This window comes from Methylobacterium sp. Leaf361 (assembly GCF_001424445.1).
In the GTDB taxonomy this organism is placed as follows: domain Bacteria; phylum Pseudomonadota; class Alphaproteobacteria; order Rhizobiales; family Beijerinckiaceae; genus Methylobacterium.
Genome location: NZ_LMPY01000034.1, coordinates 113,552 through 168,825, shown reverse-complemented (window position 1 = coordinate 168,825; position 55,274 = coordinate 113,552). Strand labels below are relative to the sequence as shown.

Genomic DNA, 55,274 nt, shown 5'->3' with positions numbered 1-55,274 from the left:
TGGACGTGGAGAACATCTACCGACGGCTCGGCGACAACCGGCGGGCGGCCAACCCGAGAGGCGTGCTCCAGGTGGTGGTGGAGGCCTCGAACGAGGTCCGCTCGGGCATCGTCTACGCGACGCTCATCATCATCCTCGTGTTCGTGCCGCTCTTCGCCCTGTCGGGCATCGAGGGACGCCTCTTCGCCCCGCTGGGCGAGGCCTACATCATCTCCATCCTGGCGAGCCTGCTCACCTCCATCACTCTGACCCCGGCGCTGGCGTCCCTACTGCTGCCCGGCCTGAAGACGCTGGAGGAGCACGACAGCCGTCTCCTGAAGCGGCTCAAACGCGGCAACGCCGCCCTGCTGCGGGTCGCATTCCGGCACCAGGGCCTGCTCGTCGGCACGGTCGCGGTCGCGGTGGTCGCCGCCGGCGTGGCGGCCTGGACCCTGCCGCGGGCCTTCCTGCCGCCGTTCAACGAGGGCTCGTTCACGGTCAACATGACCTTCAACCCGGGCATCTCGCTCGCCGAGAGCAACCGGGTCGGGCTGATCGCCGAGAAGCTGCTGCTCGACATCCCGGGCGTGAGGACGGTGGGCCGCCGCACCGGCCGGGCCGAACTCGACGAGCACGCCGAGGGCGTCCATGCCTCCGAGATCGAGGTGGCCCTCGACGCGGGTGCCGAGCGCCCGAAGGAGGCGCTGGTCGCCGACATCCGCGGACGCCTCGCGGCCCTGCCGGTCGCCGTCAACGTCGGCCAGCCGATCTCGCACCGGCTCGACCACATGCTCTCGGGCGTGCGCGCCGAGATCGCGCTCAAGGTGTACGGGGAGGATCTCGACGCCCTGCGGCGGGTCGCGAACGCCCTGCGCGACCGGATGGCGGCGATCCCCGGCCTCGCCGACCTGCAGGTGGAGCGCCAGGTCCGCATCCCGCAGCTCGAGGTCCGCGTCGACTACACGCGGGCGGCCCTCTACGGGGTGCAGCCCGCGGCCGTGATCGAGCAGATCAGCCGCCTCTCGAACGGGCGCGTGGTCTCGACGGTGGTCGACGGCGTGCGCCGCTTCGACGTGGTGCTGCGCCTGTCCGAGGACCGCCGGACCACCGCGGGCCTGGGCGACCTCCTTCTGGAGACGCCCTCGGGCTGGGTGCCGGCGCGCCAGGTGGCCGACATCCGCGAGACGGACGGGCCGAACCAGATCCTGCGCGAGAACGCCCGGCGCCGCATCGTGGTGCAGGCCAACACCGACGGCGGGCGCGACATGGCCACCGTCGTGGCGGCCATCCGCGAGGCGGTGGCGAAGGAGCCGCTGCCACCGGGCTTCTTCACCAGCCTGGAGGGGACCTTCCAGGCGCAGGAGGAGGCCAGCCGGACCATCGCGGTGCTCTCCGCGGTGTCCCTGGCGCTCGTCTTCGCCATCCTGTTCAGCCGCTACAGGTCGGCGGCGCTCGCCCTGATCATCATGGGCAACGTGCCCCTGGCGCTGATCGGCTCGGTGGTCGCCCTGTGGCTGGCCGGGCAGCCGCTGTCGGTGGCGTCGATGATCGGCTTCATCACGCTGACCGGCATCGCGGCGCGCAACGGCATCCTGAAGATCAGCCACTACCTGAACCTGTCGCTGCACGAGGGCGTGCCGTTCGGGCCCGACCTCGTGGTGCGCGGCAGCCTGGAGCGGCTCACCCCGGTGCTGATGACGGCGCTCGCCGCCGGCGTCGCGCTGGTGCCGCTGCTCTACGACCCGGCGAGCCCGGGCAAGGAAATCCTGCACCCGGTGGCGGTGACGATCTTCGGCGGCCTCGTCAGCGCGACGCTGCTCGACACCGTCCTGACCCCCGTCCTGTTCCTGCGCTTCGGCCGCGCGCCCCTGGAGCGGCTGCGCGCCCTCCACGCCGACACGCCGGCCCACCCATCCCCGGACGGCGCGCGCCCGCGCCCGGCCGAGGCCTACTGACCCGCACAACCCAACTGATCCGCACAACCCAGGAGAACCGGGATGATTCTACCGAGACTGGCCCTGATCGCCGCCCTCCTCGCCGCGTCCGCCGTCTGCGCCCACGAGACCGCCGGCCAGCACGGCGGCCGTGTGACGGATGCCGGCAGATTCCACGTCGAGCTCGTCGCCAAGGGCGAGGCCGTCGACGTGTTCCTGTCCGACGAGGGCCAGAAGCCGGTCCCGGCCGCCGGCTTCAAGGGCACCGCCATCCTCGTCGTCGGCGGCAAGCCGACCCGCGTGCCGCTCGAGCCCGCCGACGGCAACCGCATGACCGGCAAGGCCGCGACCGCGCTCGGCGCGAGCCCCAAGGGCGCGGTGCAGCTCACCGGCCCGGACGGCGCGACCGCCAGCGGCAAGTTCAACTGACCCCACCGGGAGAGAACGATCCATGACGCACCTCCGCACCCTTCTCGCCGCCGCCCTGCTGTCGACCGGGCTGGCCGGGGCGGCCCTGGCGCAGGGCATGCACGACCACGGCTCCATGTCCGGCAAGGACATGGGCTCGATGAAGCCGAACCCGAAGGACGACGCCGCGACCAAGGCGTTCAAGGCCGCCGACACGGCGATGATGAAGGACATGGACGTCCCCTACACCGGCGATGCCGACGTCGACTTCCGCAGGCACATGATCCCGCACCACAGGGGCGCGGTCGCCATGGCCAAGGTCGCGCTGACGCACGCCAAGGATCCGGCCACCAAGGCGATGGCGCAGAAGATCATCGACGATCAGGAGAAGGAGATCTCCGACATGGAGGCGTGGCTGAAGCGGCACGGCCAGTAGCCGCCCGCGCCGGGACCGGAGACCGGGGCGGTCCCGACCCGCCCCGATGGAGGTGCCTCACCCCGCGCCGGAGCGGGGCGAGGCGCCCCCGCGCCTGACGCGGGCGCCGTTCCCGGTGAGGCGCGGGACAAGATGCCCGGTCCCGCCCTGGCGGCGCGACCGGGCCCCGGCCGAGCGTCGACAGCCCGCGATCCCGGCCGCTTGACAGCGCGTTCGTTCTGGTCTGTTATTTCTGTCATGACAGAAATAACAGACATGCCGAGTCCCCTGCCGGCCGCGGTCGAGCGCTTCGTGCTGCACTGGGGCGATCTGGGCGGCCAGTGGGGCGTCAACCGCTCGGTCGCGCAGATCCACGCGCTCCTCTACCTCTCCGAGCGCCCTCTCGCCGCCGAGGACATCGCCGGCATGCTCGGCATCGCGCGGTCGAACGTCTCGAATTCCCTGCGCGAGCTGCTCGGCTGGAACCTGATCCGCCGCGTGCCCGTGATGGGCGAGCGCCGCGACCACTTCGCCGCCGAGACGGACCTCTGGGAGATGGTCACGCGCATCGCCGCCGGCCGCAAGGAGCGCGAGATCGATCCCGCCATCGCGGCCCTGCGCGCCTGCGTCGCCGAAGCGGACGCGGACCCGGCGCTCGGGGCGGTCGCCAAGCGGCGCCTGCGCGCGATGCTCGACTTCACCGAGTCGATGGAGCGCTGGTACGGCCAGATGCTCAACGTGCCCCGGGGCACGCTGGCCAAGCTCATCCGGCTGGGCGGCCGGATCGTGAAGTTCCTGCCGGCCAAGGCTGAGTGACGATCCGAGGGTCGTCTTCAGGGAGCCGGACCGATCGAGGGGCCCAGGTGACCGCGATGGGACATGTCCGTCGAGCCGATGCGGGGCCGTCCCGCGCGTTCTCCCCCGCCCGGTCGCTCACCGAGCCGGGCGACCTGCTGGACCTGCGCTTCCGGGCCCTGATCCCGGAACGCGCGTGGGCGAGCCTGTCGCCGGCCGTGCGCCGCCGCTTCGGGAAGCGGCTCGCGCAGGGGGCGAGCGCGGTCTATGTCGGCCACGTCGTCGCGATGGACGTCAGCCGCTTCGGCTGGCTCGTCGCGCAGGCGACGCGGCTGGTCGGCGGCCCGCTGCCTCTGGAACGCCAGACCGGCCGCGCCGGCGTCGTCACCGTCACCGAGGACCCGGATGGCGGCGGTCAGGTCTGGACGCGGCTGTACGCCCGCGCCTCCGGCTTCCCGCAGGTGATCCACTCGGCCAAGCGCTTCGCCGGTCCCACCGGCCTGGAGGAGCATGTCGGCGCCGGCGTCGGCATGAGCCTCACGGTGGCGGTCGAGGACGGGGCGCTGACGTTTCGCAGCCACCGCTACTTCATCGCCTGCCTGGGGCGCCGCCTGCACCTGCCGGGCTGGCTCACCCCCGGTGCGCTCACCGTCACCCACGCCGATGCCGGCGGGGACGCGACGCCGGGCGCCTTCCGCTTCATCCTCGACATCGCCCACCCCTGGTTCGGGCGGCTGATCCACCAGGAAGCGGTCTTCCAGGACGCCGAGCCGGCGGGGCAGGGAGAGGCGGCGTGAGCACGGTCCTGGTCTTCGGCGGGTACGGCGGCTTCGGGGCTCGCCTGTCGCGGCGGCTCGCGGCGGCCGGTCACGACGTGGTCGTCGCCGGCCGCCGCCTGGCGCGGGCCGAGGCGTTCTGCGCGGCCCATCCCCCGTGCCGTCCCCTTCAGGCCGACCGCAATGGTGCCGTCGCGCCCCTGCTGGAACGCGTCCGTCCCGACCTCGTGATCGATGCGGCCGGCCCCTTCCAGGGCAGCGGCTACGATCTGCCCCGGGCCTGTATCGCCGCGGCGATCCCGTACCTCGATCTCGCGGACGGCCGGGCGTTCGTGACCGGCATCGGCCAGCTCGACGCCGCCGCACGCGCGGCCGGCGTCGCGATCCTCTCCGGTGCATCGAGCGTCCCCGCCCTGTCCGGTGCCGTCGCCCGTCGCCTGGCGCAGGGGATGGAGGCGGTCACCGCCGTGGAGATCGCGATCAGCGCCTCGAACCGCGCGACCGCCGGGACGTCGGTCGCCGCGGCCATCCTGAGCTATGTGGGCCGGCCGATCCGGCTCTGGCGCGGACAGCGCTGGTCGGCGGCTGTCGGCTGGCAGGCGTTGCGGCGCGAGCGCTTCGCCCTGTCCGACGGCGCGTCCCTCGGCCGCCGCTGGCTGGCCCTGGCGGACGTCCCGGACCTCGACCTCCTGCCCGATCGGCTTCCGGGCCGGCCGGCGGTCAGCTTCAGGGCCGGGACCGAACTCGCGGTGCAGACGATCGGCCTCTGGTGCGCGAGCTGGCCGGTGCGCTGGGGCTGGATCCCCTCCCTGCAGGGGCTCGCGCGCGGGCTTCTCCTGGCGCAGCGGCTGACCGCGCGCTGGGGCTCGGATCGGTCCGGCATGGTCGTCCGGATGTTCGGCACGGCCGCAGGGCGCCGCGTCGAACGGCGCTGGACCCTCCTGGCGGCCGACGGTCATGGCCCGGAGATCCCGGTGCTGCCGGCGGCGATCCTGGCCGAGCGGATCCTGGAGGGTGCGATCGCGCCCGGGGCGCGCGACGCCGGGACCGCGCTCGACCTGTCCGATTTCGAGCCGAGCTTCGCGCGCCTGTCGATCCGCCACGACGTGCGGGAGTCGGGACAGGCCGATGCGCTCTACGCGCGCGTCCTGGGTCCGCGCTTCGCCGAACTCGCGCCGCGCGTCGCGGCCCTGCACGGCGTGCTGCGCGAGGCGGGGGCGCACGGCCGCGCCGTCGTGCGACGGGGCCGCCACCCTGTCGCGCGCGGCCTCGCGGCGCTCCTCGGATTGCCGGTCGCGGGCGCGCACGATCTCCACGTCGGCTTCAGCGAGACGCGCGGGGTGGAGCGCTGGACGCGCGCGTTCTCCGGTCGCCGGTTCACGAGCGCGTTCTCCGAGGAGCGCGGCTGCGTCGTGGAGCGGTTCGGCCCGCTCCGCTTCAGGTTCGACCTCGCGCCGGAGGGCGGCGGCCTGCGCATGGTGCTGCGCGGCTGGTCCGTCGCGCGGCTGCCCCTGCCGCTGGCGCTCACACCCCGCACCGCCGCCCGCGAGTGGGAGGAGGCGGGGTTGTTCCGCTTCGACGTCTCGATCGCCCTGCCACGCGTCGGGCTGGTGGTGCATTACCGCGGCTGGCTCGACACGGACGATCGCGCGGGCCGTCGATCCGGCTTGGTCCCGGGCGCAGAGCCGACCGCGCCGCCTCGGAGCGGACATCCGGCACAGGGCCCATCCCGGCCACCCGGCGGGGATCCCGGGCCGGTAACGGCCCTGCCGATCGCGTCATCCCGCGCCCCGTCCCGCAGCGGGCATGGTCCCGAGCCGCGTCACGGGCGGGTCTGAGCCGAGGCACCGCCATCGGCCGCGCGACCCTTCAGATTCGCGGCCGCCGCGGCATAGCCGCCACCGGCACCGTCGATGAAATGCATGTGCCCGCTGCCGGGGACCGGAGGGCTGATGCAGGTCAACTGCGCAGCCGACTGGCGCTGCAGGCCGAAATGGCAGATCCCCTGCGCCTCCGCGCCGGCGAGCTCCGCCTCGAGTCGATCGGCGAAGGCGCGGGTGCAATCCAGCGTCATCCGCAGCGCGTCATCGTACTTGCGGAAATCTGTGTTGCCCACGATCTCGCGCCGCAGAACGGCGGGATCGAACGCGCCGACCCGCACGCCCGTGCGGTAGATCAGGTATTCCGGTATCGATCGCGCCGCGAGGCGGAGCTTGGCCCAGGAGCGGCTCCTGCGAGAGCCCGGCATCGCCCGCAGTTCGAGGTCCAGTCCCGCCCACGGTCCGCGCATCTCCGGTCCCGCGTCCTGCATCGGACGCGCGACCTCGGCGCTGATCTCGAGCCTCTGCAGGACCTCCTGCACGAGTTGCCGGAAGGCCGGCGCGTCGCCGCTGTGCTGGGGCACGAGCATGAGCGAGAGCATCAGCTCGTGCCGGGGACGGATCTCCTGCCAGCGGCAGGAGAGGCCGGTCAGGTCGGGCTGGGTGCCGGCCTCGGCCGGTGCGATAGCGTGGTCGCCGGCCTTCATGGCCGCCTCTGCCCAGGGCAGCCCACCTCCGCTGAACATGGCATAGGAAACGTGGGCGCTGGGCGCGTAGCGCGCCACGCGCACGTCGAGCGCGCGATCGCGCACGGCCGAGACCGGCACGAGAGCGGTGCGCAGCTCCAGTTGCAGCGCCTCGCGGACCCAGCTGGCCGTCGCCGCCAGCGCGTCTCTCGCGGCGTCTGCGTCGTCCGGGGCGACGGCGAAACTGGCCCCGTCGCCGCCGAAGACGAAGGGGAATTCGCGCCGGCCGAGTGCGTTGGAGACCGCCGTGATGATGGCTGCGCCGGCCGCATTCACCGCCTTGTAGCGGCCAAGCCCGATCTGCTGCCGAGAGCCGACGACATCGGCCACGCCGAGCCACCAATCCGCGGGCAGGGGCCGGTAGAGGCCTGGATCCATGAGGCTGGAGAAGGCGGTGAACCGGGGCAGGCGGTCGTAGAAATCCGGGGCCGCGCGGCGTGTCGGCGGTTCGCGTTCCTGACCTGCACCCATCGATGTCCCCACCGCCATCGCCCTGCTCCTCGGCGCAGCGCCAGGGCGCCGTGACGCGCCCGGATCGCGTCACCGATACCATCCTCGGTGAGACAACCCTCACCACGCTCTCGTGCCGCCCTCAAGCGAGGGCGGCACGAGAGGTCCGAATTCGCGGCCGCTACGAGCTGTCGCTCGATCCGCGGCCGATGCGGCTCGGATCACGAGAGTCGGGCGGCATCCCCGGGACGGATGGGGCTGGGGTCGCCGTCACGAATCCCGTCGTCGGAGCGAGGGGTTGCGGGATGGAGTCGGTCAGCCGGCCGCCGCCGCGCGTGCAGCGGCGGCCGATCGCGTGACGGAAACGCGATCCGTCGAAGATGGTCGCTCAGCTAGCCGCACACGCGCTCATGGCCGAAGAAGACAGGATTGTAGATCGCGCGGCAGTCGCCGAAGTTCGGGCCGAGGAAGGAGCTGTTCGCGGGATAGCCCCAGCTGAACCCGCCGAAGCGCCGACGGAATCCACGGTGGTAGAAATGGCGATGGTGACCGAACCCGCCGTGCCTGAAGCCTCCGTGCCCGAACCCGCGATGGCCGAAGCCTCCGTGTCCGAAACCGCCACGGCCAAACCCGCGGGCGTCGGCACTGGCGGCACCACCGGCCAATGTCGCGGCCGCGAGACCCGCCACCATCAACATCTTCGTCGAGATCATCTTCATCGTGCGTCTCCCTGTTGGGGTGAAGGCACTCTGCCGCCGACCGATGGCCGGTCGCTGTGATCCCGGTCACAGAAGCCCGGACGCGGGGCTCGACGCGGGATCCCTCGCGGGGGCTCGGGTGCGCGCTTCGACCGAACTTCGACCGGTTGGGACGACCGCGAACTCGGACGCCGCGGCGGGCAGGCGGTCCGCGCCGTTGGCCGCGCGCGTGCGATCGCTCTACGCGCGCTGCCCCATCACGAGCGTGACCGGCTGGCCCGCACAGGTCTCGACCGCGGTGAAGGCGCGTGCGCGGAGTTCAGCCTCCATGTCCGCGCCTTCCCACAGATGTCCGCCGCTGCGGGCCAGCCGCAGGGCAGCGAGCGCGGCGGCCGCGGGATCCGCCGGCGGAGCGTAGAGTCCGACCACCAGATACCCCCGCGGCTCGAGGGCAGCCGTGAGCCGATCGAGCGCTGTTCGGGCCGCGTCCCGGGAGAGGAAGGGTGCCGGAAGCCACGTCAGCGAGTAGCCTGCCGAATCGTCGAACCGCGTCACATCCTGCAGACGGAGTTCGATACGGCCGTGAAAGGGGCTCGCCGCCACGTTCGCGCGCGCCAAGGCCAGGGCCGGCTCCCAGATGTCCAGGCCAACGACCCGCAGCGAGGGCCAGTGTGCCGCGGCCTCCAGCGCGATGCCGCCCACGCCGGTGCCGACATCCAGGAAGCGCCCGGTGAGTGCGGCCGCGAGCGACGGGCGCTCGGTCGACAAGGCCGCCAGGCGCCGCACGACGCTGCGCGACGCTTGGCCTTGAGCCTGCAACATCGCGGGATCGCGAACCTGCCAGACCGGCTGCCGCTCCGGGTGATCCAGCAGATCCCGCGCCTCCTCGAGCGCGTGGGTGACGGATGCCAGGAGCGCGGACACCTGCTCGGGTTCGAGCTCACCGAGGCCGCCCGGGATGACGGCGGCGACCACGTCGCGCAGTCGGCGCGCCACCTCGGGATCGACCGCCCGCGCGCCTTCCCGCGCGTCTTCCTTCGCGTCTTGCCGCAATCGCAGGGCCGCACCGATCGCGGCCAGGCCTCGCGCCGCGTTTCCCATCGCGCGCAGCGTGTGTTCAATCGTGTCGATAGCCATCCGCGACCGCCGAAGTGATGATCGCCACGACGCGCCGTGGCACCCGAACAGGACGGCCCGGCATCCTCGGAAAGAGGCCGGGCAAGGATCCGCGGTGTCTTTCCCGGCCGTGAGCCCGTGGATCACCCACCCGGGCGCTCCTCGACAGCGGCTCAGGGGATCTCAGCGCTTCCGGCCGTCACACGCGGCCTGATCGGGCCGTCCGCGACGCGCGGTGCGTCGCGATTCCGGGGACGGGATCGACGCCCGGCTCGGCCGGTGCGATGTCCGCGCGACGGGGCGTCCTGAGCGAGCCCTCCGGTCCGCCGATCGTGCTCGCTGCGGCGACGGGCGTTACAGGCCGTTCGCCCGCTTCAGCATCTCGGCGGCCCGTTCGCCGATCACCGCGCACGGCGCCTGGGTGTTGCCGGTGGTCACGCGGGGCAGGATCGAGGCGTCGGCGACCCGCAGGCCGTCGATGCCGTAGACCCGGAGCGCCCCGTCCACGACCGCCAGCGCGTCGCGGCCCATCCGGGCGGTGCAGCTCTGGTGCCAGTAGGTGACGGCGGCATCGCGGATGTAGTTCGCCATCGCCGCGCCGGACAGCGGACCCGGCATGGCCTCCGCGCGCACGTACGGGCGGAACGCCGGCGCGTTGCCGAGGGCGCGGCAGAGGTCGACGCAGGCCGCGGCCGCCGTCACGTCGGCCGGGTGGGACAGGAAGTTCGCCTCGATGACCGGCGGCGTCGCCATGTCGGCGCTGCGCAGCCGCAGGCGGCCGCGGCTGGCGGGCTGCGCGAGGCCGGCGAACATCGTCCAGCCGTGGGCCGGAACGCCGCGCGCCGCGGTCTGCTCGCTCGGAACCGGAAACTCGACCTGGCAGAACAGCAGGTCCGGCGCCGAGAGGCCGGGCCGGCTCGTCCAGTACAGGGTCGCCTCGCTGCCGCTGTTCCGCGGCGCGATCGGGTCGGCATATTCCCAGGTGCAGCCGAAGGACACGTGGTCCTGAAGGTTCTGTCCGACGCCGGGCAGGTGCTGCACCGACGGGATGCCGAGCGCCCCGAGCTCGTCCCGGTCGCCGATCCCCGAGAGCATCAGCACCTTGGGTGTGTGGATCGCCCCCATCGACAGGACGGTCTCGGCACGCGCGCCGACCGTCCGGACCGCGCCCGCGTGGACGAACTCGACCCCCGTGGCGCGGCGGCCGTCGAAGGTCACGCGGCGGACGAGCGCGTCCGTGAGGACGGTCAGGTTGGGGCGGTCGAGCCAGGGATGGACGTAGGCGCGGAACAGCGAGACGCGCCGGCCGTCGCGGACCAGCATGTCGGTGATCGCCGCGCCGCCGGGCCCCTCCATCATGCGCCCGTTGGGGTTGTCGAAGGTCGGGATGCCGAGGTCCCGCGCGGCGTCGAGCAGGGCGTGGGCCACGGGGCTGGGATCGGAGGCGGGCTGCACCCAGACCGGACCGCCGCTTCCGCGATGCGCCGGATCGGGGGCGCCGCGCCAGTTCTCGATGCGCCGGTAGATGTCGAGGACGCTGTCGTAGCCCCAGGCCGCGTCGCCGGCCTCGGCGGCGAAGGCGTCCCAGTCGCACCGGTGGCCGCGCGCCCAGACCATCACGTTGACGCTGGAGCCGCCGCCGAGGCCCTTGCCCATCGCCATGGAGAGCGTGCGTCCGTTCAGGTGGGCATTCGGCTCCGCGCGAAAGCCCCAGTCCCGCGCCCCGCCGAGATTGGTCGGCCAGAGGGCGGGATCGAGCACGGCCTCGGCGTCGTCCGAGCCGCCCGCCTCGAGCAGGAGCACCTGCACCTCGGGGTTCTCCGCCAGCCGCCGCGCGACGACCGACCCGGAGGCGCCCGCGCCGCAGACGACGAAGTCGTAGGCCGGTTTCAGGTCGGCGGTCAGCCGGGCCTGGTTCTCCCCCGCCCGCCGCGCGAAATCGGCCCGGTCGAGGGCGTCTGAAATGCTCATGATCTGGAAGGTCTCACCTGTAGCAGCGGATCGGAACGATCTCGGTCAATCGAGGATCGGGCAGAAAACTCCGACGCTCACGTCTCCGCGCTCCAGCAATCGCCTCGTCGGGATTGCCGGAACATCAGTGGCGCCGCGATCGGGCTGCCGCGCGAAGCGGCGCGCACCCGGCGTTCGACGCGCGGATCGATAACGCAATGCTTCTGTTGCAGGTGGATTTCGGCGCGTGACCGCGCGCGTTACATGGGACACGGTTTCTCGTCCGCGCCACAAGCCGGCGAGCGGGCAGGTCGGATCGGCGGATCGAGCGGCAGGACACGCGAAAGCGGCGAGGCTCGCACCCCGCCGCTCGCGTCAGTCTCGTTGTCCGTTACCGGGTGGCCGCCGGCATCCTGCCGGGTTCACAGGCCCATCAGCACGCCGGCCGAGCCGACGACGGTCATCATGAGGCCGCCCAGGAAGGCGCCGATCATCGCGTAGGAGAAGGCCTTCAGCATCGTGTCCCCGACCTCAGCAGCGGTTGCCGCCGGCGGTCTGGCCGTACTGCTTGACCGGGAAGTTCTGCTGGTTGGCATTGCCCTCCGCGGCCGAGCTCTGCGGGCAGGTCCAGGGGTCGCGGTCGTAGCGGCCGCCGAACGGGGCGCCGAACGAGCCCGTGGTTTCGACATCGTAGGGCGTGGAGCCAGTCCAGGCAGGACGATCGTAGGCCATGGCGGACGAGATCGGAGCTACGGCGAGCATGAGAGCGGTGATGGTAGCGGCGATACGGGTCTTCATAGGCTAATTCTTGCTCCTTTACGCAGTGCAGTCCGAGACTTACGGCCCATTTCATCTTGCGTGACACTGATATGGGGGCGATTGTCTCGGAGCGACGTGCCGCTGCGCACGCGGCGTCCGGGATTAATCGCGCTGGCGGCGCAGCTGTGACCGCGCGTGACCAAGCTGTCTTCGCCGCCGGCGTCGCGGCCGCCCGGCAGACTGCGCTCACGAAGGCCCGCTCATTGAACCAGACGCGTGCTTCAGGTCTTCCCTCCATGCCGAGGCGATCCATCTCCGCCGAGGCATGGAGGAGCTCTATGCGCATTCTCGTTCTCGCCGCGCTCGCAGGTGTCGGCCTCGGCGTCCTGGCCGTCCCCGCCTCGGCTGTTCCCGCGGGCCCCGCGACCGGCCTCTCGTCGCCGTCCGACATGCTCACCGACGTCCGGATGAGGCGCCATCACGTGCGGCGACATTCGATGTCGCGGGTCCAGCGGCGCTATCCGGGTGCGAGCTTCGTCCGGAACAAGACCCCCGGCTCTGCGGGCGGCAGCAGCCGGGGTAACGGCGTTACCGGCAGCTACGCCGCGCCCAGCGGACGGTAGGCCCCCACGCTCGCGCAACGCGGCCGGACCGGCCGGCCGCGGCGGGCCCCGCGCGCGCCATAGCCGTCACCAAATTCCTGCGCGCGCGCGGGACCGGGGGCGGCAGACGGCGCAGGCGGGATGAACCCCCGCGGCCGGCGATCCCGCCGATTTCCGGTTCGTGCCGGCGCCCGACGCCCGTGCGGGCGGATGGTGGCGGATGCGTCGGGCTCTCAGCGCGCCAGTCTCGCGGGGAGCACCGTCGGCGCCGGGCTCGACGCGTTCGACGCCGCGAACGACGCGACGAAACCGGCGAGGGAGCGCACATTGTCCGGCTGCCGCGGGTCCCGAGCAACCGCGGCTGCCTCGCGTTCCAGCCGAAGGTTACACGCCTTTGTCGGAAGTCCGATATCCGGCGTGCAGGCGTCGTGGCGGGCGCAGGCTGCGTCGAGGGCGTCGATAGGCGGCAGAGGCGCGTTGTTGCCGGGGCCGCAATAGTTGCCGTGGATGAGGAACTTCGGCCCGCCATTGGCGGCCGGCTGTGCCAGGGACGGCGTGGCCCACGCGGCGGCGAGGCAGACGGGGGCGACGAGGCCTATGACGGTGCGAGTCAACATGGTGGAGACCCTCCAGCACCTGCGCCGCACAAATCCCATCGGCGATGACGGTGCGAGACACGATTAAGCACCACACATCACGGCGCGACGTGCTCCGGAGCACCACCCCTATTTGGATGACGTCCTACCCGCATCGCGGAGATCGGCATCACGGAGGTCGGGCCCCGCCGCACTCTCCCCCTCTGCCTCCTCTGCCGATCGCGTGTCGGCACCTCTGTCGTTCAGACACGCCTCGCTCGGCGCGAAGAGGCGGGGCATCGGGCTGCCGACTGTGGTAGACATCACCGCATGCTCGCTGGCGATCCAGCGTCTCACGGCCTTCAGGGAGAGTCTCAGTGGCGCGTCCGGACCTCGGCACGAAGCGTATCTGCCCGACGACGGGGAAGAAGTTCTACGATCTCGGCAAGAATCCCGTGATCTCGCCCTACTCGGGCGAGGTCGTGCCGATCGCTGCCGCGACATCGTATTCCAGGGGGAGCGCTCCCGTCGTCGCGCGCAAAGAGGCGCCGAGCGACGAAGAGGACGAGACGGAGGGCCCCGAACTCGTCTCGCTGGACGAGGTCGAGGCCGAGGAGGCCGAGAAGGACACGGACAGCAACGCTGAGGATGACGACGCGCTCGACATCGAGGACGACGGGGAGCAGGTCGACGACGACAACCTCGTCGTCGATGAGGACGATGACGACACCAGCGATCTCGTCGAGGTCAACGACGACGATGACGACCAGTAGGCCCGCACGCCGCCGCCGGTCGTCCGGCGGACAGGCGCGGGTGGCCGCAATCTCAGTCGCTGTTTGATCGGGTGGTGGGGCGGCTCATGAGCAGGGCCGCCCGCACCGCCATGCGGCGCGACGGCTCGTCGGACTCGGTGTCGACCACGATCGCGGGCGCGAAGGGGTGGGCCGCGACGGCCGCCGCGAGATCGAGCACGTGGTCCGGACCGATGGCGTGATCCTGGGTGGTCGGTTCTGCCAGGTAGGCGTCGACAGCGGCGCCGACATCTTCGATGGCGATACGCTCGGCGGTCACCAGATCCCAGAGCGTGGCCTCAACTGACATCCGCGGCGTATCGCACCTCGCGCGAGAGCATGCAACAATGTAACAACGGCTGGCTCGCGGCGCCGGCAGGCCAGCGCGTCCGCGGGATCAGGGCCCGTCGCGCAGGGGACCGATGCAGGCCGCAACCGGGTGGCCGGCCGGCGCGAAGTGATCCAGGAGCCGGTCCCCGGACCACAGCTCGGCCAACAATCCCTCGGCCAGCCTGTCGGCCTGATGCCTGGCCTCCGCGTCGTCGCGGGCTCGGATGAGGACCGTGCCGCGGTCGCTGCCGTCCGCGCCGAACCGGTGCAACCGGTAGGCCGAGCCGGAGCCTCGGCGTTTCCCGGGGAAATCGATGAGGTCGGCCATCGCGGGCTCACGGCTCCGTAGGAGGGGGCACGCGTCCCCCAAGCCGCCGGAACCTGAAGTCTGGCCGATCCGGCGACGGATCGAGTGTAAGAGGGCCGGGACGCGAAGGATAGAGTGCGAAGGACGCCCGCTCGCTGCCGAGGCAAGGCTGTCCAGGCCGGAACGCGGCCCAGATCGATGTTCAGGAAGGGTCAGACCGTCGGGCCGGCGGCGGTCGCGATCCACACCACGTGCCGCGGGCCGCTGCGCCCGTTCGCGTGGGGGCGAACCTCTTCGACGGCGAAACCCGAGCGCTGGAGGCGCGCCTTGAACTTGCGGTCGGGATTGGCCGACCAGACGCCGAGCACGCCGCCCGGCCGCAGCGCCCGCCGCGCCGATTCCAACCCGTGCTTGCCGTAGAGGCGATCGTTCTCCGGGCGCACGAACCCTTCCGGTCCGTTGTCGACATCGAGCAGGATCGCGTCCCAGGCGGCCGGGCCGCACCGGATAAGTTGCTCGACATCGGCTTCGCGCAGATCGACGCGGGCGTCGTCGAGGCAGCCGGCGAAGACGCCCGCGAGCGGTCCGCGCGCCCAAGCCGCGACCGTCGGTACCAGTTCGGCGACCGTGACGCGCGCCTCGGGCTCGAGGTTGCGCAGGGCCGCGCGCAGGGTGAACCCCATTCCGAGGCCGCCGACGAGCACCCGCGCCGCGCCCCGCCCGCGCACCCGGCCGCAAGCGAGGATCGCCAGCGCCTCCTCGGAGGCCCCGCGGGTGCTGTTCATCAGCTCGATCGTGTCGGCGACGATGGAGAACTCGTGGCCCCGCTGCATCAGGTGCAACGGGGTCCCGCCGGGAACGAGGCCGGTGTCGATGTGCATCCAAGATGTCACAGGCGTCCCTCTGTGGGCCGGCGCCATGGATATTCCGGCAGACGGGAAGGATGGGTTATGAGACGCGCTCCTGACCGCGCGTCGCGCCTGCAAGACGCAGGGGCCGCGACCGCGTTCGCCTCGTCCGAGAAGCCGGCATACCCCTCATGGCCAAGCGTACCAAGTCTCTGCCGAAGGTGCAGGGGTTCGTGCTGTTCGACGTCACCTACGCCGACGGCAGCCGCGCCTCGAATCGGCGCGTGCCGGCCGAGATCCTGGGCGGCCTCGACGGCGATGAGCCGGCACGCACTCTCATCACCGAGCAGGAAGAGGAGATCGCCCGCAAGTCGGGGAGACCGATGCGGGAGATCGAGAGCCTGACGCGGTCACCTGCCCCGAGCTCGAAGCCCGATCTGTGACGAGCGGCCCCGATACAGGCCACTCGTCGCGCGGTGCTCAGCCAGCCTTCAGGTTGGCGGCGCTCTCCTTGCCGCTGCGGCGGTCCGCCTCGACGTCATAGGAGATCTTCTGACCCTCGTTGAGGGAGCGAAGGCCCGCACGCTCGACGGCCGAGATGTGAACGAACACGTCCTTGCCGCCATCGTCGGGCTGGATGAAACCGTAGCCCTTGGTCTCGTTGAACCACTTCACGGTGCCTGTAGCCATGGCTGTATCCTGGTCGTCACCGGCTCGCCAACGTGGCGGGCCGTGACGCCTGAACGAGCCGCCGCGGCCGCCTGTTCCAAGGGCACTCGCGATCAGGAGCCTCGGCTGAGACCCCCGCGCCCTCATCCGCCGACCTCAGGCCGAACGGTCCTGGGCCAGGCTCTGCCGAGCCGGCCAGCGCGGGCACCGGCCCGCTCCGCGGCGCGATCAGGGTCGCTCCGTGCGGGGCCAGACGCCGCCTTCCGTCACGATGATGTCCATGGGGACGTCGTGCGCCTGCGGGTGGATCGTCGCGAGCCGCGCGAGCTCGAAGCCGACGCCGATGACCCGCGGCTTCGTCGACCTGGACGCGATGGTCCGGTCATAGAAGCCGCCGCCGTATCCCAGGCGGTACCCTGCCTGATCGAAGCCGACGAGCGGCGCGATCAGGACGTCCGGGTCGACAATCTCGCCCTCTGCGGGAACGGGTATATTCCAGACGCCGCGGATCATGCGCTCGCCCGGCGACCAGACCCGGAACTGGAGCGGGCGCGCCTTCTCGACGACGACCGGAAGCGCCAGTCGCGCCCCGCTTCCGCGCAGCTCCGTCAGGAGGGATCTGGGATCGAACTCGCCCCTGAAGGGCCAGTAGAGACCGATCGATAGGCCCGATGCCGAAGGTAGAGCGGCTCGGAGACCCTGCTCGATCCGCTCGCTCCGGGCGGCGCGGTCCTGGGCGGAGATGCCGACCCGCCGCGCGATGAGCGCGGCGCGGGTCTCCTTTCGCCACTGCCGCACGCTCGGCCAGTCGGATGCGGCGCTCTCAGGACCGCAGGGTTCGGAAGGCCGAGGCTCCGCCGCCGGGCTGACGAAGTCGGGGCCGAGCTCGTGCATGAAGCAGGGTGGAGAGCTGTACGCGCCGAACGCGGAGTGTTCGGGCGCCGCGGGTTCCGGGGGCGTCTCAGGCCGCTCGGTTGAATGCCCGACCACGATGATCTCCCTCGCGACGGTGGACCCGCACAGTCCTGGGTGACCTCGGCCAAACGCGCGCTCGGCACCTCCGGTTCGGTGAAGCGGATCGCGACGTCCCGCGCCGTTCCGACCCGGCCGGCCATCGTCCCTGGCCGGTCTCCGAGCGGCACGATGGCGAATGCCGGCGAGATCCGCCGCCCACCCTCGCGGGTGCCCGGGACGGGCAGGCGCGCGCGTCGACGGCGGTCCGGCGCTTCGACCCGGGGATCCCCGGTCAGCGCGTCACGGGCGCGCTGGCGCTCGGGAAGAACAGCTGCTCGCCGCCGACCTTGTAGCCCGCGATCGCCTGCTGCCCCTCCGGTGAGACGAGCCAGTCGATGAAGGCCTGTCCCTGCTTCGCCTTCACGCCGGGGTGCCTGTCGGGATCCACCAGCATCGCGCCGTAGGGGTTGAACAGGCTCCGGTCCCCCTGGACCAGGATGACCAGGTCGGCGCGGTTCTTGAACGCGAGCCAGGTCCCCCGGTCGGCGAGGATGTAGGCGCCGAGGGCCGAGGCCGTGTTGAGCGCGGGCCCCATGCCCTGGCCGACATCCCGGTACCAGGGGCCGCGCACGGCCGCGAGATCGACGCCCGCCTCCTTCCAGCTGCGCAGCTCGGCGCTGTGGGTGCCCGAGCGGTCCCCGCGCGACACGAACGCCGCCTTGCTGGCCGCCAGCTTGGCGAAGGCCTCGCGCACGCCCAGGCCGCGCACGCCGGCCGGATCGGAGGCCGGGCCGATCAGCACGAAATCGTTGTACATCACGTCGTACCGCCGCTTCGCGAAGCCCTCGGCGAGGAACTTGTCCTCGGCCGGACGGTCGTGGACCAGGACCACGTCGGCATCGCCGCGGCGCGCCGCGTCGAGCGCCTGTCCCGTGCCCAGGGCGACGACCTTCACGTCGATCCCGGACGTCTCCCGGAAGAGCGGGAGGATGTGCTTGAACAGGCCGGACTGCTCGGTCGAGGTCGTCGAGGCGACGACGATCGACACCGGTTCGGCCTCGGCCGGCGGCAGGACGCCGGCCGCGCTCAGGAACGCGGCCAGTCCCAGGGTCAGGAGGCGGCGACGAAAGGCGTCCACGGCAATTCCCCAGCGAGGTAGGCCCGCGCCTCGGACGTCCGGGGCGAGAACAGGATCTGTCGGGACGGACCATGCTCGACGGCGCGGCCCGAGGCCAGCACGATCACCGCGTCGGCGAGGCGCGCCACCTGCCCGAGATTGTGTGAGACGAGCACGACCGTGGTGCCCGCCCGCGCCATCGCGGACACCAATCCCTCGACGATCTCGGTCGAGGCCGGGTCGAGGTTCGCGGTCGGCTCGTCGAGGAGGAGCAGGCCGGGGCCGACCGCCCAGGCGCGGGCCAGCGCCAGCCGCTGCTGCTCGCCGCCCGAGAGCCGCGTCGCCGGATCGCGGGCGCGCTCGGAGAGGCGGACGCGGGCCAGCGCCTCCTCCACCCGCGCGGCCCGCGCAGGACGGGGCAGGTCTCCGAGAGCCAGCGCGACGTTCGCGGCCGCGGTCGCGCGGATCAGCGCCGGCCGCTGGAACACGAAGGCCCGCCGGTGCGGGGCGACCTGCACCGTGCCACCGTCGGGTCGCAGGAGCCCGTCGACGACCCTCAGGGTGACGCTCTTGCCCGCCCCGTTCGGGCCGATGACGGCCGTGACGCTGCCCGCAGCGACCTCCAGGCAGAGACGGTCGAGCACCGTCCGACCGTCGAGGACCAGGGTCACGTCCTCGAGGCGGATGGCCGGTGTCGCGCTCATCCGTACACCCGCGCGGCGTGCCGGCGGAGCAGGGCCACGGCGACGTTCACCACCAGAACGAGGCCGATCAGCACGAGGCCGAGCGCCAGGGCGAGGCTGAGATCGCCCTTCTGGGTCTCCAGGGAGATCGCCGTCGTCATCGTGCGGGTATACCCGTCGATGTTCCCGCCGACGACGAGGACCGCGCCGATCTCCGAGATCGCCCGGCCGAACGCGGCGAGCGCGGCGGTCACGAGGGAGAAGCGCACGTCGTAGATCATCGCCGCGGCCTGACGCGGTGCTGAGAGGCCGAGGGAGCGCAGCTGCTCCCCGAGATGCACCCGGGCGTCGGCGACGACCTGCTGCGTCAGGGCGGCGACGAGCGGGGTCGCGAGCGTCGCCTGCGCGGCGATCATCGCGGCGGGGGTGAACAGCAGGCCGAGCGGTCCGAGCGGACCGGAGCGGGACAGGACGAGGTAGAGCGCGAGGCCGACGAGCACCGGCGGCAGCCCCATGAAGGCGTTGAGCAGGCCGACCGCGGCGCCGCGTCCGGGGAAGCGGGCGACGGCCAGGAACGCACCCAGGGGTATACCGAGCACGAGACCGATGCCGACGGCGGTGAGGCTGACACGCAGCGACAGCCACGCGATCGCCAGCACGTCCCGATCCAGGCTGAACAGGCGGGAGAGGATGTCCTGAAGCGTCTGCATCATGCGCCCGGGCCGGTCCTCGGGAATCGGACGAGGCGGATGGCGAGATCAGCCGTCGAGGCCGACCTCGTGACGCAGGTTCGGCGGAATGGACCTGTCATGCCTGTCAGCGGAGCGCGTGCGGATAGGCGGCGAGCATATCGCCCGGGGCGACCGTTGTCGTGTCGGCGGGTCGGCCGCCGCGCCGGCCCTTGATCATCGAACCCGGATGGCGCATCGCCGCCACGATGATCCGGAATGCGTCCTCGGCGCTGATCCCGCTTCGGGAGGCGGCGATCCTGCTCAGCGGCGCGGCGGCTCCCGTCGAACCCGCGACCGTCCCGCTTGCAGCGGCGCTCGGACGCGTCGCCGCGCGAGCGGTCGTCGCGCACGCCGCCGTGCCCGCGGGCCCGACGGCGATGCGGGACGGCTTCGCGGTCGAGGCCGCCGCGGTGGGCGGCGCGTCGGCCTACGCGCCGATCTTCCCGGCGCGACCGCCACCCTGGGTCGAGGCTGGACAGCCGCTGCCGTCGGGCACCGATGCCGTCCTGCCCCCGGAGGGATTCGCGGACGGCATGGTCATCGCGGACATCGCCCCGCGGGAGGGCGTGCGCGGAGCGGGGGAGGACGTCGCCGCCAACGCGCGGCTGATCGAGGCCGGCACCCGGATCGAGCCACTCCACCTGCTCGTCCTGGAGGCGGCCGGCCTGGAGGCGGTCGACGTCCGTCAGCCGCGCTTGCGCGTCGTCACCGCCGGGACGTCCAGCCTCGATACCGTGTCGCCCCTGCTCGGGCGTCTGATCGCGCGGGCGGGCGGGGCGACCGAGGCGGTTCGCGCCCGGGGAGTCGAGGAGATCGCCGAGGCCATCCGCGGCGGCACGGCGGACGCGGTGCTGGTGGTCGGGGGCAGCGGTTTCGGCCGCTCGGACCACAGCGCGGCGGCCCTCGCCCGCGCCGGAGACGTCCGCGCGCACGGCATCGCCCTGCGGCCCGGGGAGACCACCGCGGTCGGCTCCGCGGCCGGCAGGCCGGTCCTCCTGGTGCCCGGGCCTCCCGAGGCGGCGCTCGCCGCGTTCCTGGCCCTCGGCCGTCCGCTCATCGCGCGGCTCGCCGGCGCGCGGGAGCGCTCGCCGCGGCGGCACGCCCTCCTCCGGAAGATCGTCTCGTCGATCGGTCTGTCCGAGGTCGTCTTCGTCCGGAGCGGGTCGGACGGCGTGGAGCCGCTGGGCGGAGCCGGCCTTCCGCTCGGTCGGTTGGTGCAGGCGGACGGCAGCGTCGTGGTCGAGCCGGAGAGCGAAGGCTTCCGGGCCGGCGAGGAGGTAGAGGTTTGGGCCCTGTGAGCGCCGACGCGGACCGTGACGGGGCGGCGGATTTCGTCGCGCGCCTCGCCGCGGCCTCGAGCCAGGAGCAGTTCCTCCGGGTGATGAGCCGGGACGACGCGCTCGCGCGATTCCGGGCGGCGGTCCCGCACGCGCGCCTGCCGTCCGAGACGGTGTCGTTGGACGACGCGCTCGGGCGCGTTCTGGCCCGCGACGTCGCCTCGCCCATGGACGTCCCGCCCTTCGACCGGTCCCTGGTCGACGGTTTCGCCCTGCGCGCGACCGACACGGAAGGCGCCGGGCCGGCGAGCCCGCGGCGTCTCACGCTGAACCGCGAGATCCTCGCCTGCGGCGTCGCGCCGGCCATCGTCGTCCAGCCGGGTACGGCGACGCCGATCGCCACCGGCGGCGTGATCCCCCGCGGCGCCGACGCGGTGGTGATGGTCGAGCACACGGAGTTCGACGCCCGGAGCCTCACCGTCGATGTCCTGACCGCGGTGCGGCCGGCGCAGTTCGTGGGCTATGCCGGGGCCGACATGGCCCGCGGCGAGACGGTGCTGCGCGCGGGAACGCGGATCACCGCCCGCGAGATCGGCATGCTGGCGGCGTGCGGCCTGGCGGCCGTCGACGTCACCGGACGTCCGCGGGTCGCAATCCTGTCCACGGGAGACGAGCTGGTCGCACCGGGCGAGCCCCTGCCCGAGGGCGCGATCTACGATTCGAACGGCGCGATCATCGCGGCCGCGGTGACCGAGAACGGCGGGGAGCCGGTTCGGCTCGGGATCGTGCGCGACGAGGCTTCCGTCCTCGAGGCCGCCCTCCGGTCCGCCCTCCGGGACAGCGACCTCGTCGTGCTCTCGGGCGGCACGTCCAAAGGCGCCGGCGACGTGTCGCACCGGGTGCTGTCCCGCCTCGGCGAGCCGGGAATCCTGTTCCACGGCGTGGCCCTGAAGCCCGGGAAGCCGCTCTGCGTGGCGGTGGCGCAGGGAAGGCCGGTCATCGTCCTGCCGGGGTTCCCCACCTCCGCGATGTTCACCTTCCACGACTTCGTCGTGCCGTACGTGCGGGCGCTCGCCGGGTTGCCGCCGCGCGAGGACGAGACGGTCGCGGCGCGCGTGTCCCAGCGGGTGCCCTCCGAACTCGGCCGCACCGAGTTCGTGATGACCTCCCTCGCCCACGGTCCCGAGGGGACGATCGCCCTGCCGCTGCCGAAGGGCTCGGGTTCGGTCACCGCCTTCTCGCAGGCGGACGGCTTCTTCGCGGTTCCGGCCGCGCGCGCGGGCGTCGAGGCGGGGGAGGGCGTCGCCGTGGTCCGCCTGGGCGCCGGCGTGCGGGCGCCCGACCTGACGATCGTCGGCAGCCACTGCATCGGCCTGGACCGGGTGGTCGGCCTGCTCGGCGAGCGAGGGTACCGCGCCCGCACCATCTGGGTCGGGTCAGCCGGCGGCCTCGCCGCCCTGCGGCGCGGCGAGTGCGATGTCGCCGCCATGCACCTCTTCGATCCCGAGACGGGCCGGTACAATGCCCCGTTCCTCACCGAGGGCCTGTCCCTCGCGCCCGGGTGGCGCCGCCTCCAGGGCGTCGTGTTCCGCCGCGGCGACGCCCGGTTCGAAGGGCGCGACGCCGCGGACGCGGTCGCCGCGGCGCTCGCCGACCCCGACGCCGTGATGGTCAACCGCAACGCCGGATCGGGCACGCGCCTGCTCGTGGACGGGCTGCTGAACGGTGCCCGGCCGGCGGGGTTCTGGAACCAGCCGCGCTCGCACAACGCCGTCGCCGCGGCGGTCTCGCAGGGCAGGGCGGACTGGGGCGTGGCCATCGCGAGCGTCGCGGATGCCTACGGGCTGGGCTTCCGCCCGCTGACGGAGGAGGCCTACGACCTCGCGTATCGCGCGGACGCTCGGGAGATGCCGGCGCTCGCGGCCTTCCTGAGCCTGCTGGGCGAGCCCGGGACGGCCGCCGCGCTGCGCGCTCTGGGCTTCACGCCCGCCGCGTGAGCCGCGTGACGCGCGCACCGTTGGCTGGCCTCGACGGAACGGGACGGACGATCCTGTCGCCCGCCGGGATGATCGACGGGGCCGTTTCGCGTAGGGACGCCTGCGAGGCGCTGGGGCCTCCAGCGAAGCGGCGGTGTGCGTTGGGCGAGGACACGAGCATCAGTTTGCGGATCGAGCTCGGCTCGGACACCCTGCTGGGACCGGGCAAGGCCGCCCTCCTGAGCGGCATCCGCGACACCGGCTCCATCGCCGCGGCGGGGCGCCGGATGGGCATGAGCTACAAGCGAGCCTGGTACCTCATCGACACGTTGAACAAGGCGTTCCAGGAGCCGCTCGTCTCCGCGAGCAAGGGCGGCCGCCGGGGCGGCGGGGCGGTCCTGACCCGCACGGGCGACGCCATCCTCGACAGCTACCTGCGCATGGAGCGGCTCGCCTCGGAGGCCGTGGCGGGCGAGCTCGACCTTCTCGCCTCGCTGATGAAGGTCGATTCGTAGGAGCGACGCGCTTAGGCGCGCGTCCGTCGGGAGCGGCCTCTCGAGGTCGGGCCTCGGCTTCGGTCTGTGCAACCCGCTCCGTCATCGCGAGCGCAGCGAAGCGACCCAGGGCTGCGCGACATCTGCCGGCGTCGCGCCGACTGGATTGCTTCGCTGCGCTCGCAAGGACGGCACCGGGCTGATCAATTGGAAACAGTATCAGCCCGCTGTCCGCCGCCAGGGTCCGGCGGCACGCCTGGGCGCGCCGCCGGAGGTCACGCCGCCTACTCGGCGGCCATGGCCGTGTGGACGGCGGAGGCCCGGGCCGCGCAGAACTTGAACTCCGGGATCTTGCCCATCGGGTCGAGCGCCGGGTTCGTCAGCAGGTTGGCCGCGGCCTCGGCGTAGCAGAACGGCATGAAGATCATGCCGACCGGCACGTCGCGGTCGGAGCGCACCTTCAGGTGGACGGCGCCGCGGCGCGTCTCCAGCTTCATCGTGTCGCCGGGCTCCAGCCCGAGCCGGTAGAGCTCCTTCGGGGCCATGAAGGCGACCGCCTCGGGCTCCAGCGCGTCGAGGACGCCGGCGCGCCGGGTCATCGATCCGGTGTGCCAGTGTTCGAGCACGCGGCCGGTCGACAGGACCATCGGGTAGTCCTCGTCCGGCAGCTCGTCCGGGGGCACCACGGCGGCCGGGACGATCTTCGCGCGCCCGCTCTCCGTGGGGAAGCCGGCGTAGAAGATGATCTCGTTGCCGGGCTGATCCGGCGCGTCGACCGGGTAGGTCACGGCGCCCTCGCGCTCCAGGCGCTCCCAGGTGATGTTGTTGAACGACGGCATCACCATGGCCATCTCGCGGAAGATGTCGGCCGGGCCGCCGTAGTTCCAGGGCAGGCCGAGGCGCTTCCCCAGTTCCTGGATGATCCACCAATCCTGCCGCGCGTCGCCCGGCGGGGACACCACCGGCTGCGAGATCTGCACGCGACGGTCGGTGTTGGTGAAGGTGCCGGCCTTCTCGGCGAAGGCGGAGGCCGGCAGCACCACGTCGGCGTGGAAGGCGGTCTCCGTCAGGAACAGGTCCTGCACGACGAGGTGGTCGAGCATCGCCAGGGCGTGCCGGGCGTGGTTCAGGTCCGGGTCGGACATCGCGGGGTTCTCGCCCTCGACGAACATGCCCTTGATCTCGCCGGCGTGGATCGCGCGCATGATCTCGACGACGGTGAGGCCCTTCTGCGGGTCGAGCTTCTGACCCCAGAACTCCTCGAACATCTCCCGCACCGCGGCCTTCTCGACCGACTGGTAGTCCGGGTAGACCATCGGGATCAGGCCGGCATCGGACGCGCCCTGGACGTTGTTCTGGCCGCGCAGCGGATGCAGGCCGGTGCCGGGGCGCCCGATCTGCCCCGTGACGAGGGCGAGCGCGATCAGGCAGCGCGAGTTGTCCGTGCCGTGGACGTGCTGGCTGATGCCCATGCCCCAGAAGATGATCGAGGACTTGGCCCGGGCGTAGAGCCGGGCGACCTCGCGCAGGGTCTCCGCGTCGATGCCGCAGACCGAGGCCATCTTCTCCGGCGTGAACTCGACGATCTTCTCTTTGAGCGCCTCGAAGTTCTCGGTGTAGCCGGCGATGTACTGCTCGTCGTAGAGCCGCTCCTCGATGATCACGTTGAGCATCGCGTTGAGCATCGCGACGTCCGAGCCGGGCTTGAACGCGAGGTGCCTGTAGGCGTGCCGCGACAGCACCTGCCGGCGCGGGTCCATGACGATCAGCTTGGCGCCGCGCTGCTTCACGGCGTTCTTGAGGAAGGTCGCCGCGACCGGGTGGTTCACGGTCGGGTTGGCGCCGATCACGATGATGACCTCGGCGTCGAGCGCCGCCGAGAACGGCGCCGACACGGCGCCCGAGTTCAGCCCCTCCATGAGGGCGGCGACCGACGAGGCGTGGCACAGCCGGGTGCAGTGGTCGACGTTGTTCGAGCCGAACCCGAGCCGCACCAGCTTCTGGAAGAGGTAGGCCTCCTCGTTCGAGCCCTTCGCGGAGCCGAACCCGGCGAGCGCCTTGCGGCCATGGGTGTCGCGGACCGTCTTGAGGCCGCCGGCGGCGCGGTCGAGCGCCTCCTCCCAGGTCGCCTCGCGGAAATGCGTCCACGGGTTGGCCGGGTCGACCTGGTCGTTGGCGTCCTTCCGGACGTTGTCCAGGCGGATCAGCGGCGCCGTCAGGCGGTGGGGGTGGTGGACGTAGTCGAAGCCGAAGCGGCCCTTCACGCAGAGCCGGTTGTGGTTGGCCGGGCCGTTCACGCCCTCGGCGTAGACGATCCTCTCGTCCTTCACCTTGTAGGAGACTTGGCAGCCGACGCCGCAATAGGGGCACAGCGAGGTCACCTCGCGGTCGGGATAGACCGTCCGGGTGTTGTGCTCGGCGTCGAGGTAGGCGGACGGCATCAGCGCGCCGGTCGGGCAGGCCTGGACGCACTCGCCGCAGGCCACGCAGGTCGAGCCGCCCATCGGGTCGTCGAAGTCGAACACCACCTTCGCGTCGGCCGAGCGGTAGGCCATGCCGATCACGTCGTTGACCTGGACCTCGCGGCAGGCGCGGACGCAGAGGTTGCACTGGATGCAGGCGTCGAGATTGACGCTCATGGCCGGGTGGCTGAAGTCGCCGGTCCAGCGCTCGGCCGCGGGGAAGCGGCTCTCGGACACGTCGAGGAAGTCGGCCTGCACCCAGAAGTGCGAGGTCGGGTCGTGCGAGGTCGCGCGCTCGGGCTGGTCGGCCACGAGCAGTTCGAGCACCATGGCGCGGGCCTTGGTGGCGCGCTCGGTCGCGGACTTGACCTTCATGCCCACGGCCGGCGTGCGCTTGCACGAGGCGGCCAGCACGCGCTCGCCCTCGATCTCGACCATGCAGGCGCGGCAATTGCCGTCCGGGCGATAGCCCGGCTCGGGCTTGTGGCAGAGGTGCGGGATGTGGGTGCCGAGGCGCTTGGCGACGGCCCAGATCGTCTCGCCGGGGGCGGCCTCGACCTGCTGGCCGTCGAGCTCGAACGCGATGGTCGGGGGGGCGGTCGGCCGCTCCTTCAGATCGTGCAGGCCCGACGGCTCCGGGGCCGCCTGGCCGCCCGCCTTCGCGCCTTCCGAGTAGGAGCCGCCGGCTCCCGGCTTCGGGCCCGGCGCGGGGCCGCCCGCATCCTGCAGCCCGTCGGCCCGGATCTCGGGCTTCTCGGTCTTGTCGCCGCGCTGTTCGGGGGCGTTGCTCATGCGGCCGCTCCTGGCTCGGACATCGGGATAGAATTGGCCGGTACCATCGGTTGCCTCACTCGGCAGCCGCGGCGCGCGGGGCGGGGAACAGGTCCGGGAAGTACTTGATGACGCTGCTGAGCGGGTTCGAGGCGGCCTGGCCGAGGCCGCAGATCGAGGCGTCCCGCATGCACTGGGACAATTCGCCCAGGAGCTCGGTGTCCCAGACGCCCTGCTCCATCAGGATGCGGGCCTTCTGGGTCCCCGAACGGCAGGGGGTGCACTGCCCGCAGCTCTCGTCCTCGAAGAACTTCATCAGGTTCAACGCGGCGCCGCGCACATCGTCCCGGTCGGACAGGATCACGACCGCGGCGGAGCCGATGAAGCAGCCGTACTTCTCCAGCGTCCCGAAATCGAGCGGGATGTCGTTCATCGACGCCGGCAGGATGCCGCCCGACGCGCCGCCCGGCAGGTAGGCCGCGAAGGTGTGGCCCTCCGCCATGCCGCCGCAATACTCGTCGATCAGTTCCTGGATGGTGAGGCCGGACGGGGCGAGCTTCACCCCCGGCTCCTTCACGCGCCCCGAGACCGAGTAGGAGCGCAGGCCGACGCGGTCGTTGCGGCCGTGGCTCTTCCACCAGTCGCCGCCCCGCTCGATCAGGTCGCGGACCCAGAACAGCGTCTCGATGTTGTTGATCAGCGTCGGACGGTTGAACAGGCCGACCTGGAACGGGAACGGCGGCTTGTGCCGCGGCAGCCCGCGCTTGCCTTCGAGGGACTCGATCAGCGAGGATTCCTCGCCGCAGATATAGGCGCCGGCGCCGCGGCGCAGGTGGATCCGCGGACCGCCCCCGGGGAGATTCGCGATCTCGCGCGTCAGGATCTCGCGGGAGATGGGATACTCGTCGCGCAGGTAGATGTAGACCTCCGGCGCCTCGACGACGTGGGCGCCGATCAGCATGCCCTCGAGGAAGCGGTGCGGGTCGGTGTTGAGGTAGAGCTGGTCCTTGAAGGTGCCGGGCTCGCCCTCGTCCCCGTTCACCGCCATCAGCCGGGGCCCGGGCTCGCCGCGCACCGAGCGCCACTTGCGCCCCGTCGGGAAGCCCGCGCCGCCGAGGCCGCGCAGGCCGCCGTCGTCGAGCACCTTCAGGACGTCGTCGACCGGAAGGTCCCCGCTGCGGAGCCGGTCGAGGGTCGCGTACCCGCCGGCGGCCCGATAGGCCTCGTAGTCGACGTAGTCCGGGACGTGGGCGTGCGTGTCGCCGGCCTCGACCGCGGCCCGCACGGAGGCGAGGTCGGCCTTGTGCAGGAAGTTGTGCCCGACCTCGACGGCGGGCGCGTGGTCGCACAGGCCGACGCAGGGCGCGCGCACGACGCGGACGGCGTCGGAGGCGAGTTCCCGCTGGAGCGTCTCCAGCAGCTCGTCGGCGCCGAACATCGCGCAGGTGATGCTGTCGCAGACCCGGACGGTCAGCCGCGGGATGGCGGCATCACCCTCCTTCACGACGTCGAAATGCGCGTAGAAGGTCGCGGTCTCGAACACCTCGGCGAAGGCCAGGGCCATCTCGTCGGCGAGCGCCGCCAGGTGCTCGGCGCTGATCTGGCCGTAGGTGTCCTGGATCAGGTGCAGATGCTCGATGAGCAGGTCGCGCTGGCGCGAGCGGGAGCCGAGAAGCGCCTCGATCTCGACCTTCGCCCGCGGCTCGACCTGGCGCCCCTTGGGGACGCTGCGCGCCTTGTTCCGCCCCCGGCCGGGATGCGAGAAAGTCCTGACTGTCCCCGGTGCCTCACTCATGCGGTATCTGATTTCCAACTGCTGGGACGGGTGGTCGCGGTGTCCTGAGGTCCGGTCGGAGGCTACTGGCCGCCGAAGGCCCGGAGCGGCTGGCCGGCCTCGGACCGCGGCTTCATCGTGGCCGCGCCCGTCGCCTCGTCCAGGGACGTGACCCTGGGTCCGACGACGGAGCGCAGCTCGGTCTCGAACGCGTCGAGGGCGTCGTTCAGGCGGTCCATCAGCGAGCCCGGCGCGTCTCCGGCCGGCGACGCGGCCGCCTGGGCGAGCGCGTCGCGGACCCGGCCGGCGAGCTCCTGCGTGAGCGGCGGCTTCGCGTCGGCGCAGTAGGCGTCCGTCACGATGGCGGCCCAGTCCGCCGCGGAGGATGCGTCGCCCATGCTCAGGCCTGCGCGATCGAGAGACGGTTGAAGTCGTGCATGGCGTGCCCGTTCGGGTCCGTTGGCGTGGCGCTCGCTCGTGGCATACCAAATGGCAGCCGTTATAGCGGAGGTGTTATATCGTTTTTGAAGTCGTTTCAATTTGCGTGACGCCGGGGCCGCGCGTCCCGGCGGCGCGGCCGACGCTTGCCCTGAGCCCTCGCGCGGGGCAGTGGGAACGGCACGAGAGGGGCTGTCAGCGGTGTCCGGCATGCGCGTAATCGGACTCGCCGGGTGGAGCGGGGCCGGCAAGACCAGCCTGCTGGTCCGGGCCATCCCCCTGCTCGTCGCCCGCGGGGTGCGGGTGGCGACCATCAAGCACGCCCATCACGACTTCGACACGGACTGGCCCGGGAAGGATTCCTACGAGCACCGCAGGGCGGGCGCGAGCGAGGTTCTGATCTCGTCGGGCCGCCGCTGGGCCCAGGTCCACGAGCTGCGCGACGAGCAGGAGGCGAGCCTCGGCCAGCTCCTGCGGCGGATCAGCCCGTGCGACCTCGTCGTCGTGGAAGGGTACAAGCGGGAGCCCATCCCCAAGATCGAGGTCCATCGCGCCGAGAACGGCCGCCCGCCCCTCCATCCGCTGGACACCACCATCGCGGGCATCGCGAGCGACGTCGCGTTTCCGGCCTCGGGCATTCCCGTCGTAGATCTGAACGACGCGGCGGCGGTGACGGGGCTGATGCTCGACGTGGCCGTTCCCTTCGAAGACGTCCTCGGGAGGCTCTAGCCGGATGGCCCAGCTCAGCGACGACTGCTTCGCGTTCGGCGGCCCTCTGATGACCATCGAGGACGCACACGCGCTGTTCGGCGAGCGGCTCGCAGCGATCGTCGGCACCGAGGACGTTCCCGTCCCGGACGCCGACGGGCGCGTCCTGGCCGAGGATTGCGTCGCGCCCATCGACGTCCCGCCGTTCCCCAACTCGGCCGTCGACGGTTACGCGGTCCGTTTCGCGGACCTGCGCGCCTCCGATGCGACGATCCTGCCGGTCGGCGCGGTCGTCGCGGCCGGCGCCTCCCCCGAAGGCGTGTCGGTGGCGGGCTCGGCCGCCCGGATCTTCACCGGGGCCCCGATGCCGGCGGGGGCCGACACCGTCTTCATGCAGGAGGACGTCCAGGTCCTGCCCGACGGCCGGGTGTCCCTGCCGCTCGGGCTGAAGCGGGGCGCCAACAGCCGCGACGCCGGCGAGGACGCGGCGAAGGGCTCGACGATCATCGCGGCCGGCCGGCGTCTCCGGCCGCAGGACCTGGCCCTGGCGACCGCGGTCGGCCTGCGCACGCTGAAGGTCCGCCGCACCCTGCGGGTCGGCGTGTTCTCGACGGGCAACGAACTCGTCGAGCCCGGGGCGCCCCTGGGGCCGGGCGCGATCTACGACTCGAACCGCGTCCTGCTGCTCGCTCTTCTCCGGCGGATGGGCGTCGCGGCGCGCGACCTCGGCGTCATCCGCGACGACCCGGCGGCCCTCGCGGCCAGGCTCTCGGCGGCGGCCGCCGAGCACGACGTGATCCTGACTTCGGGCGGCGTGTCGACCGGCGACGAGGATCACGTGAAGACCGCCGTCGAGAGCATCGGGCGCCTCGTGTTCTGGCGGCTGGGGATCAAGCCGGGACGGCCGGTCGCGATGGGCATGATCGACGGCAAGCCGTTCCTGGGCCTGCCGGGCAACCCGGTGGCTGTCTACGTCACCCTGCTGTTCGTGGTGCGGCCGCTCCTCGCCCGGCTCGCCGGCGAGGCCTACGCGCCGTCGCGCGGATTCACCGTCAGGGCGGCCTTTCCCTATCGGAAGCGCGCGGGCCGCAGGGAGTTCGTCCGGGTCAGCCTCGCCCGGGACGCCGACGGCGCCTGGGAGGCCCGGAAGTTCCAGCGCGACGGCGCGGGCATGCTGTCATCGCTCACCGAATCCGACGGCCTCGTGGAGCTGGAGGATGACCGGACCGAGGTCGTGCCGGGCGACGCCGTGCGGTTCCACCCGCACGGGGCCCTCTGGTAGCGGGGCCGCGCTCAGGGCCTCACGAGACGCGGACCGCGCCCCAGCATTGCCGGGCTCGCGCATCCGTTATATCAAATCTGCTATATCGCTTGTGATGGGCCGTGCGAGCGGCCGCTCGATCGGCGGGCTTGAGCAACGATGTTCGATGGTGTCTGGCGGAGCCAAGCCGGCGCGGAACTCCGCCTCCTCCAGATGGGCGAGGCGGTCTCCGGGACCTACACCGCCGCCGATCCCGGCTACGCGCAGACGCATCGAAGCCGCATCCTCGTCGGCACGGCCGAGGGCGACATCATCGGCTTCGTGACCAGCACGTCGTCGCCCCAGGAGATCACGGCCTGGACCGGGCGCCTCGTCCGGACCGACGAGAAGACGGCCGAGGCGATCCACGCGGTCTTCCACGCCGTCGAACGGTCCTCGCAGCCGAAGGCCGTGGCCGATCACGTCGCGCTCGAGACGACCATCTTCTCGAAGGTCGAGAACGCCTGTTCGTGAAGCCAGGGTCGCGTCCCTCCTCGCTGGGGTCCTGAGGAACGGGGGCGACCGTGGCGCGAGGAGCGGTCGGCGCATGCGTGATCGGCGACGGCTCTAGATGAACGGCGCGTCGGCTTCGAGGCCCAGAAGGATGCGGCCGGTCGGCACGAGCAGCCGGTCCTGATAATGCATGTGCTGGCAGGCCGCGTAGACATCGCGGAGCTGGCGCGCGAACGGCAGGTCTTCGAGGACGGCGGAACTGCCGGCCGCCTCGTACATGCTCGTGACCACCTGCTTCCCGACATGGCCCGCGTACCAGCAGGCCCGCCGAAGCTTGGCCTGCCACGCGAGCGTTATCGGACGGCCGTTCTCGGCTTCCCACCAGAATTCGGAGACTGTGTCCCGGGCGAAGGCGCGCGCGGCACCGAGGCTCGTCTCGGCACGCGCGATCGCGACCTGGACGTCCTCGCGAAGTCTCAGGGGCACCTTGCCGCCATGCGGCGTCTTCGTCTGCGCGAGACCGATGAAGGCGTCGATCGAGGCCCGGGCGATCCCGAGCGGAACACCGATGGCGGCGATCGCGGCCGCCGATGCCATGGGCAGCATGTAGAGGGGCCTTCTGTCGCGAGGCATCATGAGGCTCGCGCCGTCGATGGTCTGCGCGTTCGGCACCCAGATGTCGGTGCACGCGACGTCGTGACTCCCGCTGGCCCGGAGCCCCCCGGCATTCCAGTTGCCGACGACCTCGACATCCTTCGAGGCGATGAAGACGCCGCGCAGCGACGGCCGCCCGTTCTCGTCGAGCTTCGGCCGCTCGCCCTCGATCTCCACACACATCAGTGCGGACACGGAACTGTAGCGGCAGAAGCTCGCCCAGGACCAGCGTCCGTTGATCCGCCAGCCGGATCCATGGCGAACCGCTGTTCCCGTCGGCTGGCCGCTCCCGCTGCCCGCGAACTTCCTGCCGGCAGGGATGAGCGAACGCATCACGTCCGCGTCGATCAGGTCGGCGAAGCGTGACGCGCCCCCGGACGAGATCGCGGCGCACCAGGCGACCGAACCGTCGAGTTCCGCCAGAGCTTCGATCGCCGCCAGGACGCTCAGCGGATGCGCTTCAGGACCGCCCAGGCCCCGCGGAAGCCAGAGCTGCGCGAGACCGGCGTCGATGAGCGCCTCTGCGACCGGCTCCGGCAGGTCCGGGCCGACAGCGAGGGCCGACCGGTGCTCCGCGATGAGGGGCCGAAGCGCCGCGACGGTCGCGAGAAACGCCGCGTCCGGATCTCCGGCTCGCGCGGCAGGGCAGATCGAGGGGGCGACACCGTTCATTCTCAGACCTCATGACTGTCCGAGATGCATAGTAAGTTCGGTGATCGGCCGCTTTCGTGTCTGTCGGAAGAGTTTTTGGTTACGGTCGTAACTGGGGCGCCGTCAGACGATATTATCTGCCGGGTGGGGACGCGGTAGATCGCGCTGTAACGGTTGTCGTTGGATTTTTTCGCGCTGGATCCGCGATGATGATGCTTGAATGCTTCGGGTGGACGGTCTCGTGATCGCGGAAGCCGCTGACCAACCTTGACGGATCGCGCGCGCATCGCGGCCTTCGCGCAACCTAGGACACCGGCATCTCGATGCGGCAGCGCACGCCGTCGCGGTCCAGCGCGTACTCGACCGTGGCGCCCAGGGCATATGCCAGCGCCTCCTGGATCAACTCGGTCCCGTAGCCGCGGCGGGTGACGCGCGCCGCCTGCGCGGGCAGGCCGCTCTCGATCCAGCACAGGGCCAGTCGGCGGCGCTCGCGCCGGTCGCGCACGATCTCCCAGGTGACGCTGAGATGGCCGGTCCCGGTCTTGAGCACCCCGTGCTTGACCGCGTTGGTCGTCAGCTCGTGGACGGCGAGGGCGAAGTTCTGCACCTGTCGCGCGGTCAGGTGCACCTCGGGGCCGGCGACGGTCATGCGGTCGGTCGCGCCGTCGACGTAGGCGGCCAGCTCGGCGCGCACCAGCGCACCCACCTCGACCGAGTCGCTGCCGTACTGGCTGAGCAGGCCCTGCGCGCGGCTGAGCGCCTGCAGTCGCGCCTCGAACGCCTCGACCGAGCTGCCTTGCCGCAGTGTCTTGCCCGCCACGGCGCTGACGACGCCGAGGAGGTTGCGCGTGCGGTGCTGCAGCTCGTTGATCAGCACTTCCTGGCGCGCCAGCAGCCTGTGGTGGTCCGTGACGTCGATGTTCACCCCCGACCACTTGCGGATCGACCCGTCGGGGTTCGTGATCGGCACCGCGCGGACGTTCGACCACCGCCAGGACGCGCTCGGGGCGTGCCACAGGCGATACTCGTGATCGACCGCCGTCCGCGTCGCGACGGCCTGCCGCCACTTCGCTTCCGTGAGCGCCCGGTCGTCCGCGTGGATCGCGTGGATCCAGCCGCGCCCGAGCCACTCGTCCGGGCGCTGCCCGGTGAACGCGCGCCAGCCCGGGCTGTCGACCTCGATGAGGCCCTCGGCCGAGGCCTCCCAGCTGAACTGACCGAACCCCTCGACCAGCCCGCGGAACCGCTCCTCGCTCGCGCGCAGATCGTCCTCCACCCGCTTGCGCGCGGTCACGTCGCTGGCGGCGCCGAACCATTCGCGGATCTCGCCGTCATCGTCGAGCAGCGGCACGGCCCGGGACAGTGCCCAGCCCAGGCTCCCGTCCGCCTGCCGGACGGGGTGCTCCAGCTCGAACATCGTCTTGGATCGGATCGCCCGCTGGATGGCCTCGCGCAGGCGCGGCTGGTCGGCCGGATCGATGTAGGCGCTCAGCCAGTCGTCGTTCGGGGTGACGGTGTCGGCCAGGAAGCCGCGGCCCTCCAGGACCCGCAGCTCGCTCCAGTCCGGGCTCATGCGGTAGATGACGTCCGAGCTGGCCGTGACGAGGGCGCGGAACCGCTCCTCGCTCGCGCGCAGCCGATCCTCGGCGCGCTTGCGCTGGAGGATGTCCTTGAACAGGACCGCCACCTGCCGCCGTTCCGGCGCCCCGATCGGGAAGGCGTAGACCTCGTACCAGCGCCCGAGCGTGTCGGCGCGGTCCTCGAAGCGTTCCGCCTTGCCGGTTCGGACGATCCGGCCGTAGGTCTCGAACCAGTGCGGCTCGAGGTCGGGCGCCAGCGCCCGGACCGTCCGGCCGACCGCGTCGCGGAGCCCGGTCTGCTGCTCGAAGGCCGCGTTCACGGACAGGAAGCGGTAGTCGACCGCCCGCCCGGCCGCGTCGAACAGGACCTCGATGGTGCTGAAGCCCTCGTCGATGGCGTCGAAGAGGTGGCGGTACCGGGCCTCGCTCGTGCGCAGCTTGGCCTCGGCGCGCAGGCGCTCACCGATCTCGAAGCCGGTCATGTGGACGGCCATGACCTTCCCATCGGCGTCGCGCACGGGCACGAGGAGCGCGTCGAAGACGTCCTCCGCGGCGCCCTCGCCGCGGGTGTCCAGCGGCTGCCCGGCCACCTGCACGGCCTCGCCCGCGAAGGCGCGCGCGTAGAAGTCCGCGACCGTCGCCCACCCCTCCGGGAACGTGCGCGCGAGCGGCCGGCCGAGACCCTCCGGGTGCCGGGCGCCGTAGAGACGGGCGGCGGCGTCGTTGTAGATCAGGAGGCGCTCGGGCCCGCAAACGAGGGACGCGACCAGCGGGCTCGCGAGCACCTGCTCGACCATCACCTTGAGGCGCTCCGGCCAGCGGGCGGCCGGCCCCAGCGGCGTCCGCTCCCAGCCGAAGTCGCGGATGCGCGCGGCCATCTCGCCGTCGCCCTGTGGCCATGCCGACACTGATACGCCGCCTCGGTGATGTCGCGCGCCAGCATGTCCGCTCGCGGCGCGCGCAGCAACGTTCAAGGCCGATCGGACGACGAAATCTTCGTTCCGCCGGGCGATGACAGCATTCGCGGGGACCGGCTCAGGCCGTCTCGGATCGCGCGAGGCCCAGCTGCTCCTCCACGCACCGACGCATCACGAATTTCTGGATCTTTCCGGAGACCGTCATCGGGAAGGCGTCGACGAACTGGATGTATTTCGGGATCTTCTGATGCGCGATCTGCCCCGCGCAGAACGCGCGCACCGCCGGCTCCGACAGGGTCTCGCCGTCGCGCAGCCTGATCCAGGCGCACAGCTCCTCCCCGTATTTCGGGTCGGAAACCCCGAAGACCTGGACATCCTGGATCTGCGGATGCCGGAAGAGGAACTCCTCGATCTCGCGCGGATAGATGTTCTCACCGCCGCGTATGACCATGTCTTTGATCCGCCCGACGATGTTGCAGTAGCCCTCCGCATCCAGCGTCGCGAGGTCGCCTGTGTGCATCCATCCGGCGTCGTCGAGGATCTCCGCGGTCCGCGCGGCGTCGCCCCAGTAGCCGAGCATGACCGAGTAGCCGCGCGTGCACAGCTCGCCGCGCGCGCCCCGCGGCGTCACGCGTCCCTCGGGATCCACGATCTTGACCTCGAGATGCGGGTGGATCCGGCCGACGGTCGTGACGCGCCGCTCCAGCGGGTCGTCGCTCGAGCTCTGGAAGCTCACTGGGCTGGTCTCGGTCATGCCGTACGCGATGGTGACATCCCGCATGTTCATCTGCTCCACGACCCGGCGCATCACCGCGATCGGGCACGGCGCGCCCGCCATGATCCCGGTCCGCAGGGAGCGGAGATCGAACTGCGCGAACTCGGGATGGTCGAGCTCGGCGATGAACATGGTCGGCACGCCGTAGAGCGCGGTGCAGCGCTCGGCCTGCACGGTCTCCAGTGTCGCGCGCGGGTCGAAGCCCTCGCCCGGAAACACCATGGCGCAACCGTGGGTCAGGGCCGCGAGATTGCCCATCACCATGCCGAAGCAATGGTAGAGCGGCACCGGGATGCAGATCCGATCCTCGGCGGTCAGCCGCATCGCGCGGCCGACGAAGTGGCCGTTATTGAGGATGTTGTGATGGGTCAGCGTGACGCCCTTCGGGGCGCCCGTCGTGCCGCTGGTGAACTGGATGTTGGCCGCGTCGTCGAACTGCATCGCGTCGGCGAGGTCGCGCAGGGCGCCGGTGCCGGCCGCATCGCCCTGCGCGACCGCGTCGAACGGGACCGTCCCCGGGGCCGGCGGTCCGCCGATCTGGATCACCGTGCGCAGGTGCGGCAGGCGGGCGGCGGACAGCCGGCCCGGCCCGGAGGCGGCGAGTTCGGGGGCCAGGGTGCCGAGCATCCCGAGATAGTCGCTGGTCTTGAACGCCGTCGCCGTGACCAGGGCGGTGCAGCCGACATTGTTGAGCGCGAATTCCAGCTCCGACAGCCGGTAGGCCGGGTTGATCGTCACCAGGATCAGCCCCGCACGGGCGGCGGCGAACTGGGTCAGCACCCACTCGGCGCGGTTGAGCGACCAGATCCCGATACGGTCGCCTGGCCGGAGGCCGAGGGCGAGCAGGCCGGCCGCGAAGGCGTCGGCTTGGTCCCTCAGCTCGCGCCAGGTCCATCGGACGCCCTGGGCGTGCGCGACCAGCGCCAGGTGATCCGGCCACGCCGCGGCGGCGCGATCCAGGGCCTGGCCGATGGTCAGGCCGAGCAGGGGCTCGCCGATCGCCCCGTGGACATAGCTCACCGCCCGGTCGCTCATGTCGTCCTCCCTCGTTCCTCCGAACGCGCGCGCCGCCGCGGCGCTGTCCGAGGCCGCCCTTCGATCAGGGTGTCGGCGGCGGCGCGGCGGCCAGCGCGCGGGCGACCTTCGAGGCCGGCTCCCGGCCGAGCTGCGACGCGATCGACCGCCCGGCCGCGGCGAGGGCATCGAGATCTATCCCGGTCGCGATGCCCATGCCGCGCAGCATGTAAACGACGTCCTCGGTGGCGACGTTGCCGGCGGCCCCCGGCGCGTAGGGGCAGCCCCCGAGGCCCGCCACCGCGGCGTCCACGGCCGACACGCCGAGTTCGAGGCAGGCGAGGATGTTGGCCAGGGCCTGCCCGTAGGTGTCGTGGAAGTGCAGGGCGATCGCCTGCAGCGGCACGTCGGCGGCCACCCGCTCGACCAGCCGCCGGGCCGCGCGCGGCGTCCCGGTCCCGATCGTGTCGCCGAGGGCGATCTCGTGGCAGCCCATCGCGTGGAGGGACGCGGCGACGCGGGCGACCGCCGCCGGCGCGACGTCGCCCTCGTAGGGGCAGCCCAGGACGCAGGAGACGTAGCCCCGCACCCGCAGGTCGTTCGCGCGCGCCGCCTCCAGCACCGGGGCGAAGCGGTCGAGGGTCTCGGCGATCGAGCCGTTGACGTTGCGCCGGGAGAAGCTCTCGGAGGCGGCGGCGAACACCGCGACCTCCCGGACGCCGGAGGCGAGGGCCCGCTCCAGGCCCTGCAGGTTCGGGACCAGCACGGAATAGCCGACCTCGGGCCGGGGGCGCAGCCGCGCCAGAACCTCCGCGGTGTCGGCCATCTGCGGCACCCATCGGGGCGACACGAAGCTGCCGGCCTCGATGCGGGTCAGCCCGGCCTCGGCCAGGGCCTCGATCAGCGCCACCCTGGCGGCGATCGGCACCGGCGCGGGCTCGTTCTGGAGCCCGTCGCGCGGCCCGACCTCGATCACCTGCACCCGGGCCGGATAGCTCATGCGGGCCGCTCCTCCGCCGCGAAGGTGACGATCTCGGTGCTCTCCTCGACCATGTCGTCGACGGCGTGGCGGACCTCGGCGACGGTGCCGGCCTGCGGCGCGCGGAGGGTGATCTCCATCTTCATCGCCTCGATCACCGCGAGCGGCGCGCCCTTCTCCACGGCATCGCCGGGCCGCACCCAGAGCTGGGTCAGGCGGCCCGGCACGGGCGCCGTCACCCGGTCGCTGCCGGACGCCTCGGTCCGGGGCGGGGCGAGGGGATCGACGTGGACCAGCGTCGCGTTCCGGCCGCCGACGATCACCGTCAGCTCCGCGCCGCGGCGGACCGTGCGCAGCCGGCGCCAGACGCCGTCCAGCATCAGCCGCTCGCCCTCGGCGTCCTCGGCGAGCGCCGCCAGGACGGTGCCGCCCGGCAGGTCGAGGCGGGCGCTGCCGTCGGGGCGGGGGCATGCCCGCAGGGTGACGGGCGGCGCGTCGCCGTGGCGGAACTGCAGGTCCTGGTAGCCCGCCCCGTTCATCCGCCACGCATCCGAATCGGCCCAGGGCGACCACGGGTCGCCGCTCGCCAGCGCCTGCGCGGCGACGGCCGCGCGCCGGTCGCGCAGGACGGTCAGGGCGGCGGCGGCCCAGAGCGCGGGATCGACCGCACCGGTCGCTCGCGGCGCCAGCAGGTCGTCGGCGTGGCGGGCGATGAAGCCGGTGTCGAGGTCGGCCGAGCGGTAGGCGGGGTGGCCGGCGACGGCGCGCAGGAGATCCAGATTGGTCGTCACGCCGACCACCTCGTAGGCGGCGAGGGCGGTTGCGAGCTGCCGGATCGCGGCCGCCCGGTCCTCGCCCCAGACGACCAGCTTGGCGATCATCGGGTCGTAATCCGGGGTGATCCGGTCGCCCTGCACAATGCCGGTCTCGACCCGCACCCGCCCCGGCAGCTCCGGCGGCTGGCGCAGGTGGGCGAGGCTGCCGACCGCCGGCAGGAAATCGCGCGCCGGATCCTCGGCGTAGACCCGCGCCTCGATCGCGTGGCCGCGCAGGGCCAGATCCGGGGCGCCGAGCGGCAGCCGCTCGCCCGCGGCCACGCGCAGCTGCCACTCCACCAGGTCGAGGCCCAAGACCATCTCGGTCACCGGGTGCTCGACCTGGAGCCGGGTGTTCATCTCCATGAAGTAGAAGGTCTCGCCCTCGGCGATGAACTCCACTGTGCCGGCGCCGACATAGCCGACCGCCCGCGCCGCCGCGACCGCGGCCTCGCCCATCCGCGCGCGCCGGACCGGATCCATCCCCGGGGCAGGCGCCTCCTCGATCACCTTCTGGTGGCGCCGCTGGATCGAGCAGTCGCGCTCGAACAGCGAGACGGTGTTGCCGTGGCTGTCGGCGAAGACCTGGATCTCGATGTGCCGGGGGCGGGTCAGGTACGCCTCGATCAGCACCCGGTCGTCGCCGAAGGACGCCCGCGCCTCGCGCTGGGCGCCGATCAGGGCGGACTCGAACGCCGCGGCGGCCTCGACGACGCGCATGCCCTTGCCGCCGCCGCCGGCCGAGGCCTTGATCAAGACCGGGTAGCCGATCCGGGCGGCCGCCTCCTTCAGCGCCGGGACATCCTGCGCGGCGCCGTGATAGCCCGGCACCAGCGGGACCCCGGCGCGCTCCATCAGCGCCTTGGCCTCGGCCTTGGAGCCCATGGCGCGGATCGCCGCCGGGGGCGGGCCGACGAACACGAGGCCGGCCCCGGCGCAGGCGCCGGCGAAGTCCGCGTTCTCCGACAGGAAGCCGTAGCCCGGATGGATCGCCTCCGCCCCGGCGCGCCGGGCGACGTCGAGGATCCGCTCGGCCACGAGGTAGCTCTCGCGCGCCGGGGCGGGCCCGATCGGCCACGCCTCGTCGGCCATCCGGGTGTGTCGGGCGCCGGCATCCGCCTCCGAATAGACCGCGACCGTGCCGATGCCGAGGCGCCGGGCGGTGGCGATCACCCGGCAGGCGATCTCCCCGCGGTTGGCGATGAGGATCTTGCCGAACATGGCCGCCCCCTCAGTCCCGCCGCCACGGGGCTAAGCGCTTGTCGAGGAAGGCGGCCATGCCGACCTGCCCCTCGTCGGAAGCACGACGCTCGGCAATGCGCCGCCCGGTCTCGCGCCCCAGGCCGGCGTCCACCGGCCGCCCCTCGCACAGGAAGACGAGGTCCTTGGCCTCGGCCTGCGCGCCCGGGGCGCCCCGGAGGATGTCGCGCAGCACCTCCGCGCCGGCCGCCTCCAGCCGGTCGTCGGGCACCACCTCGTGCACGAGGCCGATCGCCCGGGCGCGCTCGGCGGAGAAGACCTCCGCGGTCTGGAACAGGCGCCGGGCCCAGCGCGCGCCGATCGCGTTGACCACGTAGGGGCCGATCGTCGCCGGGATCAGGCCGAGCCGCACCTCGCTCAGGCAGAACCGCGCGCTCTCGGCCGCGATGGCGATATCGCAGCAGGCGGCGAGCCCGACGCCGCCGCCGTAGGCCGCCCCGTGCACGAGGGCGAGCGTCGGCTTCGGCAGCCGGTCGAGACTGTGCATCAGCCCCGCGAGCCCGGCGGCGTCGGCGAGGCTGCTGTCGAAGGACTGGCCGGCGATCCGGCGCATCCAGGCGAGGTCGGCGCCCGCCGAGAAGCTCTGGCCCGCGCCCGCCAGGACGACCGCCCGGATCCCGGCAGCGGCGCCCAGCCGGTGCAGGGACGCGGTGAGGGCGGCGATCAGGCCGTCGTCGAAGGCGTTGTGCTGCTCCGGACGGTTGAGCGTCAGGGTGGCGACCCCGCGTTCGTCGACCGTCTCCAGCAAGGTGCCGCTCATCCCGCGCCTCCTACATCCGGAACAGGCCGAAGCGGGTCTCGGGAATCGGCGCGTTGAGGCTCGCCGAGAGACCGAGCGCCAGGACGCGGCGCGTGTCGGCCGGGTCGATCACCCCGTCGTCCCAGAGCCGGGCGCTGGAATAGTAGGGGTGGCCCTGCTCCTCGTACTGCGCCCGGATCGGCGCCTTGAACGCCGCCTCGTCCTCCGCCGACCACGTGCCGCCGCGGCCCTCGACACCGTCGCGCCGGACCGTGGCCAGGACCGAGGCGGCCTGCTCGCCGCCCATCACGCCGATCCTCGCGTTCGGCCACATCCAGAGGAAGCGCGGCCCGTAGGCCCGCCCGCACATGCCGTAATTGCCGGCCCCGAAGCTGCCGCCGATCAGGACGGTGAATTTCGGCACCGCCGCGGTCGCGACGGCGGTGACCATCTTGGCCCCGTCCTTGGCGATGCCGCCGGCCTCGTAGCGCCGGCCGACCATGAAGCCGGTGACGTTCTGGAGGAACACCAGGGGCACGCCGCGCTGGGCGCAGAGCTCGACGAAGTGGGCGCCCTTCAGGGCACTCTCCGAGAACAGGATGCCGTTGTTGGCGACGATCCCCACCGGGTAGCCCCAGATATGGGCGAAGCCGCAGACCAGGGTCTGGCCGTAGAGGTGCTTGAACTCGTCGAAGTCGCTGCCGTCCACCAGCCGGGCGATGACCTCGCGCACGTCGTAGGGCGTCCGGCGGTCGGCCGGCACCGCCGCGTAGATCTCCTCGGCGGCGTAGCGCGGCGGCTCGGGCTGCCGCGGCGCGAGCGCGGGGCGCTTCACCGCGTTCAGGTTGGCCACGATGCGGCGGGCGATGCCGAGGGCGTGGGCGTCGGTCTCCGCCATGTGGTCGGTCACGCCCGAGGTCCGGGCGTGCACGTCGGCGCCGCCGAGCTCCTCGGCGCTGACCACCTCGCCGGTCGCGGCCTTCACCAGCGGCGGCCCGCCGAGGAAGATCGTGCCCTGGCCGCGGACGATGATCGACTCGTCGCACAGCGCCGGCACGTAGGCGCCGCCGGCGGTGCAGGAGCCCATCACCACGGCGATCTGGGCGATGCCCTGCGCCGACATCGTCGCCTGGTTGTAGAAGATGCGGCCGAAATGGTCCCGGCCCGGGAAGACCTCGTCCTGGCTGGGCAGATGCGCGCCGCCGCTGTCGACGAGGTAGAGGCAGGGCAGCCGGTTCTGCTGCGCGATCTCCTGCGCCCGGAGGTGCTTCTGCACCGTCATCGGGAAGTAGGTGCCGCCCTTCACGGTCGCGTCGTTGGCGACGATCACGCACTCGCGCCCCGCGACGCGGCCGATGCCGGTGACGATCCCGGCCGAGGGGACCTCGCCGCCGTAGAGGCCGTGCCCGGCGAGCTGGCCGATTTCCAGGAAGGGCGAGAACGGGTCGATCAGCGCACGGATCCGGTCCCGGGGCAGGAGCTTGCCGCGGGCGCGATGGCGCTCCCGCGCGGCCTCCCCGCCGCCGAGGCGGACGCGGTCGGCGGTCGCGCGCAGGTCCGCCACCAGGGCGCGCATGGCCTCGGCATTGGCGCGGGCCTCGGGCGCGCGCGGATCCAGAGCGGATTCGATCACCGGCACGGCGCCCGCTCCCCGCTCAGGCCGTCTCGGCGAACAATTCGCGGCCGATCAGCATCCGCCGGATCTCGCTCGTGCCGGCGCCGATCTCGTAGAGCTTGGCGTCGCGCAGCAGGCGGCCGGTCGGATAGTCGTTGATGTAGCCGTTGCCTCCGAGCGCCTGGATCGCGTCGAGGGCCACCGCGGTCGCGCTCTCGGCCGCGAACAGGATCGCGCCCGCGGCGTCCCGGCGCGTCGCCCGCCCGCGGTCGCAGGCCCGCGCCACCGCGTAGACGTAGGCCCGGGCGGCGTTCGTCGCCGTGTACATGTCGGCGATCTTGCCCTGCATGAGCTGGAACTCGCCGATCGGCCGACCGAACTGCCGGCGCTCGTGGAGGTAGGGCAGGACGACGTCGAGGCAGGCGCGCATGATGCCGAGCGGCCCGGCGGCCAGCACGGCGCGCTCGTAGTCGAGGCCCGACATCAGCACGCCGACGCCGCGCCCGACCGCGCCCAGGACGTTCTCCTCCGGTATCTCGCAGTCCTGGAACAGCAGCTCGCAGGTGTTGGAGCCGCGCATGCCGAGCTTGTCGAGCTTCTGCGCGGTGGAGAAGCCGGGAAAATCCTTCTCGACCAGGAACGCCGTGATCCCCCGCGGACCGGCCTCGGGATCCGTCTTGGCGTAGACCACCAGGACGTCGGCGTCGGGACCGTTGGTGATCCACATCTTGGTGCCGTTCAGGACGTAGCGGTCGCCGCGCCTGTCGGCCCGCAGCCGCATGGAGACGACGTCGCTCCCGGAGCCCGGCTCGGACATCGCGAGCGCGCCGACATGCTCGCCCGCGATCAGCTTCGGCAGGTAGCGCCGCTTCTGCGCCTCGGTGCCGTTGCGGCGGATCTGGTTCACGCAGAGGTTGGAATGCGCGCCGTAGGACAGCCCGACCGAGGCCGAGGCCCGGCTGATCTCCTCCATGGCCACCGCGTGCTCGAGGTAGCCCATGCCGGCGCCGCCATAGGTCTCCTCGACGGTGACGCCCAGAACGCCGAGGGCGCCGAGCTTGCGCCAGAGGTCCGCGGGAAACGCGTTGCTGGCATCGATCGCCGCCGCGCGGGGGGCGATCTCGGCGCGCGCGAAGCGCTCCACCTCGGCGCGCAGGGCGTCGGCCGTCTCGCCCAGGCCGAAGTCGAAATCCTGCAGGCCGATGGGCATCGCGCGTCTCCTCGCCTGAGAATCGGGCACCCGCCTCTTTGAAACGAACGTACGTTCGTTAAGCGAGGCTGGCAAGGCGATTTACGAACGGTTGTTCGTTAGCCTATAGCGAGGATCGGCGTGAGCATTCCCCGGTGTCTGTTGCGCTCTGAACTGTCTTCGGAGTGTCTTCGTGGGTCGCACCGCCGGATCGAACGGGCCGCGCACGGCCGCCGCCATCCGCCGGGCCGGGCTTCGGCTCATCTATCGCCACGGCTACGAGGCGATGACCCTGCGCGCCCTGGCCGCCGAGGTCGGGATCCAGGCGGCCTCGCTCTACAACCACATCCGCAGCAAGCAGGATCTGCTGTTCGACATCGTCCGCGACCACATGGAGACGCTGCTGGCGCGGACCGACGCGGCGCTGGCGACGGCGACCGGCACCCCGACGGACCGTCTCCGCGCCTTCGTGGCGCACCACGTCACGTACCATCTCGAGAAGAGGCAGGAAGTCTTCATCGCGAACTTCGAGCTGCGCTCGCTCGACCCGCCGCATTACGCGGCGATCGTCGCCCTGCGCCGGGCCTACGAAGACCGGTTGGTCGCGCTGCTCGAGCGGGGATCGGAGGCGGGGGAGCTGGACGTCCGGGATGCGCGGGTCGCCGGCTACGCGATCCTCGGGATGCTCACCAGCGCCTGCACGTGGTACCGGCCCGACGGCCGGATGACCAAGGCGGAGATCGTCGCCCTGCACACCGACATGGCGCTGCGGGGTTGCGTCAGGCGTCAGCCATAGACCCCGTCGCGCCGGGGAACGGCGGTCGCCTCAGATCAGGCCGCCCGGCGGTGCGGCGGTGAGGGTCCTGCCGGCCCGCGTGACGAGCTTGGCGAAGGCCAGCGCCGCCGCCGAGGCCTGGGCTTCCGAGGGGAAGGTGCGGTCCGAGGTCAGGACCGGCATCTGCGTGGCATCGAGGAGGACCCAGGTCCACAGACGGGTGTCGGTCGCGCGGATCTCGAAATGCATGGCGAACTCGTCGGGCAATGGCACATGCCCGCACAATGCGCCGCGAAAAGGCCTGACGCGTTAAGAGCTTGGCCGGCGCAACTACCTGAGTCGGCGCGCGCCGGCCTTGCCCCCGACATCCTCGCAGATCACAGGCGGGAACCTGCGCCGCCCAGGGCGGATCTCGCCACGGCCGGCCCCGACTTGGCATGCCAGCTTGGCTTTATCCGGCCATTCGATGCTACCCTCGCGCGGTCGGCATGCCGTGCCGACGGCGTGAGCAGGAGCGACATGGTAGAGCGGTACCATTTCCGCCTGAGGGGGCCGGACGAGGTCATCGAGGACGAGGAGGGCGTGCTGGCAAACTCGATCGAGATCGCCGTGGCCGAGGCGACGCAGCTGATCGCCGAGATGCACGCACGGGGCGAGTTGCCCGATCCGGACGAGCGCTGGTGCGTGGAGATCCACACCACCGACGGTGTCGTGCTTCGTTCCCTTCAGCTGTACTGAGCGCTGGGCGCGGGGCGCGGGAGCTTGCGCAGGATCAGGCGGATGTGTTCGCGGAGGGTGATCGCCTCAGGCGGCGGACCGGCACCCGGAGGCTCGACCGCTATCTCCGGACCACCCAGCACCGAGGCGTACATCGAGCTCTCCACGCTTTTCGCGAGCAGTAACCATCAGCCGTAGCAAACCGTTGCAAGCATCATAAGTCAGGTTTCGCCCTACAGGACGCGGCCGCTTCTACGTCGACAGGGGCACCCGGCTCGATGGGCGACTTCCGGATATGAAGTCTCTCGCAGACGAGGCACATATTTCGGCGGCCGCGAGGCTGGCTGAGTCAGGTATTCGCCTGGACAGGTCGGCGCGGCACCGGGGGCGCGTGCCGCATCGGTCGAGGACGAGGCTGCGGCGGCGCACGCTGATCTCGGCGACGGCGCCCGGAAGCCCGGCAAGCGCGGCGATGACTTGCCGGATCGGTGACCGAAGCGTCCGGCTGGGGTCGCGCAGGGTTGGCCTCGTGCGCCGCGTGCGCGGTTGGGAGGTCGACAGCGCCGCCGGCGAGCCGGATCTGTCGAAAGGGTCGCAGGCGTCGGAAAATCCCCGGCTACGCTGAAACAGGCGACCCGGCGATGCAGTTGCCGCTGTATGTCAGGACCTCGCCCCATCGCCGTCCTCGCCGAGGACGAAGAGTTCAGCCGCCTCGTCGCGGCCGACATGCTGACGGCGTTGGGGTTCGAGGTGCTGGAGGCGGAACACGCCCAGGGCGCGCTCCAGCATCTGGAGGCATGTGACGGGGCCGTCCTGCTCTACACCGACATCAACATGCCCGGCACGATGGACGGCCGCGCGCTCGCGAACGCCGTCCGGGCACGCTGGCCGGAGACCCGGATCATCGTCTGCTCGGGCTGCGATCCGCGCGAGGCGACCGCGCTGCCCGAGGAGGCCCATTTCATCGCCAAGCCCTGCGGGGAGAAACTGGTGCGCAAGGCGCTCAAGGCCCTGCACCTGCACTAGGGCCGCTCCCGACCGGGGCGGGCGAGGGGGCATGTCGCGGCTGCCTCGACCGGCGACACCTGTCTTCCAGCCGTCGCAGCACGGTCGAGAACGGCCCGCGCTGCGCTGTCTGGGCGGCCTCAGCTCGCGAGGAAGGCGGCCAGCCCGGCCAATCCCGAGAGGGAAGCGCGGCTTTCCTCCAGGCACCGCGCGTTCAGGTCCGCGGCTAAACCGTCGAGTTTGGCCTGGAGCAGGCCGATGCTGGCCGGGGACAGGTTGCCGGGGAGCAGGACGATCACGTCGCCTTCGTCGAGGTGTATCGTCTCGCGGATCGCAGCATCAGCCATCGGAGCCTCCACCGGGAATACTGATCTCTCGGCCTGTCGGTAAGCTCTCACGGGCCAAGGCCGCCGACCGTGCTCCGGCGCACGCCCTCGAACACTGACTCGCGTCCGTGGCAATCCGGGGAGATCCGCGCCGGCGTCCCGCGGGCAGGACCGTCCGGCTACGCCCGAGCGCGCCGCGCCAGCGCTCGCCCGACCTCGAACAGCGCCAGATCCGACACCTGTTGCAGCCGCTGGTGGCCCATCGCGACGATCGCCGCGCGCGCCTGCAGGAGGTGATCGATCGCGAGGACCATCGGGTCGTCCGCCGGCAGATCGCCCGCCGCGCTCGGAAGGAAGGGGCCGCGGTGGCTGTCCGTGGTGTCGATGATGATGCCGCGACCGCGCATCCGTCCCGCCGGATCGGGCGTGAGGCTGCCACGGTCGAGAACCCATCGAACCTCGCCGCCGTCCGTGAGGACGCGGTACTCGGCCGAGACGGGGCCGCCGGTCTGGCGCGCCCGGGCGATGCGCGCGAAGACCCAGTCGCGATCGTCCGGATGGGTGCATCGAAGGGCGATCTCGATGGGCAGCGGGCGCCCGGCCAGGGTCGCATCCCCGGCGAGCAGCGCCGCCGTCCCCTCGTCGAGGAGGGATTGTCCCGCCGACACGTCCGCTGTCCAGGCGCCGACATAGCCGGCCGCGCGCAATGCAAGATCAGCCGTAGTCTGCAACAGCCTGGCCTCCTCCGGCGCAAATCGGATCGCACAAACCCGATCTCTGGTAGCGATATACCAAAATCGATATTCGGTACCAGTATCATACCGTCCATGCCGGAAATTTGGCAACTTCTAGTATCTGCGTGACCCGAAGATATACAACTCTCTGCAGCAGATCGTGTCGGCCAGGATCGGCGCGACGCGCGGCAAGAACTCCTCGGCGCCGCCGCAACAATGTGTCAGTGCTCCCGGCGACCCGACAGCGCCGTCAACGATCGAAGCGCGCCGCGGCACCCCGCTCTGCTATGTCGGCGGGACAGGTGATCGCGGGCCGCCTAGCAGCCTTCACCCCGTCGACGGGACGCGGGTCCGCTGCGGGCGCGCCGGGTGCATCCGATCGGATCGGCCTGTTCCGGGGGCGCGCCCACGGGCCTCCTTGTGGCAACGCCCGAACTTCGACAAACCCGGACGGAGCTATCGAGGACGGGCGCCCATGATCATCCGCCACACCCGCAGGCTGCAGCGATCGGGCGAGGCGGTCGCGAGCCGCGATGGTCGGCTCGTCGCGCCTGCCCCGACGGAGCCCGACTGGGATGTCCTGGGTCTGATCGATCTCGGCGGGCGCGTCACGGTGGTCGCGCTCCTGGGTCCGAACGACGCGCGCGCGTTCCGATTCCTGAACCCGGACGGCACACCGCTGGCGTCCTGCGCTGCGGACTTCCTCGCCGCGCCGTGGGACGGCGCCGGCCCGCTCGACTGGCAGGCCGAGGCGCTCCACACCGACGACGGCGACGCGTCGAACACGCGGGCCATGATCGAGGATCTCCACCTCCTGATCGAAGCCCTCGCGCGCGCGGCTGCCGCGAGCCCGGAGCACGCTGTCCGGGTCGTCACGGGCGGCGGTTCCGATCCGCGGGCGCAGGCGATGCACGCGGCGCTGGCACGCCTCAACGCCGCACCGGCGGGGGCTCCGCCCCACCTGCCCGAACTGGTGACGAAGGCGATCGTCGCGCGCGGCGGCCAGGAGACGGCCCATCCGGACGGCGGCGATCTGCGCTTCTCGATCTACCTGCCCATGCCGGGCTTCCGCTTTGTCGGCTACGCGGCGGACCGGAACGAGACGCTGTGCACGCTGATCGGCAAGAACTCGCGCCTCGCGTTGGCCCTGCTGGACGTTCGCGCGAACACGGCCTACGCCCGGCCGAACCTGGGAAGCATCGGGTTCGACGCCGCGACCTTGGTGCAGGTCCGGTTGTGGCGGCAGTACCTCCTGCCGGCGCTGATCGACGGCGCGGCGCGGTCGACGCGCGTCGGGGTGGTCTTCGAGCACGCGCACATCAGTCACGCCATCTGGAACGAGCTGGCCGCGGTCGACGACGTGCTGTCGCTCGGTCGCGCGCCGGCGGTGTTCCTGTTCGCGAGCTGCAACGAGCCGATCTCCCCGGTCGACGCCGTCTTCCCGGAGCTCGCCGGGCAGGTGTATCGCGGGATGGAAGGCCCGCTGCCCCTGCTGCAGGCTGCCGTCGCCGGCGCGGCCACCTTCCTGCCCTTCCGGTCCTACCGCGTGAGCCAGCGATTGGCCGATCGTCTCGCGGCCCTGGCGCGGAGCGCGGAACCCGCGCTCGATGCCCGACTGACGGAAGCGGCGCGCCGGGCCACGATCGTCCTGATCGGGCTGCGCCTGGAGAACCGCCAGTGGGTCCGGCAGCTCGACGGCTACGTGGCGCTGATCCGACGCCTCGGCCGGCGGCGCGGCGAGAGATTCCTCGTCATCGTCGACGGGCACAACACGCTCGCGGGCACTGCGGGCGGCTACGTCGAGAGCTACTGCGAGAGCCTCGTGCCCGCGGAGGGGACCGTGCCGTCCATCGTCCGGAAGGAGCTCGACCTGATCGGGGCGCTCCGCGCACGGGTCGCCGATGTCTCCAACGTGGAGTTGCTGCCGCTCGTGCCCTGCTCGATGGGGGCGAGCCTCGTGGCCGCGCTCCACACCGACCTGTTCGTGACGCATTTCGGGGCCGGGCTCGCCAAGTATAAGTGGGTCGCCAACGCGCCCGGATGCGTCATATCGAGCCGATCCGTGCTCAGCGGGAAGGACGATCTGCGCATCTACGACACCGAGATCTTTCGCGAGAACGTGTCGGCCTGTCACTACTTCCCCGCCGAGCGGGTGACGGACCTCGACACCTCGACCAACGCCCTGCATGTCCCCGGCAGCCGGGAGCGCGAGGATTTCGATCTCGACCTCGAAGAGTTCGCCGGCTTCGTCGAGCGGAACCTGCCCGAGCGGCGCGCCGCGCGCCCGCACTGGCTGAGACGGCTCACCCTCTTCAGGACCCGCGCCGCCACCGACGCGGCCAGGCTCTGAGCGCCGGGAGCATCACGGATGAGCGATCGGATCCTGATCACCGGCGGCGGCGGCTTCATCGGCTCGCACCTCAGCGAGCGCCTGCTGGAGCAGGGCCACGAGGTGCTCTGCGTCGACAATTTCTTCACGGGCCGGAAGAGCAATATCGCCCACCTGTTCGACAATCCGCGCTTCGAGCTCATACGGCACGACGTCACGCACCCGCTCTTCGTCGAGGTGGATCGGATCTACAATCTCGCCTGCCCGGCATCCCCGATCCACTACCAGTTCGACCCGGTCCAGACGACCAAGACCAGCGTCATGGGGGCGATCAACATGCTGGGGCTGGCGAAGCGGCTCCGCGTGCCGATCCTCCAGGCCTCGACCTCGGAGGTTTACGGGGATCCGCTCGTGCACCCGCAGCCCGAGGGCTACTGGGGGAACGTCAATCCCCTCGGCCCGCGCTCCTGCTACGACGAGGGCAAGCGCTGCGCCGAGACCCTGTTCTTCGACTATCACCGACAGCACCGCGTCCCGATCAAGGTGGTGCGGATCTTCAACACCTACGGCCCGCGCATGCATCCCAGCGACGGCCGGGTCGTCTCCAACTTCGTCGTCCAGGCCCTGCGCGGCGCGCCGATCACGATCTTCGGCGAAGGGCATCAAACCCGCTCGTTCTGCTACGTCGACGACCTGGTCCTGGGGCTGCAGGCGATGATGGCCACGGACGCGGAGATCACCGGCCCCGTCAATCTGGGAAACTCGGACGAGTTCACCATCCGGCAGCTCGCCGAACTCGTCGTCGACTTGTCGGGCTCGCGCTCGAAGCTCGTGCACGCCCCGCTGCCGGTGGACGACCCGCGCCAGAGGCGGCCCGACATCGCCCTGGCCGCGCAACTCCTCGACTGGCGCCCGACCGTGCCGTTGCGGGACGGGCTCGTGAGAACCATCGCGTATTTCGAGACGCTGCTGGCCTCGGAGCCAATCGGGCCGCGCTGATCCGGCGCGCGTGTCTCGGCGGCATCGGTCCTGACCGACCGTCGGCCGCTCCGGGCGAGTGGCCGTGCGCGCTCGAGGCGCCCGCGGCGGCCGACCCGGGCCAAGCCCCTATCGCGGTCCGGCAGCCTCTGCGGCGGGGCCGGCCTCCGCCGCGTAGGCGTTGATGATGCCCATCAGCAGGCCGGGAAAGCGCGCCTCCACCTCGGCCCAGCGGGAATGGTTGCGCACCTCGACGCCGTGACGCTCGCTGCGGATCAACCCGGCCTCGCGCAGGACCTTGAAGTGGTTGGACAACGAGGATTTCGGGATGACGCGGTCCCCGAGCGCCGACACGGCCGAGCAGGCCTCGACGCATCCCGCCCGCATGATCCTGGCGAAGATGGCCGCGCGGCTCGGGTCGGCGAGGGCGTGCAGGATGGCCTCGGGTCGCACGTCCTCGATGGCGGGGTGAAACAGCGGTCTCATCTTTCGTCCATATGGGGTCTTGAACGACGCTCCGTTAGTTCCGAAGTTCCGAACTATGGGACTCAGGCCGCCATCCCGCGGCCGACCCATATCGGAGATAGGACACATGTCGAAGCTTGCGGGCAAGGTCGCCGTCGTGACCGGGGCATCGAAGGGCATCGGTGCGGGGATCGCCAAGGCGCTGGCGCGGGACGGCGCCGCCGTGGTGGTGAACTACGCGTCCAGCAGGGCAGGGGCCGACGCCGTCGTGGCCGCGATCACGTCCGCCGGCGGCCGGGCCGTCGCGGCCCAGGGCGACGTGTCCCGAGCGTCCGAGGCGCAGGATGTGATCGAGGCCGCGATCCGCGCGTTCGGGCGGCTCGACGTGCTGGTCAACAATTCCGGCGTCTACGAGTTCGCGGCGATCGAGGAGGTCACCGAGGAACACTACCGCCGCCAGTTCGACGTCAACGTGCTCGGCGTCCTGCTGGCGACGCGGGCGGCCGCGAAGCATCTCGGCGAGGGCGGGAGCATCGTGAACGTCTCCTCGGCGATCACGCACGTCCACACGCCGGCGGCGGCGGTCTACGCGGGGACCAAGGGGGCGGTGAACGCCATATCGGGGGTGCTCGCCAACGAGCTGGCCCCGCGCAAGATCCGCGTGAACGTCGTCAGCCCGGGCTACGTGGTGACCGAGGGCACGCACGCGGCCGGCATCTCCGGCTCGGAGATGGAGGCCGGGATGGTCGCGCAGACGCCCCTCGGCCGGGCCGGTGAGCCGGACGACATCGCCACCGTCGTGGCCTTCCTCGCCTCGGACGACGCGCGCTGGCTCACCGGCGAGAACATCACGGCCAGCGGCGGCATCCGCTGATCCACGGTGCTGCCCCTGCGCGCGTGTCGGTGCCCGACCGCGTGCCGGGGCAGCGTCGCGGAGACAACGACGCGACGACGATGACGCCTTCGTCCACGGGGGCGGCTAGGGCGGAGCGCCGCGCCGTCCATGTCGGTCGCGGTGCCTGCCGCGGGCAGAAGGGGAGGGGAGGGATGATCCGATCGAGATGGGGCCTAGCCGTGCTCGCGGCGGCATCGACCGCCAGAGCCGAGCCCGCCAACCAGGTGCTGGGGACGTGGCGCATGGTGTCCGCGCGGCTCGATCCGGAGGGGCGCAACGCGCCGGCCTACGGCGCGCGCCCGAGCGGGCTGCTGGTGTTCACGCGCGACATGCACTTCGTCGAGGTGCTCACGGACGCCGACATTCCCCGGTTCGCCTCGAGCGCGCGCGGTCAGGGGACAGCGGAGGAGAACCGGGCGGCCATGGCCGGCAGCATCGGGTTCTTCGGCACCTACACTGTGGACGCCGACGGCGCGTTCAGCGGCAACCGCGTCGAGGGCTCGACCTTCCCGAACTGGGTCGGCGACGTGCGCACGACCGAGCAGCTTCGCCTGACCGTCGAGGGGGACCGGCTGAGCGAGAGCTTCCGGCGCCCGGACGGTACGCGGATCGCCATCACGTGGGAGCGCGTCCGCTGAGCCGAAGCCGTGCGCGCGACCCGGGGCTTCGGCCCTGGAGGGCCGCGCAGGAGGGCCGCGCAGGAGGGCCGCCCCGACCGGGGGCGGGGCGGCCATCGGCGGATCGACGCGACGGAGCCCGCGTCCGGCGGTCCGCCGCGGAGGTTCACGCGTTGGCGCCGCCGTCGACCGTGAGGGTGGTGCCGGTGATCTGGCGCGCGGCCGGGCTCGCCAGGAAGGCCACCGCGGCCGCGATATCGTCCGGCGTCCCGTAATGGCCGAGGGCGGTCATCGCCCGCTGCATGTCCGCCTGCGCCCCGTCGGCCGGGTTCATGTCGGTGTCGGTCGATCCCGGCTGCACGAGGTTCACCGTGACGGCGCGCGGCCCGAGTTCGCGCGCCAGACCCCGCGTGAACGAGAGCAGGGCGGATTTCGACATGGAGTAGACCGTCACCCCGGGGAACGGGACCCGCTCCCCGAGGCAGGAGCCGATGGAGATGATCCGGCCGCCCTCCTTCAGGTGCGGGATGGCCGCCTGCGACGCCAGCACGACGGAGCGGACGTTGACGTCCAGGATGGCGTCGATGTCGGCGAGGCTCATCTCCGCGACGGGGCCGCCGCGGGCGATGCCGGCGTTGTTGACGAGGATGTCGAGCCCGCCGAGGCTCTCGGCCGCCTCGTCGACCGAGCGCTTCACCGCCGCGGCGTCGGCGCTGTCGGCCTGGATGGCGCGCCCGCGGCGGCCCTTCGCCTCGATGGCGCGGACGATCTCGGCCGCTCGCTCGGCGGACCGCTCGTACGTGATGGCGACGTCCGCGCCCCGGTCCGCGAGCGCCAGGGCGATGGCCGCACCGATGCCGCGTGATGCGCCCGTCACCAGGGCGCGCTTGCCTGCCAGCTCACTCACGTCCGCCTCTTTCTGTAATGAACGACACAGAAATGGCTAGATGCGTTGCCGGCCTGGGTCAAGCGGTTTATATAACGATCGATGCAAAAATCCGCTTCGATCCAGGCAGGGGACCAGGCAGGGGACCGGGCAGGGGACCGGGCCGCGCCCGCCCGCGGTCGCGGCCGGCCCCGCGCCTTCGACCGGGAGGCGGCGCTCGATCAGGCGATGCAGCTGTTCTGGCGCCGCGGCTTCGCCGCGACATCCATCTCGGATCTCACCGCGGCCATGGGGATCGGGTCGCCGAGCCTCTACGCGGCGTTCGGCTCGAAGGAGGCGCTCTACGCCGAGGCGCTGCGCCACTACGGCGACCGGTACGGCGGGATGGTCTGGGCCAACTTCGACGCTGCCGCATCGGCGCGCGGGGCCGTCGAGGCGCTCCTGATGGATTCGGCCGCCGCGCTCACCGGCGCCTGCGGCCGCATCGAGCCGCTCGGCTGCATGGTGACGCTCTCGGCTGCCGGCAGCGAGGGACAGGCGGAGCTCGGCGCGTTGCTGCGCGCGGCCCGCGCCGAGGGACGCCGACGGGTCGCGGAGCGGCTCGCGCGCGCGGTCGCGGCGGGCGAGATCGGCGCCGCCGTCGACGTCGCCGCACTGACCCGCTTCGTGCTCACGGTGCAGAACGGCATGTCGCTCCAGGCCCGCGACGGCGCGACCCGGGAGGAGCTCGAGGCCGTCGCCCGGCTGACGATGGCGGGGTGGGACGCGCGCGTCGGGGGTGAGGGCGATCGACCCTTGCGGTGACGTGTGTGGATGCTGGGCTTGCCTCGAGAAAGATACTGCTGGCGAATTCCTACGCGGCCGTTGGCCGAGCCATGAGGCGTGCGAATGCAGAGCGTCGGGTTCGGCCAGCGGGCGTGTCGCCAATCCAGGCGGCAAGGCGGCCGAGATTGATCGCCTTCGCCGTCAGCAGGTGCTGCAAATGCGTCCTGGCCAGACCGAGATAGCGACTGCGACGCAGGCCCATCGTCCGTACGCCACGTGAGAGCGTGCCTTCGATGCCAGCGCGCCGTCGCCGGTCAACTGCGAAGGCCGACGAGGTCTCTCGCGCCCGCGCCGCGACGAGCGCATCGTGTGACTCACGTGAGCGCGGGGTCAGTCGACGGCGCTGCGAGCGGGTGCAGCGAGGCTTCAAGCTGCAGGCTTGGCAGTGCTGTGCCGCGAAGCGAATCCGTATGACCGTGCGACCGAGGTTGTAATTTGGATGCCAGCTCCGGCTGTCATGTCCCGCCGGACAGGTCGCGATCTGTCGATCCCAGTCGAGATGGAAGTCTTCGATGGTGAAGGCACCCTCGGTGCGCGCTTGCCACTGGTTGTCCTTCGGCACCGGTCCGGTCAGGGCGACGTCGTGATCTCGCGCGGCGGCTACGAGGCCGCCGGCGTCGATATAGGCAGCATCGACGAGATGGCGCGCCCGAAGCAGATCCTGCGTCGCCAGCGCCGCGTGCAGCGGGTCGAGCACTGCCTGGTCCACGCCGGGGCCGGTGTCGTCGCGACGTGGACGATCAGCGGTGGCTGGGCGTCGTCGCAGGTCTCGGTCAGATGGACGGTGTCACCGATCCATGTGGTCGCGCGCTTCTTGGCGTAGTGCACGTCCGGATCGTAGGGCGCGGCGACCATCGCCAGGGCGGGCGGGATGCCCTCGGCCTCCGTCCGCCAGCGGATCCGCCCGTCTCCCTCCGATCCTTCAGCGGGTGGTTCGGCGACGTGGAAATTCTGCAGCCAGACGCGGCGAAGGACCACCATGGCGGGGACGTTGCGCAGCCAGCCCGGTGCAGCTTTGGTGTCGACGGCTGCAAGCAGCCGGTGCCCGTCGTCACCGATCGTCTCCGCGCAGGCGCGGCGCGCCGTCTCGCCCTGCGGGATATGGAAGTCGCCGATGGAACGGCCGTAGCGCTTGATCCAGCTCGGATCCTTATGGGCCCGTAGCCAGTCCGGCGCGACGACAGCCAGGGCGTTCAGGGCGGCCTGCAAGGTCTTGATGGCGCAGCCGAGGCGGTTGAGGCTGCGGATCGCACCGAGGACGTGGGTCGCGTCTGTGCGCTGGCGGCCACGCTTGGCCAAGAGGCCGCGCTCGCGGCAGAGGGTGAGCAGGGTGTCGAACAGCAGGGCCTCGGCTTCGCCGGCCACGAGGCGGGAGCGGAATTGACTCAGGACCGAGGCGTCGAAACCGGGATCGGTCAGGTCGAGGCC

54 protein-coding genes (2 of these 54 running past the window's edge) are annotated in these 55,274 nt (G+C 71.8%); 22 read left to right on the top strand and 32 right to left on the bottom strand.

The annotated features are described in order from the left end of the window. The 6 genes from ASG32_RS21520 to ASG32_RS21495 all read left to right on the top strand — a co-directional run. Positions 1-1,934 carry the 3' portion of an efflux RND transporter permease subunit gene (locus ASG32_RS21520; protein WP_056530499.1) on the top strand. The gene continues 1,216 nt to the left of window position 1, outside the view, so only the last 1,934 of its 3,150 coding nucleotides appear in the window; its start codon lies beyond the left edge, outside the window; the stop codon is at positions 1,932-1,934. Positions 1,935-1,976: 42 nt separating this feature from the next. After that, a complete protein-coding gene (locus ASG32_RS21515) occupies positions 1,977-2,342 on the top strand; it encodes a hypothetical protein (protein ID WP_020094869.1) in 366 nt (121 codons plus the stop codon). Between the two features lie 22 nt (positions 2,343-2,364). After that, positions 2,365-2,757: a DUF305 domain-containing protein gene (locus ASG32_RS21510; protein WP_056530497.1), complete on the top strand. Its 393-nt coding sequence runs from the start codon at positions 2,365-2,367 to the stop codon at positions 2,755-2,757. Positions 2,758-2,994: 237 nt separating this feature from the next. Continuing rightward, positions 2,995-3,552: a MarR family transcriptional regulator gene (locus tag ASG32_RS21505; RefSeq protein WP_056530495.1), complete on the top strand. Its 558-nt coding sequence runs from the start codon at positions 2,995-2,997 to the stop codon at positions 3,550-3,552. A 56-nt stretch (positions 3,553-3,608) separates the two neighbouring features. Next, entirely contained in the window at positions 3,609-4,328 is a 720-nt protein-coding gene (locus ASG32_RS21500; RefSeq protein WP_091927613.1) for a DUF4166 domain-containing protein, read from the top strand. Next, positions 4,325-6,145 carry an SDR family oxidoreductase gene (locus ASG32_RS21495; protein WP_056530494.1) on the top strand — a complete coding sequence of 607 codons (1,821 nt, stop codon included), beginning with the start codon at positions 4,325-4,327 and terminating at the stop codon, positions 6,143-6,145. Before ASG32_RS21500 ends, ASG32_RS21495 begins: the two co-directional genes overlap by 4 nt. Here the strand turns inward: ASG32_RS21495 and ASG32_RS21490 are convergent. From ASG32_RS21490 to ASG32_RS32775, 6 genes are all read right to left on the bottom strand, one after another. Next, positions 6,130-7,362 carry a DUF3095 domain-containing protein gene (locus ASG32_RS21490; protein WP_082557993.1) on the bottom strand — a complete coding sequence of 411 codons (1,233 nt, stop codon included), beginning with the start codon at positions 7,360-7,362 and terminating at the stop codon, positions 6,130-6,132. The genes ASG32_RS21495 and ASG32_RS21490 overlap by 16 nt on opposite strands. A 353-nt stretch (positions 7,363-7,715) precedes the next feature. After that, on the bottom strand, positions 7,716-8,042 hold the full coding sequence (locus ASG32_RS21485) for a hypothetical protein (RefSeq protein ID WP_056530492.1): 327 nt from the start codon (positions 8,040-8,042) through the stop codon (positions 7,716-7,718). Positions 8,043-8,261: 219 nt separating this feature from the next. Beyond that, on the bottom strand, positions 8,262-9,158 hold the full coding sequence (locus tag ASG32_RS21480; RefSeq protein WP_244492101.1) for a class I SAM-dependent methyltransferase: 897 nt from the start codon (positions 9,156-9,158) through the stop codon (positions 8,262-8,264). Positions 9,159-9,491: 333 nt separating this feature from the next. Then, complete coding sequence (locus tag ASG32_RS21475; RefSeq protein ID WP_056530486.1) at positions 9,492-11,108, bottom strand: GMC family oxidoreductase N-terminal domain-containing protein; 1,617 nt, start codon at positions 11,106-11,108, stop codon at positions 9,492-9,494. 510 nt (positions 11,109-11,618) lie between these two features. Continuing rightward, positions 11,619-11,885 (bottom strand): hypothetical protein, encoded by a 267-nt coding sequence (locus ASG32_RS21470; RefSeq protein ID WP_056530483.1) that lies wholly within the window; start codon positions 11,883-11,885, stop codon positions 11,619-11,621. 796 nt (positions 11,886-12,681) lie between these two features. Then, entirely contained in the window at positions 12,682-13,065 is a 384-nt protein-coding gene (locus ASG32_RS32775) for a hypothetical protein (protein WP_042672250.1), read from the bottom strand. A 335-nt stretch (positions 13,066-13,400) separates the two neighbouring features. Between ASG32_RS32775 and ASG32_RS21460 the strand changes: the two genes are divergently transcribed. After that, entirely contained in the window at positions 13,401-13,796 is a 396-nt protein-coding gene (locus tag ASG32_RS21460; RefSeq protein ID WP_020094856.1) for a TIGR02300 family protein, read from the top strand. Between the two features lie 52 nt (positions 13,797-13,848). On the opposite strand, the gene ASG32_RS21455 is transcribed toward ASG32_RS21460, so the two are convergent. The 3 genes from ASG32_RS21455 to ASG32_RS21445 all read right to left on the bottom strand — a co-directional run bounded on the left by ASG32_RS21455 (position 13,849) and on the right by ASG32_RS21445 (position 15,344). Then, entirely contained in the window at positions 13,849-14,094 is a 246-nt protein-coding gene (locus ASG32_RS21455; RefSeq protein WP_244492099.1) for a hypothetical protein, read from the bottom strand. A 117-nt stretch (positions 14,095-14,211) separates the two neighbouring features. Then, positions 14,212-14,472, bottom strand: a complete 261-nt coding sequence (locus ASG32_RS21450; RefSeq protein ID WP_020094854.1) for a hypothetical protein — start codon at positions 14,470-14,472, stop codon at positions 14,212-14,214. 191 nt (positions 14,473-14,663) lie between these two features. Beyond that, positions 14,664-15,344 (bottom strand): hypothetical protein, encoded by a 681-nt coding sequence (locus tag ASG32_RS21445; RefSeq protein WP_107351986.1) that lies wholly within the window; start codon positions 15,342-15,344, stop codon positions 14,664-14,666. Positions 15,345-15,490: 146 nt separating this feature from the next. On the opposite strand from ASG32_RS21445, the gene ASG32_RS21440 reads away from it, so the two are divergent. Continuing rightward, positions 15,491-15,742, top strand: coding sequence for a hypothetical protein (locus ASG32_RS21440; protein ID WP_020094852.1), 252 nt, complete (start codon positions 15,491-15,493; stop codon positions 15,740-15,742). Between the two features lie 37 nt (positions 15,743-15,779). Here the strand turns inward: ASG32_RS21440 and ASG32_RS21435 are convergent, their stop codons facing one another. The 5 genes from ASG32_RS21435 to ASG32_RS21415 form a co-directional block, all read right to left on the bottom strand. Next, positions 15,780-15,989 (bottom strand): cold-shock protein, encoded by a 210-nt coding sequence (locus tag ASG32_RS21435; RefSeq protein ID WP_020094851.1) that lies wholly within the window; start codon positions 15,987-15,989, stop codon positions 15,780-15,782. A 207-nt stretch (positions 15,990-16,196) separates the two neighbouring features. After that, complete coding sequence (locus tag ASG32_RS21430) at positions 16,197-16,862, bottom strand: 5-formyltetrahydrofolate cyclo-ligase (protein ID WP_244492116.1); 666 nt, start codon at positions 16,860-16,862, stop codon at positions 16,197-16,199. Positions 16,863-17,214: 352 nt separating this feature from the next. Next, on the bottom strand, positions 17,215-18,060 hold the full coding sequence (locus tag ASG32_RS21425; RefSeq protein ID WP_056530473.1) for a substrate-binding domain-containing protein: 846 nt from the start codon (positions 18,058-18,060) through the stop codon (positions 17,215-17,217). After that, a complete protein-coding gene (locus ASG32_RS21420) occupies positions 18,033-18,743 on the bottom strand; it encodes an ATP-binding cassette domain-containing protein (RefSeq protein WP_056530471.1) in 711 nt (236 codons plus the stop codon). Before ASG32_RS21420 ends, ASG32_RS21425 begins: the two co-directional genes overlap by 28 nt. Beyond that, on the bottom strand, positions 18,740-19,435 hold the full coding sequence (locus ASG32_RS21415; protein ID WP_020094847.1) for an ABC transporter permease: 696 nt from the start codon (positions 19,433-19,435) through the stop codon (positions 18,740-18,742). Before ASG32_RS21415 ends, ASG32_RS21420 begins: the two co-directional genes overlap by 4 nt. Positions 19,436-19,659: 224 nt before the next feature. Between ASG32_RS21415 and ASG32_RS21410 the strand changes: the two genes are divergently transcribed. The 3 genes from ASG32_RS21410 to ASG32_RS21400 all read left to right on the top strand — a co-directional run bounded on the left by ASG32_RS21410 (position 19,660) and on the right by ASG32_RS21400 (position 23,221). Continuing rightward, positions 19,660-20,751, top strand: a complete 1,092-nt coding sequence (locus ASG32_RS21410; RefSeq protein ID WP_056530469.1) for a molybdopterin-binding protein — start codon at positions 19,660-19,662, stop codon at positions 20,749-20,751. Next, positions 20,748-22,727: a molybdopterin biosynthesis protein gene (locus tag ASG32_RS21405; RefSeq protein WP_056530467.1), complete on the top strand. Its 1,980-nt coding sequence runs from the start codon at positions 20,748-20,750 to the stop codon at positions 22,725-22,727. The genes ASG32_RS21410 and ASG32_RS21405 overlap by 4 nt, the downstream gene beginning before the upstream one ends. 164 nt (positions 22,728-22,891) lie before the next feature. Next, positions 22,892-23,221: a winged helix-turn-helix domain-containing protein gene (locus ASG32_RS21400; RefSeq protein WP_082557992.1), complete on the top strand. Its 330-nt coding sequence runs from the start codon at positions 22,892-22,894 to the stop codon at positions 23,219-23,221. 263 nt (positions 23,222-23,484) lie between these two features. On the opposite strand, the gene fdhF is transcribed toward ASG32_RS21400, so the two are convergent. From fdhF to ASG32_RS21385, 3 genes are all read right to left on the bottom strand, one after another. Further along, the gene (gene fdhF, locus ASG32_RS21395; protein ID WP_056530465.1) at positions 23,485-26,454 is read right to left on the bottom strand and encodes a formate dehydrogenase subunit alpha; all 2,970 of its coding nucleotides are present in this window, start codon (positions 26,452-26,454) and stop codon (positions 23,485-23,487) included. 55 nt (positions 26,455-26,509) lie between these two features. Then, entirely contained in the window at positions 26,510-28,228 is a 1,719-nt protein-coding gene (locus ASG32_RS21390) for an NAD(P)H-dependent oxidoreductase subunit E (RefSeq protein ID WP_056530463.1), read from the bottom strand. A 62-nt stretch (positions 28,229-28,290) separates the two neighbouring features. Then, the gene (locus tag ASG32_RS21385) at positions 28,291-28,605 is read right to left on the bottom strand and encodes a hypothetical protein (RefSeq protein WP_056530459.1); all 315 of its coding nucleotides are present in this window, start codon (positions 28,603-28,605) and stop codon (positions 28,291-28,293) included. Positions 28,606-28,855: 250 nt separating this feature from the next. On the opposite strand from ASG32_RS21385, the gene mobB reads away from it, so the two are divergent. The 3 genes from mobB to ASG32_RS21370 all read left to right on the top strand — a co-directional run bounded on the left by mobB (position 28,856) and on the right by ASG32_RS21370 (position 31,127). Continuing rightward, complete coding sequence (gene mobB, locus ASG32_RS21380; protein ID WP_056530457.1) at positions 28,856-29,374, top strand: molybdopterin-guanine dinucleotide biosynthesis protein B; 519 nt, start codon at positions 28,856-28,858, stop codon at positions 29,372-29,374. 4 nt (positions 29,375-29,378) lie between these two features. Next, positions 29,379-30,635 carry a gephyrin-like molybdotransferase Glp gene (gene glp / locus ASG32_RS21375; protein WP_056530454.1) on the top strand — a complete coding sequence of 419 codons (1,257 nt, stop codon included), beginning with the start codon at positions 29,379-29,381 and terminating at the stop codon, positions 30,633-30,635. 138 nt (positions 30,636-30,773) lie between these two features. Continuing rightward, positions 30,774-31,127, top strand: coding sequence for an avidin/streptavidin family protein (locus ASG32_RS21370; protein WP_082557991.1), 354 nt, complete (start codon positions 30,774-30,776; stop codon positions 31,125-31,127). A gap of 93 nt (positions 31,128-31,220) precedes the next feature. Here the strand turns inward: ASG32_RS21370 and ASG32_RS21365 are convergent, their stop codons facing one another. The 8 genes from ASG32_RS21365 to ASG32_RS21330 all read right to left on the bottom strand — a co-directional run bounded on the left by ASG32_RS21365 (position 31,221) and on the right by ASG32_RS21330 (position 43,315). Then, positions 31,221-32,432 carry an acyl-CoA dehydrogenase family protein gene (locus tag ASG32_RS21365; RefSeq protein WP_056530451.1) on the bottom strand — a complete coding sequence of 404 codons (1,212 nt, stop codon included), beginning with the start codon at positions 32,430-32,432 and terminating at the stop codon, positions 31,221-31,223. Positions 32,433-32,715: 283 nt separating this feature from the next. Then, a complete protein-coding gene (locus tag ASG32_RS21360; RefSeq protein WP_056530449.1) occupies positions 32,716-34,869 on the bottom strand; it encodes a PAS domain-containing protein in 2,154 nt (717 codons plus the stop codon). A 157-nt stretch (positions 34,870-35,026) separates the two neighbouring features. Then, a complete protein-coding gene (locus ASG32_RS21355) occupies positions 35,027-36,718 on the bottom strand; it encodes an AMP-binding protein (RefSeq protein ID WP_056530446.1) in 1,692 nt (563 codons plus the stop codon). A gap of 64 nt (positions 36,719-36,782) precedes the next feature. Then, positions 36,783-37,697 carry a hydroxymethylglutaryl-CoA lyase gene (locus tag ASG32_RS21350; RefSeq protein WP_056530443.1) on the bottom strand — a complete coding sequence of 305 codons (915 nt, stop codon included), beginning with the start codon at positions 37,695-37,697 and terminating at the stop codon, positions 36,783-36,785. Beyond that, complete coding sequence (locus tag ASG32_RS21345) at positions 37,694-39,712, bottom strand: acetyl/propionyl/methylcrotonyl-CoA carboxylase subunit alpha (protein WP_056530440.1); 2,019 nt, start codon at positions 39,710-39,712, stop codon at positions 37,694-37,696. The genes ASG32_RS21350 and ASG32_RS21345 overlap by 4 nt, the downstream gene beginning before the upstream one ends. Positions 39,713-39,722: 10 nt before the next feature. Continuing rightward, complete coding sequence (locus ASG32_RS21340; protein WP_056530437.1) at positions 39,723-40,511, bottom strand: enoyl-CoA hydratase-related protein; 789 nt, start codon at positions 40,509-40,511, stop codon at positions 39,723-39,725. A gap of 10 nt (positions 40,512-40,521) precedes the next feature. Continuing rightward, on the bottom strand, positions 40,522-42,129 hold the full coding sequence (locus ASG32_RS21335) for a carboxyl transferase domain-containing protein (protein ID WP_056530434.1): 1,608 nt from the start codon (positions 42,127-42,129) through the stop codon (positions 40,522-40,524). 16 nt (positions 42,130-42,145) lie between these two features. After that, a complete protein-coding gene (locus ASG32_RS21330; RefSeq protein ID WP_056530431.1) occupies positions 42,146-43,315 on the bottom strand; it encodes an isovaleryl-CoA dehydrogenase in 1,170 nt (389 codons plus the stop codon). A 172-nt stretch (positions 43,316-43,487) separates the two neighbouring features. On the opposite strand from ASG32_RS21330, the gene ASG32_RS21325 reads away from it, so the two are divergent. Further along, positions 43,488-44,090: a TetR/AcrR family transcriptional regulator gene (locus tag ASG32_RS21325; RefSeq protein ID WP_056530428.1), complete on the top strand. Its 603-nt coding sequence runs from the start codon at positions 43,488-43,490 to the stop codon at positions 44,088-44,090. A gap of 30 nt (positions 44,091-44,120) precedes the next feature. Here ASG32_RS21325 and ASG32_RS21320 read toward each other — a convergent pair whose 3' ends face one another. Further along, complete coding sequence (locus ASG32_RS21320; protein ID WP_056530425.1) at positions 44,121-44,318, bottom strand: hypothetical protein; 198 nt, start codon at positions 44,316-44,318, stop codon at positions 44,121-44,123. Positions 44,319-44,588: 270 nt separating this feature from the next. On the opposite strand from ASG32_RS21320, the gene ASG32_RS21315 reads away from it, so the two are divergent. Both ASG32_RS21315 and ASG32_RS21310 read left to right on the top strand, forming a co-directional pair. After that, positions 44,589-44,807 carry a hypothetical protein gene (locus ASG32_RS21315; protein ID WP_020094827.1) on the top strand — a complete coding sequence of 73 codons (219 nt, stop codon included), beginning with the start codon at positions 44,589-44,591 and terminating at the stop codon, positions 44,805-44,807. A 636-nt stretch (positions 44,808-45,443) separates the two neighbouring features. Continuing rightward, positions 45,444-45,812: a response regulator gene (locus ASG32_RS21310; RefSeq protein WP_056530422.1), complete on the top strand. Its 369-nt coding sequence runs from the start codon at positions 45,444-45,446 to the stop codon at positions 45,810-45,812. A 119-nt stretch (positions 45,813-45,931) separates the two neighbouring features. On the opposite strand, the gene ASG32_RS21305 is transcribed toward ASG32_RS21310, so the two are convergent. Further along, complete coding sequence (locus ASG32_RS21305) at positions 45,932-46,138, bottom strand: hypothetical protein (protein ID WP_020094825.1); 207 nt, start codon at positions 46,136-46,138, stop codon at positions 45,932-45,934. A gap of 158 nt (positions 46,139-46,296) precedes the next feature. Beyond that, entirely contained in the window at positions 46,297-46,848 is a 552-nt protein-coding gene (locus ASG32_RS21300; protein ID WP_244492098.1) for a PAS domain-containing protein, read from the bottom strand. Between the two features lie 478 nt (positions 46,849-47,326). Between ASG32_RS21300 and ASG32_RS21295 the strand changes: the two genes are divergently transcribed. Both ASG32_RS21295 and ASG32_RS21290 read left to right on the top strand, forming a co-directional pair. Continuing rightward, the gene (locus tag ASG32_RS21295) at positions 47,327-49,201 is read left to right on the top strand and encodes a hypothetical protein (protein ID WP_056530419.1); all 1,875 of its coding nucleotides are present in this window, start codon (positions 47,327-47,329) and stop codon (positions 49,199-49,201) included. Positions 49,202-49,219: 18 nt separating this feature from the next. Then, a complete protein-coding gene (locus tag ASG32_RS21290) occupies positions 49,220-50,179 on the top strand; it encodes a UDP-glucuronic acid decarboxylase family protein (RefSeq protein ID WP_056530416.1) in 960 nt (319 codons plus the stop codon). 108 nt (positions 50,180-50,287) lie between these two features. Here ASG32_RS21290 and ASG32_RS21285 read toward each other — a convergent pair whose 3' ends face one another. Then, positions 50,288-50,644 (bottom strand): helix-turn-helix domain-containing protein, encoded by a 357-nt coding sequence (locus tag ASG32_RS21285; protein WP_020094821.1) that lies wholly within the window; start codon positions 50,642-50,644, stop codon positions 50,288-50,290. A 106-nt stretch (positions 50,645-50,750) separates the two neighbouring features. On the opposite strand from ASG32_RS21285, the gene ASG32_RS21280 reads away from it, so the two are divergent. Both ASG32_RS21280 and ASG32_RS21275 read left to right on the top strand, forming a co-directional pair. Next, on the top strand, positions 50,751-51,497 hold the full coding sequence (locus ASG32_RS21280) for a glucose 1-dehydrogenase (RefSeq protein ID WP_020094820.1): 747 nt from the start codon (positions 50,751-50,753) through the stop codon (positions 51,495-51,497). A 173-nt stretch (positions 51,498-51,670) separates the two neighbouring features. Beyond that, the gene (locus ASG32_RS21275) at positions 51,671-52,156 is read left to right on the top strand and encodes a lipocalin-like domain-containing protein (RefSeq protein ID WP_056530410.1); all 486 of its coding nucleotides are present in this window, start codon (positions 51,671-51,673) and stop codon (positions 52,154-52,156) included. 145 nt (positions 52,157-52,301) lie between these two features. Here ASG32_RS21275 and ASG32_RS21270 read toward each other — a convergent pair whose 3' ends face one another. Next, positions 52,302-53,042: a 3-oxoacyl-ACP reductase family protein gene (locus ASG32_RS21270; RefSeq protein ID WP_056530407.1), complete on the bottom strand. Its 741-nt coding sequence runs from the start codon at positions 53,040-53,042 to the stop codon at positions 52,302-52,304. A gap of 207 nt (positions 53,043-53,249) precedes the next feature. On the opposite strand from ASG32_RS21270, the gene ASG32_RS21265 reads away from it, so the two are divergent. Continuing rightward, positions 53,250-53,825 carry a TetR/AcrR family transcriptional regulator gene (locus tag ASG32_RS21265; protein WP_056530404.1) on the top strand — a complete coding sequence of 192 codons (576 nt, stop codon included), beginning with the start codon at positions 53,250-53,252 and terminating at the stop codon, positions 53,823-53,825. 49 nt (positions 53,826-53,874) lie between these two features. Here ASG32_RS21265 and ASG32_RS35265 read toward each other — a convergent pair whose 3' ends face one another. Then, positions 53,875-54,543: a transposase gene (locus ASG32_RS35265; RefSeq protein ID WP_244492096.1), complete on the bottom strand. Its 669-nt coding sequence runs from the start codon at positions 54,541-54,543 to the stop codon at positions 53,875-53,877. Further along, a protein-coding gene (locus ASG32_RS35260) for a transposase (protein WP_244492094.1) crosses the window boundary here: on the bottom strand, positions 54,447-55,274 show its 3' portion. It continues 138 nt past the right edge of the window; only the last 828 of its 966 coding nucleotides appear in the window; the start codon falls outside the window, past its right edge; its stop codon occupies positions 54,447-54,449. Before ASG32_RS35260 ends, ASG32_RS35265 begins: the two co-directional genes overlap by 97 nt.

Excerpts from the sequence above, each read along its gene's own strand:
- ASG32_RS21515 (WP_020094869.1), top strand. The coding sequence starts at position 1,977 with ATGATTCTACCGAGACTGGCCCTGATCGCCGCCCTCCTCGCCGCGTCC.
- ASG32_RS21510 (WP_056530497.1), top strand. The coding sequence starts at position 2,365 with ATGACGCACCTCCGCACCCTTCTCGCCGCCGCCCTGCTGTCGACCGGG.
- ASG32_RS21505 (WP_056530495.1), top strand. The coding sequence starts at position 2,995 with ATGACAGAAATAACAGACATGCCGAGTCCCCTGCCGGCCGCGGTCGAG.
- ASG32_RS21500 (WP_091927613.1), top strand. The coding sequence starts at position 3,609 with ATGGGACATGTCCGTCGAGCCGATGCGGGGCCGTCCCGCGCGTTCTCC.
- ASG32_RS21490 (WP_082557993.1), bottom strand. The coding sequence starts at position 7,362 with ATGGCGGTGGGGACATCGATGGGTGCAGGTCAGGAACGCGAACCGCCG.
- ASG32_RS21485 (WP_056530492.1), bottom strand. The coding sequence starts at position 8,042 with ATGAAGATGATCTCGACGAAGATGTTGATGGTGGCGGGTCTCGCGGCC.
- ASG32_RS21480 (WP_244492101.1), bottom strand. The coding sequence starts at position 9,158 with ATGGCTATCGACACGATTGAACACACGCTGCGCGCGATGGGAAACGCG.
- ASG32_RS21475 (WP_056530486.1), bottom strand. The coding sequence starts at position 11,108 with ATGAGCATTTCAGACGCCCTCGACCGGGCCGATTTCGCGCGGCGGGCG.
- ASG32_RS21470 (WP_056530483.1), bottom strand. The coding sequence starts at position 11,885 with ATGAAGACCCGTATCGCCGCTACCATCACCGCTCTCATGCTCGCCGTA.
- ASG32_RS32775 (WP_042672250.1), bottom strand. The coding sequence starts at position 13,065 with ATGTTGACTCGCACCGTCATAGGCCTCGTCGCCCCCGTCTGCCTCGCC.
- ASG32_RS21450 (WP_020094854.1), bottom strand. The coding sequence starts at position 14,472 with ATGGCCGACCTCATCGATTTCCCCGGGAAACGCCGAGGCTCCGGCTCG.
- ASG32_RS21440 (WP_020094852.1), top strand. The coding sequence starts at position 15,491 with ATGGCCAAGCGTACCAAGTCTCTGCCGAAGGTGCAGGGGTTCGTGCTG.
- ASG32_RS21435 (WP_020094851.1), bottom strand. The coding sequence starts at position 15,989 with ATGGCTACAGGCACCGTGAAGTGGTTCAACGAGACCAAGGGCTACGGT.
- ASG32_RS21430 (WP_244492116.1), bottom strand. The coding sequence starts at position 16,862 with ATGCACGAGCTCGGCCCCGACTTCGTCAGCCCGGCGGCGGAGCCTCGG.
- ASG32_RS21420 (WP_056530471.1), bottom strand. The coding sequence starts at position 18,743 with ATGAGCGCGACACCGGCCATCCGCCTCGAGGACGTGACCCTGGTCCTC.
- ASG32_RS21415 (WP_020094847.1), bottom strand. The coding sequence starts at position 19,435 with ATGATGCAGACGCTTCAGGACATCCTCTCCCGCCTGTTCAGCCTGGAT.
- ASG32_RS21410 (WP_056530469.1), top strand. The coding sequence starts at position 19,660 with ATGATCCGGAATGCGTCCTCGGCGCTGATCCCGCTTCGGGAGGCGGCG.
- fdhF (WP_056530465.1), bottom strand. The coding sequence starts at position 26,454 with ATGAGCAACGCCCCCGAACAGCGCGGCGACAAGACCGAGAAGCCCGAG.
- ASG32_RS21390 (WP_056530463.1), bottom strand. The coding sequence starts at position 28,228 with ATGAGTGAGGCACCGGGGACAGTCAGGACTTTCTCGCATCCCGGCCGG.
- ASG32_RS21385 (WP_056530459.1), bottom strand. The coding sequence starts at position 28,605 with ATGGGCGACGCATCCTCCGCGGCGGACTGGGCCGCCATCGTGACGGAC.
- mobB (WP_056530457.1), top strand. The coding sequence starts at position 28,856 with ATGCGCGTAATCGGACTCGCCGGGTGGAGCGGGGCCGGCAAGACCAGC.
- glp (WP_056530454.1), top strand. The coding sequence starts at position 29,379 with ATGGCCCAGCTCAGCGACGACTGCTTCGCGTTCGGCGGCCCTCTGATG.
- ASG32_RS21370 (WP_082557991.1), top strand. The coding sequence starts at position 30,774 with ATGTTCGATGGTGTCTGGCGGAGCCAAGCCGGCGCGGAACTCCGCCTC.
- ASG32_RS21365 (WP_056530451.1), bottom strand. The coding sequence starts at position 32,432 with ATGAACGGTGTCGCCCCCTCGATCTGCCCTGCCGCGCGAGCCGGAGAT.
- ASG32_RS21360 (WP_056530449.1), bottom strand. The coding sequence starts at position 34,869 with ATGGCCGCGCGCATCCGCGACTTCGGCTGGGAGCGGACGCCGCTGGGG.
- ASG32_RS21355 (WP_056530446.1), bottom strand. The coding sequence starts at position 36,718 with ATGAGCGACCGGGCGGTGAGCTATGTCCACGGGGCGATCGGCGAGCCC.
- ASG32_RS21350 (WP_056530443.1), bottom strand. The coding sequence starts at position 37,697 with ATGAGCTATCCGGCCCGGGTGCAGGTGATCGAGGTCGGGCCGCGCGAC.
- ASG32_RS21345 (WP_056530440.1), bottom strand. The coding sequence starts at position 39,712 with ATGTTCGGCAAGATCCTCATCGCCAACCGCGGGGAGATCGCCTGCCGG.
- ASG32_RS21340 (WP_056530437.1), bottom strand. The coding sequence starts at position 40,511 with ATGAGCGGCACCTTGCTGGAGACGGTCGACGAACGCGGGGTCGCCACC.
- ASG32_RS21330 (WP_056530431.1), bottom strand. The coding sequence starts at position 43,315 with ATGCCCATCGGCCTGCAGGATTTCGACTTCGGCCTGGGCGAGACGGCC.
- ASG32_RS21320 (WP_056530425.1), bottom strand. The coding sequence starts at position 44,318 with ATGCATTTCGAGATCCGCGCGACCGACACCCGTCTGTGGACCTGGGTC.
- ASG32_RS21315 (WP_020094827.1), top strand. The coding sequence starts at position 44,589 with ATGGTAGAGCGGTACCATTTCCGCCTGAGGGGGCCGGACGAGGTCATC.
- ASG32_RS21310 (WP_056530422.1), top strand. The coding sequence starts at position 45,444 with ATGTCAGGACCTCGCCCCATCGCCGTCCTCGCCGAGGACGAAGAGTTC.
- ASG32_RS21305 (WP_020094825.1), bottom strand. The coding sequence starts at position 46,138 with ATGGCTGATGCTGCGATCCGCGAGACGATACACCTCGACGAAGGCGAC.
- ASG32_RS21295 (WP_056530419.1), top strand. The coding sequence starts at position 47,327 with ATGATCATCCGCCACACCCGCAGGCTGCAGCGATCGGGCGAGGCGGTC.
- ASG32_RS21290 (WP_056530416.1), top strand. The coding sequence starts at position 49,220 with ATGAGCGATCGGATCCTGATCACCGGCGGCGGCGGCTTCATCGGCTCG.
- ASG32_RS21285 (WP_020094821.1), bottom strand. The coding sequence starts at position 50,644 with ATGAGACCGCTGTTTCACCCCGCCATCGAGGACGTGCGACCCGAGGCC.
- ASG32_RS21280 (WP_020094820.1), top strand. The coding sequence starts at position 50,751 with ATGTCGAAGCTTGCGGGCAAGGTCGCCGTCGTGACCGGGGCATCGAAG.
- ASG32_RS21275 (WP_056530410.1), top strand. The coding sequence starts at position 51,671 with ATGATCCGATCGAGATGGGGCCTAGCCGTGCTCGCGGCGGCATCGACC.
- ASG32_RS21265 (WP_056530404.1), top strand. The coding sequence starts at position 53,250 with ATGCAGCTGTTCTGGCGCCGCGGCTTCGCCGCGACATCCATCTCGGAT.